52 protein-coding genes and 1 pseudogene (2 of these 53 running past the window's edge) are annotated in these 56304 nt (G+C 69.8%); 18 read left to right on the forward strand and 35 right to left on the reverse strand.

Annotated features, from left to right (window positions below; genetic code table 11):
- Nucleotides 1-2256, reverse strand: the 5' portion of a protein-coding gene (gene smc / locus CLV54_RS06460; protein WP_100344107.1) for a chromosome segregation protein SMC. Its footprint begins 1404 nt before the window's first position; the window shows 2256 of its 3660 coding nt (coding positions 1-2256); its start codon is at nt 2254-2256; its stop codon lies off the left edge, out of view.
- Between the two features lie 260 nt (nt 2257-2516).
- Here smc and CLV54_RS06465 point away from each other — a divergent pair, with 260 nt between their 5' ends.
- Together CLV54_RS06465 and CLV54_RS06470 are read left to right on the forward strand one after the other, a co-directional pair.
- Nucleotides 2517-2909 (forward strand): ArsR/SmtB family transcription factor, encoded by a 393-nt coding sequence (locus CLV54_RS06465; protein WP_100344108.1) that lies wholly within the window; start codon nt 2517-2519, stop codon nt 2907-2909.
- On the forward strand, nt 2906-4549 hold the full coding sequence (locus CLV54_RS06470; RefSeq protein ID WP_211294461.1) for a SulP family inorganic anion transporter: 1644 nt from the start codon (nt 2906-2908) through the stop codon (nt 4547-4549). The genes CLV54_RS06465 and CLV54_RS06470 overlap by 4 nt, the downstream gene beginning before the upstream one ends.
- Before the next feature lie 126 nt (nt 4550-4675).
- Here the strand turns inward: CLV54_RS06470 and CLV54_RS06475 are convergent, their stop codons facing one another.
- The 5 genes from CLV54_RS06475 to CLV54_RS06495 form a co-directional block, all read right to left on the reverse strand.
- A complete protein-coding gene (locus CLV54_RS06475) occupies nt 4676-4924 on the reverse strand; it encodes a hypothetical protein (protein ID WP_100344110.1) in 249 nt (82 codons plus the stop codon).
- A gap of 3 nt (nt 4925-4927) precedes the next feature.
- Nucleotides 4928-5845 (reverse strand): bifunctional DNA-formamidopyrimidine glycosylase/DNA-(apurinic or apyrimidinic site) lyase, encoded by a 918-nt coding sequence (gene mutM, locus CLV54_RS06480; protein ID WP_100344111.1) that lies wholly within the window; start codon nt 5843-5845, stop codon nt 4928-4930.
- A 19-nt stretch (nt 5846-5864) separates the two neighbouring features.
- Nucleotides 5865-6560: a ribonuclease III gene (gene rnc / locus CLV54_RS06485; RefSeq protein WP_100344112.1), complete on the reverse strand. Its 696-nt coding sequence runs from the start codon at nt 6558-6560 to the stop codon at nt 5865-5867.
- A gap of 68 nt (nt 6561-6628) precedes the next feature.
- On the reverse strand, nt 6629-6832 hold the full coding sequence (gene rpmF, locus CLV54_RS06490) for a 50S ribosomal protein L32 (protein WP_100344113.1): 204 nt from the start codon (nt 6830-6832) through the stop codon (nt 6629-6631).
- A 22-nt stretch (nt 6833-6854) separates the two neighbouring features.
- On the reverse strand, nt 6855-7349 hold the full coding sequence (locus CLV54_RS06495; RefSeq protein WP_100344411.1) for a YceD family protein: 495 nt from the start codon (nt 7347-7349) through the stop codon (nt 6855-6857).
- Between the two features lie 330 nt (nt 7350-7679).
- Between CLV54_RS06495 and CLV54_RS06500 the strand changes: the two genes are divergently transcribed.
- From CLV54_RS06500 to CLV54_RS06515, 3 genes are all read left to right on the forward strand, one after another.
- A complete protein-coding gene (locus CLV54_RS06500) occupies nt 7680-10130 on the forward strand; it encodes a metallopeptidase domain-containing protein (RefSeq protein WP_211294462.1) in 2451 nt (816 codons plus the stop codon).
- A 73-nt stretch (nt 10131-10203) separates the two neighbouring features.
- Nucleotides 10204-10635, forward strand: coding sequence for a hypothetical protein (locus CLV54_RS06510; protein ID WP_100344114.1), 432 nt, complete (start codon nt 10204-10206; stop codon nt 10633-10635).
- Entirely contained in the window at nt 10632-11180 is a 549-nt protein-coding gene (locus CLV54_RS06515; RefSeq protein ID WP_100344115.1) for a TlpA family protein disulfide reductase, read from the forward strand. Before CLV54_RS06510 ends, CLV54_RS06515 begins: the two co-directional genes overlap by 4 nt.
- A gap of 537 nt (nt 11181-11717) precedes the next feature.
- Here the strand turns inward: CLV54_RS06515 and CLV54_RS06520 are convergent.
- The 5 genes from CLV54_RS06520 to CLV54_RS06540 all read right to left on the reverse strand — a co-directional run bounded on the left by CLV54_RS06520 (nt 11718) and on the right by CLV54_RS06540 (nt 18013).
- On the reverse strand, nt 11718-12974 hold the full coding sequence (locus CLV54_RS06520) for a PucR family transcriptional regulator (protein WP_100344116.1): 1257 nt from the start codon (nt 12972-12974) through the stop codon (nt 11718-11720).
- 185 nt (nt 12975-13159) lie between these two features.
- Entirely contained in the window at nt 13160-14482 is a 1323-nt protein-coding gene (locus tag CLV54_RS06525; RefSeq protein WP_100344117.1) for an aspartate aminotransferase family protein, read from the reverse strand.
- 141 nt (nt 14483-14623) lie between these two features.
- The gene (locus tag CLV54_RS06530; protein ID WP_100344118.1) at nt 14624-15640 is read right to left on the reverse strand and encodes a TIGR03842 family LLM class F420-dependent oxidoreductase; all 1017 of its coding nucleotides are present in this window, start codon (nt 15638-15640) and stop codon (nt 14624-14626) included.
- Between the two features lie 53 nt (nt 15641-15693).
- Nucleotides 15694-17109 carry a dihydropyrimidinase gene (gene hydA, locus CLV54_RS06535; protein ID WP_100344119.1) on the reverse strand — a complete coding sequence of 472 codons (1416 nt, stop codon included), beginning with the start codon at nt 17107-17109 and terminating at the stop codon, nt 15694-15696.
- A 55-nt stretch (nt 17110-17164) separates the two neighbouring features.
- On the reverse strand, nt 17165-18013 hold the full coding sequence (locus CLV54_RS06540) for a nitrilase-related carbon-nitrogen hydrolase (RefSeq protein WP_100344120.1): 849 nt from the start codon (nt 18011-18013) through the stop codon (nt 17165-17167).
- Nucleotides 18014-18193: 180 nt separating this feature from the next.
- Here CLV54_RS06540 and CLV54_RS06545 point away from each other — a divergent pair, with 180 nt between their 5' ends.
- From CLV54_RS06545 to cofD, 5 genes are all read left to right on the forward strand, one after another.
- On the forward strand, nt 18194-19561 hold the full coding sequence (locus tag CLV54_RS06545; RefSeq protein WP_100344121.1) for an aminotransferase-like domain-containing protein: 1368 nt from the start codon (nt 18194-18196) through the stop codon (nt 19559-19561).
- A 175-nt stretch (nt 19562-19736) separates the two neighbouring features.
- Nucleotides 19737-20771, forward strand: coding sequence for a putative F420-0 ABC transporter substrate-binding protein (locus CLV54_RS06550; RefSeq protein WP_100344122.1), 1035 nt, complete (start codon nt 19737-19739; stop codon nt 20769-20771).
- A gap of 1 nt (nt 20772) precedes the next feature.
- Nucleotides 20773-21807 carry a putative F420-0 ABC transporter permease subunit gene (locus CLV54_RS06555; RefSeq protein WP_425430268.1) on the forward strand — a complete coding sequence of 345 codons (1035 nt, stop codon included), beginning with the start codon at nt 20773-20775 and terminating at the stop codon, nt 21805-21807.
- Nucleotides 21804-22589: an ABC transporter ATP-binding protein gene (locus CLV54_RS06560; RefSeq protein WP_245861438.1), complete on the forward strand. Its 786-nt coding sequence runs from the start codon at nt 21804-21806 to the stop codon at nt 22587-22589. Before CLV54_RS06555 ends, CLV54_RS06560 begins: the two co-directional genes overlap by 4 nt.
- Nucleotides 22590-22651: 62 nt before the next feature.
- Entirely contained in the window at nt 22652-23653 is a 1002-nt protein-coding gene (cofD, locus tag CLV54_RS06565) for a 2-phospho-L-lactate transferase (protein ID WP_100344124.1), read from the forward strand.
- An 11-nt stretch (nt 23654-23664) separates the two neighbouring features.
- On the opposite strand, the pseudogene cofC reads toward cofD, so the two are convergent.
- From cofC to CLV54_RS06605, 8 genes and pseudogenes are all read right to left on the reverse strand, one after another.
- Nucleotides 23665-24255 (reverse strand): annotated as a pseudogene (gene cofC / locus CLV54_RS17900) (2-phospho-L-lactate guanylyltransferase); the annotation flags it as partial.
- Nucleotides 24252-25088 (reverse strand): coenzyme F420-0:L-glutamate ligase, encoded by an 837-nt coding sequence (locus tag CLV54_RS06575; protein WP_100344126.1) that lies wholly within the window; start codon nt 25086-25088, stop codon nt 24252-24254. The pseudogene cofC and the gene CLV54_RS06575, both read right to left, overlap by 4 nt.
- A 103-nt stretch (nt 25089-25191) precedes the next feature.
- The gene (locus tag CLV54_RS06580) at nt 25192-26196 is read right to left on the reverse strand and encodes a TIGR03557 family F420-dependent LLM class oxidoreductase (RefSeq protein ID WP_100344127.1); all 1005 of its coding nucleotides are present in this window, start codon (nt 26194-26196) and stop codon (nt 25192-25194) included.
- 53 nt (nt 26197-26249) lie between these two features.
- Nucleotides 26250-28658 (reverse strand): transglutaminase TgpA family protein, encoded by a 2409-nt coding sequence (locus tag CLV54_RS06585; RefSeq protein ID WP_157802841.1) that lies wholly within the window; start codon nt 28656-28658, stop codon nt 26250-26252.
- A complete protein-coding gene (locus CLV54_RS06590) occupies nt 28645-29943 on the reverse strand; it encodes a DUF58 domain-containing protein (RefSeq protein WP_100344129.1) in 1299 nt (432 codons plus the stop codon). The genes CLV54_RS06585 and CLV54_RS06590 overlap by 14 nt, the downstream gene beginning before the upstream one ends.
- 12 nt (nt 29944-29955) lie before the next feature.
- A complete protein-coding gene (locus tag CLV54_RS06595; protein ID WP_245861509.1) occupies nt 29956-30885 on the reverse strand; it encodes an AAA family ATPase in 930 nt (309 codons plus the stop codon).
- A gap of 101 nt (nt 30886-30986) precedes the next feature.
- The gene (coaD, locus tag CLV54_RS06600) at nt 30987-31469 is read right to left on the reverse strand and encodes a pantetheine-phosphate adenylyltransferase (protein WP_100344131.1); all 483 of its coding nucleotides are present in this window, start codon (nt 31467-31469) and stop codon (nt 30987-30989) included.
- Nucleotides 31470-31547: 78 nt separating this feature from the next.
- Nucleotides 31548-33779 carry an ATP-dependent DNA helicase RecG gene (locus CLV54_RS06605; protein WP_100344132.1) on the reverse strand — a complete coding sequence of 744 codons (2232 nt, stop codon included), beginning with the start codon at nt 33777-33779 and terminating at the stop codon, nt 31548-31550.
- Nucleotides 33780-33850: 71 nt separating this feature from the next.
- Here CLV54_RS06605 and rsmD point away from each other — a divergent pair, with 71 nt between their 5' ends.
- A complete protein-coding gene (gene rsmD / locus CLV54_RS06610; protein WP_100344133.1) occupies nt 33851-34441 on the forward strand; it encodes a 16S rRNA (guanine(966)-N(2))-methyltransferase RsmD in 591 nt (196 codons plus the stop codon).
- Nucleotides 34442-34479: 38 nt separating this feature from the next.
- Here rsmD and CLV54_RS17435 read toward each other — a convergent pair whose 3' ends face one another.
- The 6 genes from CLV54_RS17435 to thiL all read right to left on the reverse strand — a co-directional run bounded on the left by CLV54_RS17435 (nt 34480) and on the right by thiL (nt 39683).
- A complete protein-coding gene (locus CLV54_RS17435) occupies nt 34480-35556 on the reverse strand; it encodes a hypothetical protein (protein WP_157802842.1) in 1077 nt (358 codons plus the stop codon).
- A gap of 8 nt (nt 35557-35564) precedes the next feature.
- On the reverse strand, nt 35565-36185 hold the full coding sequence (locus CLV54_RS06620) for an ATP-binding cassette domain-containing protein (protein WP_100344135.1): 621 nt from the start codon (nt 36183-36185) through the stop codon (nt 35565-35567).
- On the reverse strand, nt 36176-37237 hold the full coding sequence (locus CLV54_RS06625; protein WP_100344136.1) for a peptidoglycan-binding domain-containing protein: 1062 nt from the start codon (nt 37235-37237) through the stop codon (nt 36176-36178). Before CLV54_RS06625 ends, CLV54_RS06620 begins: the two co-directional genes overlap by 10 nt.
- Before the next feature lie 42 nt (nt 37238-37279).
- Nucleotides 37280-37891: a hypothetical protein gene (locus CLV54_RS06630; RefSeq protein ID WP_100344137.1), complete on the reverse strand. Its 612-nt coding sequence runs from the start codon at nt 37889-37891 to the stop codon at nt 37280-37282.
- A gap of 166 nt (nt 37892-38057) precedes the next feature.
- Nucleotides 38058-38387 carry a lactococcin 972 family bacteriocin gene (locus CLV54_RS18205; RefSeq protein WP_100344138.1) on the reverse strand — a complete coding sequence of 110 codons (330 nt, stop codon included), beginning with the start codon at nt 38385-38387 and terminating at the stop codon, nt 38058-38060.
- Nucleotides 38388-38687: 300 nt separating this feature from the next.
- On the reverse strand, nt 38688-39683 hold the full coding sequence (gene thiL / locus CLV54_RS06640; protein WP_100344139.1) for a thiamine-phosphate kinase: 996 nt from the start codon (nt 39681-39683) through the stop codon (nt 38688-38690).
- Nucleotides 39684-39706: 23 nt separating this feature from the next.
- Here thiL and CLV54_RS06645 point away from each other — a divergent pair, with 23 nt between their 5' ends.
- Nucleotides 39707-40294: a DUF3515 family protein gene (locus CLV54_RS06645; RefSeq protein ID WP_100344140.1), complete on the forward strand. Its 588-nt coding sequence runs from the start codon at nt 39707-39709 to the stop codon at nt 40292-40294.
- Between the two features lie 10 nt (nt 40295-40304).
- On the opposite strand, the gene CLV54_RS06650 is transcribed toward CLV54_RS06645, so the two are convergent.
- From CLV54_RS06650 to CLV54_RS06680, 7 genes are all read right to left on the reverse strand, one after another.
- Entirely contained in the window at nt 40305-41384 is a 1080-nt protein-coding gene (locus tag CLV54_RS06650; protein WP_100344141.1) for a D-alanine--D-alanine ligase family protein, read from the reverse strand.
- A complete protein-coding gene (locus CLV54_RS06655) occupies nt 41287-42414 on the reverse strand; it encodes an NAD(P)H-dependent glycerol-3-phosphate dehydrogenase (RefSeq protein WP_245861441.1) in 1128 nt (375 codons plus the stop codon). The genes CLV54_RS06650 and CLV54_RS06655 overlap by 98 nt, the downstream gene beginning before the upstream one ends.
- A complete protein-coding gene (locus CLV54_RS06660) occupies nt 42404-43147 on the reverse strand; it encodes a lysophospholipid acyltransferase family protein (protein ID WP_425430269.1) in 744 nt (247 codons plus the stop codon). Before CLV54_RS06660 ends, CLV54_RS06655 begins: the two co-directional genes overlap by 11 nt.
- Before the next feature lie 88 nt (nt 43148-43235).
- Entirely contained in the window at nt 43236-44603 is a 1368-nt protein-coding gene (murA, locus tag CLV54_RS06665; RefSeq protein WP_100344142.1) for a UDP-N-acetylglucosamine 1-carboxyvinyltransferase, read from the reverse strand.
- A complete protein-coding gene (gene leuD / locus CLV54_RS06670) occupies nt 44603-45199 on the reverse strand; it encodes a 3-isopropylmalate dehydratase small subunit (RefSeq protein ID WP_100344143.1) in 597 nt (198 codons plus the stop codon). Before leuD ends, murA begins: the two co-directional genes overlap by 1 nt.
- Entirely contained in the window at nt 45199-46680 is a 1482-nt protein-coding gene (gene leuC, locus CLV54_RS06675) for a 3-isopropylmalate dehydratase large subunit (RefSeq protein ID WP_100344144.1), read from the reverse strand. The genes leuD and leuC overlap by 1 nt, the downstream gene beginning before the upstream one ends.
- 156 nt (nt 46681-46836) lie before the next feature.
- Nucleotides 46837-47676 carry a PP2C family protein-serine/threonine phosphatase gene (locus CLV54_RS06680; protein WP_100344145.1) on the reverse strand — a complete coding sequence of 280 codons (840 nt, stop codon included), beginning with the start codon at nt 47674-47676 and terminating at the stop codon, nt 46837-46839.
- A 111-nt stretch (nt 47677-47787) separates the two neighbouring features.
- Between CLV54_RS06680 and CLV54_RS06685 the strand changes: the two genes are divergently transcribed.
- Nucleotides 47788-48456 carry a TIGR00645 family protein gene (locus CLV54_RS06685; RefSeq protein ID WP_245861444.1) on the forward strand — a complete coding sequence of 223 codons (669 nt, stop codon included), beginning with the start codon at nt 47788-47790 and terminating at the stop codon, nt 48454-48456.
- 49 nt (nt 48457-48505) lie between these two features.
- Here CLV54_RS06685 and CLV54_RS06690 read toward each other — a convergent pair whose 3' ends face one another.
- A complete protein-coding gene (locus tag CLV54_RS06690) occupies nt 48506-49795 on the reverse strand; it encodes an FAD-dependent oxidoreductase (RefSeq protein WP_100344147.1) in 1290 nt (429 codons plus the stop codon).
- 236 nt (nt 49796-50031) lie between these two features.
- On the opposite strand from CLV54_RS06690, the gene CLV54_RS06695 reads away from it, so the two are divergent.
- Genes CLV54_RS06695 through CLV54_RS06705 form a run of 3 tightly spaced genes read left to right on the forward strand, consistent with a single transcriptional unit; the run spans nt 50032 to nt 52468 of the window.
- Nucleotides 50032-50712: a hypothetical protein gene (locus CLV54_RS06695; RefSeq protein ID WP_100344148.1), complete on the forward strand. Its 681-nt coding sequence runs from the start codon at nt 50032-50034 to the stop codon at nt 50710-50712.
- Nucleotides 50713-50715: 3 nt separating this feature from the next.
- On the forward strand, nt 50716-51708 hold the full coding sequence (locus tag CLV54_RS06700; protein WP_100344149.1) for an aldo/keto reductase: 993 nt from the start codon (nt 50716-50718) through the stop codon (nt 51706-51708).
- 19 nt (nt 51709-51727) lie between these two features.
- A complete protein-coding gene (locus CLV54_RS06705; protein WP_100344150.1) occupies nt 51728-52468 on the forward strand; it encodes a formylglycine-generating enzyme family protein in 741 nt (246 codons plus the stop codon).
- Between the two features lie 18 nt (nt 52469-52486).
- Here CLV54_RS06705 and CLV54_RS06710 read toward each other — a convergent pair whose 3' ends face one another.
- Nucleotides 52487-53701 (reverse strand): low temperature requirement protein A, encoded by a 1215-nt coding sequence (locus CLV54_RS06710; protein ID WP_211294463.1) that lies wholly within the window; start codon nt 53699-53701, stop codon nt 52487-52489.
- A 74-nt stretch (nt 53702-53775) separates the two neighbouring features.
- Here CLV54_RS06710 and CLV54_RS17440 point away from each other — a divergent pair, with 74 nt between their 5' ends.
- Nucleotides 53776-53922 (forward strand): hypothetical protein, encoded by a 147-nt coding sequence (locus CLV54_RS17440; protein WP_157802845.1) that lies wholly within the window; start codon nt 53776-53778, stop codon nt 53920-53922.
- 13 nt (nt 53923-53935) lie between these two features.
- Here CLV54_RS17440 and CLV54_RS06715 read toward each other — a convergent pair whose 3' ends face one another.
- Nucleotides 53936-54661, reverse strand: a complete 726-nt coding sequence (locus CLV54_RS06715) for a hypothetical protein (RefSeq protein WP_100344152.1) — start codon at nt 54659-54661, stop codon at nt 53936-53938.
- 148 nt (nt 54662-54809) lie between these two features.
- Between CLV54_RS06715 and CLV54_RS06720 the strand changes: the two genes are divergently transcribed.
- Nucleotides 54810-56304, forward strand: partial view of a sensor histidine kinase gene (locus CLV54_RS06720; RefSeq protein WP_100344153.1) — the 5' portion only. The gene runs 365 nt beyond the window's last position; the window shows 1495 of its 1860 coding nt (coding positions 1-1495); the start codon lies at nt 54810-54812; its stop codon lies off the right edge, out of view.

Raw genomic sequence — 56304 nt, forward strand, 5'->3', positions numbered from 1 at the left:
CTTGGCCTTCTCGCTCGCGGAGAGCGCCTGGGCGACCGTCTCCTCGGAGGTCTGCAGCGCCTGCCCGAGCCGCTCGTGCTCCCCCGCGGAGGCCTCGACCTGCACCCGCGCGCGGTTGAGCTTCTCGGTGTGTGCGGCGAGGCGGGAGTCGAACTCGCGCAGGGCGCCGAGGGCGTTCGCGGACTGCTCCTTCGCCACCTGCAGCGCGCCCCGCTGCTCGGCGAGGGCGAACTTCGCACGCTCGATGAGCGAGGTCACCTCGGTGAGCCGCTCGGCGGCGGCGTCGCGCTCGGCGAGCAGCTCGAGCCTGCTGCGCTTGGCGCCGGAGCCGCCGCGCAGCACGAACTCGCTCAAGACGTCGCCGTCGCGGGTGATGATCGTGGCCTGCTCGTGGGCGGAGACGCTCGGCCAGGCCGCGCGGGCGGCGTCGAGGTCGTCGGCGACGACCGTGCGGGCGAGCAGGTTGTGGATGCCGTCGGGCGCGGTCACGACGCTCGTCGCGCTCGTGACCCCGGCGAGCCCCGCGGTGTCGATGGCTGTGGCGCGCCCCGAGTCGCTGTGCGCGATGACGATCTCGACCCGGCCGAGCTGGGCGTCGACGGCGTGACGCACGGCCTGCGCCGCGGCATCGAGGTCGTCGGCGAGCACGGCGTCTGCGAGGGTTCCGAGGGCCGCAGCGATCGCGACCTCGAAGCCGGGGGTCACCGTCACGTGCTCGGCGACGAGACCGCGGATCCCGGGGCGGGCGGCCGCGATGAGCTCGCTCGAGCCGTCGTTCTGGTCGAGGGCGCTCGTGAGGGCGCTCGTCTTCGCAGCGACCGCGTCGCGCTCGCGTTCGAGGGTGTGCAGGCGCTCGCGCAGGGTCTCGATCTCCGCCTCGGCCTCGAAGACGTCGGCCTGGGCGAGCTCGTAGGCCTCGTCGAGGTTCGTCTCCCCCGCGTCGGCGTCGACGGCCTCCGCCTCGAGCAGGGCGAACTGGGCCTGAGCGCTCTCCCGGCGGTCGCGGGCGGCGTCGAGGGCGTCCTGCTGCCTCAGCACCTCGCCGCGCACGGCGGCGAGCCGGCTCGCCGCGGCATCCGCCCGGCCGCGCAGTGCCGTGATCTCGAGGTCGTGACGCGAGACGAGCGCGCTCTGGGCGGCGATCTCCTCGTCGACGGCGTCGAGGCTCGTCCGTGCAGCGGCGGTCGCCTCCTGCGAGCTGCGCCAGGCGAGCTCGGCAGCCTGGACGGTCTGGCCGAGACGCTCGACCTCGGCGAGGGCGTCGTCGACGGACTGCCGGCTGATGCCCGGCGTCGTCTCGGTCGACTCCGATTCTGAGCCGAGCAGGGCGAGCCGCTGGTTCGCGAGGGTGAAGAGCCCGCGCAGGCGCTCCTGGATCGACTCGAGTCCGAAGCTCGTACGACGGGCGAGGTCGACGGCGTCGCCGACCTGCTCCTGCTCGAGGCGTTTGATGCGCAGCTGGTTCTGCTCGAGCTGCTCCTGGATGACGATGCGCTCGCTGTGGCGCTCGTGCTCGGTGCGGTTGTGGGCGTCGAGCGCACGACGCAGGCTCACGACCTCGTCGGCGAGCAGGCGGGCGCGGGCGTCGCGCACGACGGCGGCGATCGACTGGGCCTCGCGTGCGATCTCGGCCTGGTGCCCGAGCGGCTTGAGCTGGCGTCGGATCTCGCCGGCGAGGTCGTTGAGACGGGTGAGGTTGGCCTGCATGGCCTCGAGCTTGCGCACCGTCTTCTCTTTGCGGCGGCGGTGCTTGAGGATCCCGGCGGCCTCCTCGATGAAGCCGCGACGCTCCTCGGGGCTCGCGCGCAGCACGGCGTCGAGCTGCCCCTGCCCCACGATCACGTGCATCTCGCGGCCGAGTCCCGAGTCGCTCAGGAGCTCCTGCACATCGAGCAGCCGGCAGTTGGAGCCGTTGATCGCGTACTCGCTCGAGCCGTTGCGGAACAGCGTGCGGCTGATCGTCACCTCGGAGTAGTCGATGGGCAGCGCGCCATCCGTGTTGTCGATCGTGAGGGTGACCTCGGCGCGGCCGAGGGGGCCTCGTGTGGAGGTCCCCGCGAAGATGACGTCTTCCATCTTGCCGCCGCGCAGGGTCTTGGCGCCCTGCTCCCCCATCACCCAGGCGAGGGCGTCGACGACGTTGCTCTTTCCGGAGCCGTTCGGGCCGACGACGCAGGTCACACCCGGCTCGAAGGCGAACGTCGTCGCTTGCGCGAAGGATTTGAAGCCTTTGAGGGTGAGACTCTTCAGATACACGCTGTCGCCTCTCCTCTCGTGCGCCTCGTCGTATTCTCGTTCGAACGGTGTTCGCCAGCTCTGTTCCCCTGCGGGCTCTTGCCCGCCGGCACCCGTCTCGCCGGAGTGCTGCGGGCTCCAGCCTGCGTCTACGGTACCCGAACGTCCGCCCGGCACCTGCGTCAACGCTCGGGCACGACGTTTTCGGCCGGAAGGCAGCCGCGCGAAGGCAGCAACCGGATGCCTGATTTGATGACTCCATCAAATGCTAAAGTCATAATATGGATCGACTTCCGAGCTCCCACCGACCGCTCTACGAGGTGAAGGCCAACCTCTTCAAGGGCCTCGCCCATCCGCTGCGCATCCGGACGCTCGAGATCCTCTCGCAGAGCGGCAGCGAGGTGTCGGTCACCGAGCTGCTCGACGAGCTCGGGCTCGAGGCGTCCCACCTCTCGCAGCATCTCGCGGTGCTGCGCAAGCATCGCCTCGTGACCGCCGATCGCAGAGGCAGCCAGGTCTTCTACCGGCTCGCTTATCCCCAGGTCGCCGACCTTCTCACCGTCGCCCGGGCGCTCCTGCTCGAGATCCTGCGCGAATCGCAGGCCCAGCTCGCCTCGACGGACTCGCTTCCCGGGCTGGGGTCGTACCCGGCGGATGCCGCGACCGGCCGGTGAGCACGCACCGAGGCCTCACGGCGCTCCTGCCCTCCCGCGCCGACTACCGCGACCTCCGTCGCACCTGGCGCGGGGACCTCGTCGCCGGGCTGACCGTCGGCATCGTCGCGCTTCCCCTCGCTCTCGCCTTCGGTGTGAGCTCGGGCGCCGGGGCCGAGAGCGGTCTCGTCACGGCGATCGTCGCAGGCATCGTCGCCGCGATCTTCGGCGGCTCGAACGTGCAGGTCTCCGGGCCGACCGGCGCGATGGTCGTCGTCCTCGGCCCCATCGTCGCCTCCCACGGAGCCGGGGCCGTCGCCGTCGTGAGCCTGCTGGCGGGGGTGATCGTGCTCGCCGCCGGCGCAGCCCGGCTGGGGCGGGTGGTCGGCTACATCCCCTGGCCGGTCATCGAGGGCTTCACGCTCGGCATCGCGGTCATCATCTTCCTGCAGCAGGTGCCGGCCGCGCTCGGCGCGCACGCGGGCGACAGCTCGAACGCCGCCGTCGCGGCCGTCGAGTCGTTCTCGACCATCCGCTGGTCCGAGGCCGCCTGGACCCTCGGAATCGTCGTGGCCGTCGCGGCGATCATGGTCCTCGCGCCGCGCGTGCACAGGAAACTCCCCGGCTCGATCGTCGCCATCGCCGTCGTCACGGCGATCACGAGCCTCGGCGGCGTCCCCGTGCCCACGATCGGCGCACTGCCCGCCGCCCTTCCCGCGCCCGCCGTGCCCGGGCTCGACTGGGCGACCGTCGTCTCCCTCGCCGGCCCCGCCCTCACGGTGGCGGCGCTCGCCGCGATCGAGTCGCTGCTGTCGGCGCGAGTCGCGGCATCCATGGCCGACACGGGGCCCTACGACGCCGATCGCGAGCTCGTCGGCCAGGGCCTCGCCTCGATCGCCTCCGGCTTCTTCGGCGGGATGCCCGCAACGGGAGCCATCGCACGCACCGCCGTCAACGTGCGCTCCGGCGGCCGCACCAGGCTCGCGGCCGTTGTGCACGCGCTCGTGCTCCTCGCCGTGGTCTACCTCGCGACGGGCGTCGTCTCGCAGATCCCCCTCGCCGCCCTCGCCGGCGTGCTGATGGTCACGGCGACGCGGATGGTCGGAGTCGCGACGGTGCGCAGCGTGCTGGGCTCCACTCGGGCCGACGCGACCGTCTTCGTCGTCACGGCCGTCATCACCGTGTCGTTCGACCTCATCATCGCGGTCGCGATCGGCATCGTCGCGGCGGCGTTCTTCGCCCTGCGCTCGCTCTCGAAGACGAGCGGCATCCAGCGCGAGGAGCTCCCCGGCCCCTCCGCGCCCGGCGACCAGCACATCGCCCTCTTCCGCATCGACGGGGCCCTCTTCTTCGGCGCGGCCGAGAGACTCGTCGAGCGGGTCACGACGATCACCGACGTCGACGTCGTCATCATCAGGATGTCGCAGCTCGAGATGCTCGACGCGACGGGGGCGCGCGCGGTCGCCGAGCTCATCACCACCCTCGAGCGCCGCGGGATCACCGTGCTCGTCAAAGGGGTCCAGGCTCGTCACGAGGCCCTGGCCGCGAGCGTCGGGGTGATCGGCTCGCTCCGGCACAGCGCGCACCTCTACACCGAGCTCGACGCCGCTGTCGCCCACGCTCGCAGTCATGTCGCACGTGCCGGCCACAGCGCATCCTGAGGCCAGCTCGAGCCTCGGCGGGCGCGAGCAGCGCGGCAAGCCGGATGACCGGGCACGGGCCTGGGCGGCGTCGATGTGCGGGTCTGGCCGGATGCGCGACGGCGGCCGGATGTACGGATCGCCCGGTCAGGGGATCTCGTAGGTGCCCTCGAGCCGCGCACGTGCGATGACGAGCCCGGCCATGGCCCGGAGCGCGTCGGCGAGTGCGAACGCCTCCGGCAGCTCGACTCGCCGATCGAGGGCGAAGAGCGGGAAGACGGGGGAATGCGGGCCGTGCGAGCGCACGGGCACGGGCCCGGCCCAGCCGCGGCAGCCGAGCCCGCCCACGCCGTGTCCGAGCCTGCCGATCGGGCCGGGATGCGTGAGCGCCGGCACGGATCAGCGCCGGAGGGCCCGCAGGCGTTGGCACCTCGGGCAGAAGTGGCTCCCGCGGTTCATGAAGCTCTCGCGCACGACGGGGGTTCCGCAGCGCGGGCACGGCCTGCCCTGCTGGCCGTAGACGTTGAGGCTGTGCGCGAAGTAGCCCGAGGCGCCGTTGACGTTCACGTACTGCGCGTCGAAGCTCGTGCCGCCCTCGGCGAGGGCCTTGCCGAGCACTCTGCGCACCTCGGCGAGCAGCCGGCGCACCGTGACCGTGCTCAACGAGTCGGCGGGCTGCTCGTAGTGCAGGCGTGCTGCCCAGAGCGCCTCGTCGGCGTAGATGTTGCCGATCCCGCTCACGACCCCCTGGTCGAGCAGCACACGTTTGATGCCGCTGGCCTTGCGGGCGAGGATGTCGCGGAAGCCGTCATCCGAGAACGCGGGATCGATCGGGTCCCGGGCGATGTGGGCGACCTGACTCGGTATCAGGTCGTCCCAGTCGCCGGACGCCGCCCCCGAGTACCCTCCGGGCAGTCCGTCGGAGGTGGGGACGAGCGCGTCGACCGACATCGAGCCGAAGATGCGCTGGTCGACGAAATGCAGCCAGACCTCGCCGTACGAGGGCTGGTCGAGATGCATCCGGATGCGCAGGAGGCCGTCGCCCGTGTGGCCCGGGTCGCGCAGCAGCACCTGGCCGCTCATACCGAGGTGGGTCACGAGCGCGCGACCGCTCGAGAGGGGCATCCACAGGAACTTGCCGCGGCGTGCGGCGCCGAGGATCGTACGGCCCTCCAGCTGTTCGACGAAACCGCCGGCCGTATGGTCGTGGCGGCGCAGCGAACGCGTCTCGAAGACCTCGACGCCCGCGATCACGGCCCCCGTGACGGCCGGCTCGAGGCCGGCGCGCACGACCTCCACCTCGGGTAGTTCCGGCATCGTGTTCTTCGGGTGCCGCTCAGGAGCGGGTGAGCTCGGTCCAGGCGGTGAATGCTGCGGCCATCTCGGCCTGCTTCTTGCTGGTTCCCTCGCCGCGGGCCGTCACGAGGTCGCCGACCGCGACGATCGCGACGAAGCGCTTGTCGTGATCGGGGCCCTCTTCGAGGATCGTGTAGACGGGAGCGCCCGCGCCACGTGCGGCGGCGATCTCCTGGAGGCTCGTCTTCGAGTCCATCGCGGCGGCCCCGAAACGATCGGGGTCGTCGAGCAGAGGCTGGATGAGGCGCATCACGAGCTCGGTCGCGACCTCGCCCCCGGCGTCGAGATAGGTCGCGCCGATGATCGCCTCGACCGTGTCGGCGAGGATCGAGGCCTTGTCACGGCCGCCGGTGAGCATCTCGCCCCGGCCGAGCAGCAGGAACTCGCCCAGCCCGAAGCTGCGGGCCACCTCGGCGAGGGCGACACTGCTCACGAGACTGGCCCGACGCTTCGCGAGGTCTCCCTCGTCGAGCTCCGGGTAGCGGAGGTAGAGCATGACCGTGACGGCCTGCCCGAGAATCGAGTCGCCCAGGAACTCCAGGCGCTCGTTGTTCGGGATGCCGCCGTTCTCGTACGCGTAGGAACGGTGCGTGACGGCAAGCTGAAGCAGCCCCGGGTCCAACTGCACGTGCAGTCGCGACTGGAGCTCAGCGAACTCGGGCTCGCTCAGTGCCACGGTTCCCTCCCCCTTCCGGTGCCTTCAATGCAGCGCCATGAGGACGACGGAACCCGCTGTGGCGGGATTTAGACGTCGGCGACCTTGCGGCCCTTGTACTCGAGGAACAGCGCGGTTCCCGCGGAGTCCTCGACGACCTTGGCGCGGTGGGGAAGGCTGTAGGTGACCTTGCCGTTCTCGACGGTCTTGACGAGCGTGGGGGCCTCGGCCTTCCACTGCGCGCGACGTGCGCGGGTGCTCGCGCGTGACATCTTCCTCTTGGGAACAGCCATGACTTACTCTCTTCTCTCGTGCTTAGTCTCGTTCAGCGCCGGGCTGCTGGCCCGCACTGTCGTCATCGGAAGCTGTGAAACCGGCGAGCGCTGCCCAGCGAGGATCCGTGCTTTCGAACGAATCGGGGGCTGGCGCCTCGGCCAGGCGCTCGCCTGTCTCGGGGTCGAGACCGGGGCAATCGGGCTGGCAAACCGGCTGGAAGGGCAGTGACAGTACTACCGCATCCCTGATCAGAGGTTCAAGATCCACATGGTCATCGTGAACCTCATAGTCATAGGCTTCTTCAGAAGAATACGCGAAAAGCTCCTGGAATTCGACTTCGACAGGCAAGTCGATGTCTCGGAGGCATCGACCGCACACTCCGACGGCCGTCGTCTCGAGCGATGCGGAGACGAGAATGCCCTCGTGGATGGACTCCAGACGGAGCTCACCGTGGATGGATTCGCCGGTCTCGACGGCGACGAGGCCCTCCCCGAGTTTCTCGGGGTTCGCGATGTCGAAGTCGACCTCGCGCATCTGACCGGGCCTGTTGATCAGATCCCACACATGCACCGTGAACGGGGTGCTCCTGAAGCTGGCCACGATCAGCGATTCTACGCCAGCGCGGGGCGGCGCCGGTCGGCGTTCGCTCCCAGCGACCACGTGCCGCGGCATCCGCGACCTCTCCGACATATGTCCGTCGGGCTTCCGGCATTCGCCTCATGACGCGTCCATGACCCGTTCATAAACTGTTTTCCGGGTCAGCGTGCCCACCCCTGTGTTGCCGACGAAGCGTCATTGCGTCGTCATTCGCCCCCAAGAGGAGAGAAATTGTCGAAAAAACCCACGATGCGGAGGAATCGCCTGGTGCTCGGCACCGTCGGCATCCTCGTCGGTGTCGGAATACTCAGCGCCGGCAATGTCGCAGCCGCTGTCGCCGCCGATGCCGACACACCCTTCGAGGTCCCGGTCATCGACCAGCAGAACTGGAAGAACCAGTACGACATGACCTGGGACGACTGGAAGGACATCCCGGGCACGTCCTGGAACGACCCCGACGTCAAGCCCTCGGTCAAGGGGCTCAAGATCGCGCTCGTCGCGGTCGACTTCCCCGACCAGGACTTCGTCGTGACGAAGCCGAAGGGCAGCGACCTGTTCGGCAACCCCACGATCGACCCGATCCCGCGTGAAGACGTCCCGGAGTTCTACAAGAGCTTCTACATGACCCCGAACGAGCTCAACCACGGCCGCACCATCCACGAGTACTGGATGGAGCAGAGCCTGGGCGAGTACGGCGTCGACACGATGGACACCTTCGGTCCCTACGAGATGGACAGGAACCTCTTCGAGTACGGTCTCAACGAATGGGGCCAGACCTCGGTCTGCCCCGAGGGCTACACCTGCAACGGGCAGCTCGACCGCGACGTGCAGAACAAGTGGAACGCCGAGGAGGGCTGCACGAATCGCGACAAGTGCGGCTACGACGTCATCCTGCGCGTCTACGCAGGCTACGACGAGACGAGCATCTGGCAGGAGTTCGGCGAGATGATGTTCGAGCACAAGGAGGACATCCCCGAGGAGTGGGGCCCCCCGGCCTGGCTCGACCCGAACAACGAGATGGACAACTGGGCGCCCACCCGCTACGTCGAGTGGACCTCGTGGCAGGCCGCCGCTCAGCAGTGGGGCAACTCCTCGATCCGCCAGGCCGAGAGCTCCGGCACGATCACCCACGAGATGGGCCACTTCTTCTTCTCGATCGGCGACAACAACAACAACCCGTTCTCCGACAGAGCGAATCCGGCGACGCCGTTCCACAGAGTGGGAGCCGCGCCATGGGACATGATGGACCGCGGCTCGTTCAACGGTCCGGGCGGGCACCATATGCGGTACGTCGTGCCGGCCAACATGGGCGGCTGGAGTCCGGCCGGCCTCATGCTGCGCAACAAGCTCAAGATGAACATCGTCGACACCGACCAGGTCGACATCCTGAGCCGTGAGGGCCTCGCCGAGAGCGGGGTCGTCGTCGATACGGTGACGGCCCGCGAGGTCGACCCGGGCGAGAACGGCATCGCCGGCATCAAGATCACGCTCGACGGCGAAGGAACGCCCGACCGCACCCCGGCCTGCGACATCAACACCGACCCCCTGTGCTCGGGTCCCGGCTGGAACGACTACACCGTCGAGGTCGTCGACCGCATGGGCTTCGACTCCTTCACGCCCGACCACGGCGTGATCATCGCGAAGAACAAGTCGACGACGGAGTCCAACGGCTGCGGCTACAACTGCTTCGACTGGGTGATCGACGCCAACCCGCAGGACATCGGGATCGTCGACTACTACAAGCCCGACAGCAAGACGCCCGTCATGGCGACGATCGCCGACCACCGCCAGCTCAACGACGCCGCCTTCCACGCGGGCACCGAGTCGGGCTCGCAGTACGAGTGGGTCGACGAGGCCAACCGCCTGCACTTCTACGTGGTCGACACGCAGCGCGACGAGCAGGGTGTGCTCTCGTACACCCTCGCCGTGCGCTCGCTCGACGGCTCCGGCCCGCACACCCGCGGTGTCGCCCTCGAGGATGCCACCGAGCCCGAGCTCGTCGCACCGCGTCAGGCCGCGATGTGCACCTTCCCCCTCGAGAACACGGGAAGCGCCGCCGCGATCGACCCGGCCGTGCACACGACGGATGTCTCGGGCAAGGTCGACTCCGACGTCTTCCGTCTCTCGGCGGACGCCGTGGGACGCGGGTGGACGGCCGAGCTCGACAACGAGCTCGCCACGAGCAAGGACGGCGAGAGCATCTCGGTGCCCGTCTACGCGCTCCGCGAGGAGGAGAACGCCTCCGTGCAGGCCACCGTCGTGCTGACGGCGACCTCGGAGAGCGACCCCACGAAGAAGGCGACCGCCGAGTGCGTGGTCACGGGCGCGCTCCTCGACGGCCCGGCCGAGCCGACCGACACGCCCACCGAGACGCCGACCGACACCCCGACGGACGTTCCCACGGACGACCCGACCGACACCCCGACGGACACGCCCACGGACGAGCCGACCGACACGCCCACGGATGACCCGACCGGCGTTCCCACGGACGAGCCGACCGACACGCCCACCGACGAGCCGACCACGGCGCCGACCAGCACGCCCATCGGCAACGGGGGCGACGGCTCGAACGGCTCGACGAACGCCGGCGGCCTCGCCAGCACGGGTCCCGAGACGGGCTGGGCTCTGCTGCTGGGCGGCGGCTTCCTGCTCGCCGGCCTGCTGACCGTCGCCTCGGTCGCGCTCGCTCAGCTGCGCCGCAGGGTGCACAACCAGTAACAGCGGTCCCTCGCCGCGCGGGCGGGCTCACCTCGGTGGGCCCGCCCGCTTCCTGCTATGAAAGAGTGAGATCATGACGATCGCCCGGATGACGACCGCCGCGGCTCTCGGAGCGCTCGCGGTGCTCGGCGCCTCCTTCCTGACCGGCTGCACGACCTCGGCCGGCGCAGGCTCCACACAGATGCTGGTCGTCGTCGACGATCAGGTCATGCGCTCCGCGGGCTCGTCGTGCGGAGGCGGAGGGCCCTATCGCTGGGCGCACGCGGGCGTCGCCTACACGCTCCTCGGCGCCGACGAGCAGGTTCTCGCGAGCGGCGAGCTGCCCCAGGGCACCGCGACGAAGGTCGCCGACGTCGACTTCGGCGATCGTCAGGAGCCGACGCGCTGCGAGATGAGCCTCACCGTTCCCGACCCCGGCTCGTGGGACGGAGTCGTGCTCCAGATCGACGACCGCGACCCCCTGCCCGTCGACGACTCCGACACCCCGAAGGTGGTCATCTCATGAGACAAGCCCGGCTGCTGCTCCTCGGAGCAGCTCTCCTCGCGCTCACGGCCTGCTCCTCGCCCTCGCCGCAGACGCTGAGCGAGCTCCTGCCCGGTCCCGTGCCCTCCGGGGTGGAGTTCGCGGCGCCGCCCGCCGATGCCGCGGACGCCCCCGATCCCGAGCTCACCTTCCTCGACGGCGAGAAGGCCTCGCTCTCCGACTTCTGGTCCGAGCGCCCGGTCGTGCTCGTCTTCCTCGAGCCGTGGTGTCAGGAATGCGCCGACCAGCAGTCCGAGCTCAACACGGTCGTCTCCGAGTACGGCGACCGCGTGCTCTTCCTGGGCGTCGCGGGAGAGGGCAGCCGCGACGAGGTGCGCGACTACGTGGACGCCCACGACATCCGCTATCCCGTCGCGCTCGACGGGCGCGGTGTCGTCTGGCGCGCCTACGGCGTTCAGGAGGCGCCCCTCGTTGCCCTCATCTCGAAGGACGGCAAGCTGCTCCGAGGCTGGCCGGGCGGCGTCCCCGAGCTCGGAGCGCAGCTCGAGGATCTCGTCCTGCGCTGACCCGCCCCTCCCCTCCCTTCCTCCTCCTCCCTCCCCCTCCCCCTCCCTCCCGTCCCGTCCCCATCCCCATTTACGCCAAATGGACGTTCTCGGGGTCGGGTTCAGCCACTACGACGTAAGTCGACGTGCAATTCGGCGCAATTCGGCACGGCGCTCGTCGTGAGGACGAGAAGCGACGAAGGAACGTCGCGCTCGCACGCTTTCCCTGCATGCTGCTCGACACGCGTGTCGTGCGGCTGTCGTTCAACCCGTATCCGTTCGACCCGGCCCGACCGGTATCCGTGTCGACCTGTCTACGCGCTCGACGCGTATATCGTTCAACGCGCCTCGGATGCGATATTCACCGATTTACGCCAATACGCCGGTCGAGTTGCGCCTAAGAGCCCCCTTCGCGCCCGAGATTCGCCATTTGGCGCAAATCGGGAGGTTCGGGAACGGGACCAGGGGAAGGGGAAGGGGAATGGGAACAAGGAAGGAAGGAAGGAAGGAAGGAAGGAAGGAAGGAAGGAAGGAAGGAAGGAAGGAAGTGGGACGCGCTCAGGACACGTCTTCCTCGGCGATCCGCCCGAGCGAGGCGCGACGGCGCAGGTAGTGGCCACGCAGCATGGCGACCTTGAGCGAGAGATGCAGGTTCAGCCTCTCTCCGCCGTCTTTGAGATCCGTCGACGCGAGCTTCTCGATCCGGTGCAGACGGTAGTAGAGCGAGGTCCTGTGCAGGTGCAGCTTCGCAGCCGCGGTCTGCACGTTGCCCGCGACATCCAGGTAGGTCTCGAGCGTCTCGAGCAGGATTCCCGCCTCCGGATCGTCGAGGAGCGTGTAGAACCCGGGATGCAGGGGGAAGTCGGCCTCGGAGGCGACGGCGATGCGCGCCGCCAGCTCGTTCGCCCCGCTCACCGGCCAGTAGACCTGCGAGCCCTGCGCACCCTGGTGGGGGAAGCCGTCGGCCGCCCGCGCGGCGACGAGCGCCTCGCGGTAGGAGGCACGGGCGTCCGCGGGATCGAGGCGGATGCCGCCCACGCCCGTCACGAGGCGCGCGCCGCCCTCCTGGGTGTGCTTCGCCACGATCGTCTGCAGGGCGGTCACGGTCGCCCGGCACTCCGCCTCGTTGGCTGAGGAGACGAAGCACACGAGAGCGGAGTCGTGGACGGCGTGTACGAAGGACTGCCGCCGCGGCCCGAGCAGGAGCGCGTCGAAGGCCGAGGCCGCCGAGGCGGCGAAGGCGTCCTGCACGGCGTCGGACGAGTCGAGCGCGCGGAAGACCACGGCCGCGACCCCCCTGTCGGCGGAGAGGTAGCCGCCGTCGACGAGCTCGCGGGCGCTCTCCTGCGCCGTCTCGTCGTCGGTGAGCACGCTGCGCACGAGGTGGGAGGCTCGCGCCATCGAGTGCAGGCCGGAGGGGGCGATGCTCCGCCGCACGCCGTCGGCGATCTCGCTCAGCTGATGGCAGCACCAGTCGGCGTCGCCTGCGTCGATCACCGAGTCGGGGTCGACGAACCACACGTAGGCGATCGGCTCCCCGTCGTCGACGACGGGGACGCACAGGCGCGACTCGAGCTCGAGGTCGTCGTCTCCCGGCACGCGCACGGGGTGCCGGGCGTTGCGGATGAAGCGCATGAGGTAGCGCCTGACCTCGTCCGAGGCCTCACGGCGCAGGATCGAGCGTTCGCGCACCGGGTCGAGGGGCTCGGTGTGGGTGCTGAAGGCGAGCAGCCTCAGACCGCCGTCTTCGAGCACCGCAGGGCGCCCGATCCGCTCGGCAAGAAGATCGACGGTGCGCTGAAGCGTTGTCTCCATAGTGCCCCCATCCCCGAGATGCCCTCTGTGACATGTGAAATACCACTGAATTCTGTATAGCACGGATGTGCCCCGCCGTCCCGACGATGAGCGCCGCAGCAGGCAAAAGCTGCCGGAATTTACACGCCCGAAACCGTAGAGGACGATCCCCGCCCTCCCGTGACGGCGCGGGGAGAGGCGGCCGGCTAGAGGTCGAGCGCGGTGAGCGCCTCGTCGTAGATCGCGAGCGCCGTGCGCACCTCGTCGGGTGTGACGATGCACGGCGGCACGACGTGCACCCGGTTGTCGGCGGTGAACGGCAGCAGCCCGCGCTCGATCAGGGCGGTCTTGATCGCGCCGATGCCCGCGGCCGGCAGAGGCTCGCGGGTTGCGGCATCCGACACGAACTCGAGCGCCCAGAAGACGCCGACACCGCGCACCTCCCCGATCGACGGATGCCGCGACGCGAGCTCCTCGAGCCCCGGCCCCAGCACGCTCCGGCCGATCTCCGCGGCGTTCTCGACGATGCCCTCCTCGCTCATGGCGTCGAGGGCGGCGACGATCGAGCCCATCGCGAGCGGATGGCCCGAATAGGTGAGGCCGCCGGGGAAGACCCGCTCATCGAAGCTCGCGGCGATCTGCGGCGGGATGACGACTCCGCCCGCCGGCACGTAGCCCGAGTTGACGCCCTTCGCGAAGGTCACGAGGTCGGGGACGACCCCGAAGCCCTGGAAGGCGAACCATTCGCCCGTGCGGCCGAACCCGGCCATGACCTCGTCGAAGATCAGCACGATGCCGTGACGGGTGGCGAGCTCCCGCACGCCGTCGAGGTAGCCGGGCGGTGGCACGAGCACACCGGCCGTGCCGGGGATCGTCTCGATCAGGATGGCTGCGATCGACTGCGGCCCCTCGGCCTCGACGACCCGCGCGAGGTGGCGCAGGGCGCGCTCCGACTCCTGCTCGGGCGTCTGCGCCCAGAAGTCGCTGCGGTAGAGGTACGGGCCGAAGAAGTGCACGTGGGCTCGTGCGTACTCGTTGGGGATCCGCCGCCAGTCCCCCGTCGCGACCACGGCTGCGCCCGTGTTGCCGTGGTACGAGCGGTACATCGAGAGCACCTTGTCGTGGCCAGTGTGCAGCCGCGCCATCCTGATCGCGTTCTCGTTGGCGTCGGCGCCGCCGTTGGTGAAGAAGACCTTGCTGAAGGGCTCGCCCGCGCGGTCGAGGATCCGTTCGGCGGCCCGGCCGCGCGTGAGGTTCGCGTGCACGGGCGCGACCGTCGTGAGCAGCTCGGCCTGCCGGGTGATGCCCGCGACGACGGCGGGATGCTGGTGACCGATGTTGGTGTTCACGAGCTGGCTCGAGAAGTCGAGGTAGCGGTTGCCCGCGTGGTCCCACACGGTGCTGCCCGCGCCGCCCGCGATGACCATGGGATGCAGGGACGCCTGGGCCGACCAGGAGTGGAAGACGTGGGCGCGGTCGAGCTCGTAGGCCAGTGCGTCGAGGTCGTCGCCGGTGCTGTCGTCGGTCATGTGCGGTTCCTTCTCTCTGTACCTCTCCGTACTCAAAACGACGGAGATTTCGGCCAAATCGCCTCTTTTCGCCCCCAAACGTGCCGAAATGGCCGGAATCTCCGTCGTTTTGAGTGGGGAGTGGGAGTGGGGGGAAAAAAATCAGGTCTTCGCCACGATCGCGTCGCGGAGGGCGGGGATCACCGTCTCGCCGTAGACCCGCAGCGTCTCCTCCTTGTTGTCGTGCTGCAGGTAGCCGGCGAACTGGTCGACCCCGATCGCCCTGAGGGCCTCGAGCTTCTCGATGTGCTGCTCGGCCGTGCCGAGCACGCAGAAGCGGTCGACGATCTCGTCGGGCACGAAGGCCGTGTGGGTGTTGCCCGCACGGCCGTGCTCGTTGTAGTCGTAGCCCTCGCGCCCGCCGATGTAGTCGGTGAGGGCCTTCGGCACCTCGGAGCTCGCCCCGTACTTGCCCACGATGTCGGCCACGTGGTTGCCGACCATGCCGCCGAACCAGCGGCACTGCTCGCGCATGTGCTCCCAGTCGTCGCCGATGTACATGGGCGCGGCCACGCAGAAGCTGATCGACAGGGGGTCGCGGCCGGCGTTCGCCGCGGCATCCCGCACGTGCTGGATCATCCAGCTCGCGATGTCGAGGTCGGCCAGCTGCAGGATGAAGCCGTCGCCCACCTCCCCCGCGAGCTTCAGTGCGAGCGGGCCGTAGGCGGCCACCCACACCTCGAGCGAGCTGCCGACGCTCCACGGGAACCGCAGCTGAGCGCCGTTGTAGTCGACGGCGCGCGAGTTGGCGAGCTCGCGGATGACGTGGATCGACTCGCGCAGGGTCGCGAGCGTCGTCGGGGCGCCGTTGGTGACGCGCACGGCCGAGTCGCCGCGGCCGATGCCGCAGATCGTGCGGTTGCCGTACATCTCGTTGAGCGTCGCGAAGGTGGATGCCGTGACCGTCCAGTCGCGCGTCGCCGGGTTCGTCACCATGGGCCCGACCGTCACCCGCCGGGTCTCGGCGAGGATCTGGCTGTAGATGACATAGGGCTCCTGCCAGAGCAGGTGCGAGTCGAACGTCCAGACATGGCTGAAGCCGTGCTGTTCGGCGAGCTTCGCGAGCGCGACCGTTCTCGAGGCCGGCGGGTTGGTCTGCAGCACTGCTCCGAAGTCCACGTGGTGCTCCTTCGTCGTTCTTCAGCTCGGCGGATGGTCGGGTGTCGGATGACTCAGACGAGGTACTGGCTGAGCCCGCGCTTGACGAACCGGCCGTCGCCCGCCGTGCCCCGGTACTGCCCCTCGTCGATGATGACCTTGCCGCGCGAGAGCACCGTGTCGACGTGCCCGTCGATCTGGAAGCCCTCCCAGGCCGAGTAGTCCATGTTCATGTGGTGGGTGTCGACGCTGATGCTCGTGCGGCCCTGCGGGTCGTAGACGACGATGTCGCCGTCGGCGCCCGGTTGGATGACGCCCTTCTTGCCGTACATGCCGAACATCCGTGCCGGCGTGGTCGAGGTGACCTCGACCCAGCGGCTGAGGCTGATCCGGCCATCGACGACGCCCTGGTAGAGCAGGTCCATACGGTGCTCGACCGAGCCGATGCCGTTGGGGATCTTCGAGAAGTCGCCGATCCCCCTGTCTTTCTGCCCCTTCATGCAGAACGGGCAGTGGTCGGTCGAGACCATCTGCAGGTCGTTCGTGCGCAGGCTCTGCCACATGTGGTCCTGGTGGCCTTCGGCCCGTGACCGCAGCGGGGTCGAGCACACCCATTTCGCCCCCTCGAAGCCGGGCGCTCCGAGCTGCTCCTCGAGCGAGAGGTAGAGGTACTGCGGGCAGGTCTCGCCGAAGACGTTCTGGCCGTTGTCGCGAGCGGCGGCGATCTGCTCGACGGCCTGCTTCGCCGAGACGTGCACGACGTAGAGGGGCGCTCCGGTGAGGTTCGCGAGCATGATGGCGCGGTGGGTGGCCTCCTCCTCCGTCTGCCAGGGGCGGGTGATCCCGTGGTAGTACGGCGCCGTGTCGCCGGCCGCGATGGCCTGCTGCACGAGGAGGTCGATGACGCTGCCGTTCTCGGCGTGCATCATCACAATGCTGCCGTTGTCGGCGGCCTTCTGCATGGCCTTGACGATCTGGCCGTCGTCGGAGAGGAAGACGCCCTTGTAGGCCATAAAGAGCTTGAAGCTCGTGACCCCTTCTGCGACGAGCTCGTCCATGGCGACGAGGGAGGAGTCCTGCACGTCGGAGAGGATCTGGTGGAAGCCGTAGTCGATCGCGCAGTTGCCCGCGGCCTTCTCGTGCCAGAGCTGATACTGGTCGAGCACGTTCTCGCCCGCGTACTGCACGACGAAGTCGACGATGCTCGTCGTGCCACCCCAGGCCGCCGCCCGGGTTCCCGTCTCGAAGGTGTCGGAGGCGAAGGTGCCGCCGAACGGCATCTCCATGTGGGTGTGCGCGTCGATGCCGCCCGGGATGACGTACTTGCCGCTCGCGTCGATGACCCGGTCGACGTTGGCCGCCAGGTCGAAGCCGAGGAGCGTCGAGCCGGGGGCGAGCACCGCGGCGATGGTCTCGCCGTCGATGAGCACGTCGGCGGTCGCGGTCCCCGTCGCGTTGACGACGGTTCCACCGGTGATGAGGGTCTTCATTGCTGCCTCTTTCCTGTTCCGTTGCCTGAGCCTGCGGCTGCGCTCCGTCGACCTCTCAGGGGGCCACCGTCGCGGTGTAGGAGTCGGGCCGGCGGTCCCGGTAGAACTGCCAGGCGTTGCGCACCTCGCGCAGCACGTCGAGGTCGAGGTCGCGGACGACGAGCTCCTCCGTGTCGGTCGAGGCCACCGCCCCCACGTAGTTGCCGCGCGGGTCGACGAAGTAGGAGCTGCCGTAGAAGGTCACGGCCTCGTCGCCGAACTCGTCGCTCTCGGTGCCGATGCGGTTGTTCGCCCCGATGAAGTACTGGTTGGCGGCCGCGGCCGCGGGCTGCTCGAGCTCCCAGAGCCGGTTCGAGAGCCCCGGCTTGGTCGCGGAGGGGTTGAAGACGATCTGCGCTCCGTTCAGGCCCAGCTCGCGCCATCCTTCGGGGAAGTGGCGGTCGTAGCAGATGTAGACGCCGACCTTGCCGACCGCGGTGTCGAAGACCGGGTAGCCGAGGTTGCCGGGCCGGAAGTAGAACTTCTCCCAGAACTGCGGCAGGTTCGGGATGTGGTGCTTGCGGTACTTGCCGAGGTAGCTGCCGTCGGCGTCGAGAACCGCCGCCGTGTTGTAGAGCACCCCCGGCTGCTCCTCCTCGTACACGGGGAGCACGATGACCATGCTGTTCTCGGCGGCGAGCGCCTGGAAGCGCTCGACCGTCGGCCCGGGCACCGATTCGGCGTAGTCGTAGTACTTGGCGTCTTGCGTTATGCCGAAGTACGGGCCGTAGAAGAGCTCCTGGAAGCAGAGCACCTGCACGCCCTGGGCCGCGGCATCCCTGACGAAGCCCTCGTGTTTGACGATCATGGACTCCTTGTCACCCGTCCAGGTCGCCTGTGTGATCGCCGCTCGAACAATGGTCATGCCGTGAGCCTCCAAAGATCGTTCGGGGCCGGACTGTCGTCACCGCACCCGAGAGCCTGATCTGCAACGGGCCGCGCCGCCCGTTTTGTTATTATTCGATGTAAACATTTCTCTCTTGTTTCTCCGTGTGACGCACGCGTTTAATCATCATGTTGCCCCGACGCTGAGGAGGCAAGGGTTATGCACGGCTTCGCCGCGACGATCTCCGATCGTTCGCCGCAGGGAATCGCCGCCGTCATCGCCCGCGGGATCAGTTCGGGCGAGCTCGCGCCCGGCGATCGGCTGCCCACCGTGCGCGATCTGGCCGCGGGGCTCGGCGTCAGCCCGGCCACCGTGAGCCACGCCTGGCAGCTGCTCTCGGGGGCCGGCCTCATCGTCTCGCGCGGCCGCAGCGGCACCTTCGTGCGGCAGCGCTCGACGGCCTGGCTGCCGCCCCGGATGATCGGGCTCGCCGGGCATCTCGACGGCTCACGCGTCGACCTCTCGCGCGGCACCCCCGATCCGGAGCTGCTCCCGGCCCTCGCCCCGGCGCTCTCCCGCATCTCGCGGGGGGCGGAGACCGACAGCTACCAGGAGGCGCCCGTCATCCCCGAGCTCCGGGCCCTGCTCGCCGACAGCTGGCCCTACTCCGTCGACACCGTCACGATCGTCGACGGAGCGCTCGACGGCATCTCCCGCACGCTCGGCCAGCTCGTGCGCTACGGCGACCGGGTCGCTGTCGAGAACCCCGGCTTCCCGCCCTTCTTCGATCTGCTCGACGAGCTCGGCGCCGAGAAGCTCGCCGTCGACGTCGACGAGCACGGCATGACGCCCGAGTCGCTCTCGGCGGCCCTCGCGCAGGCGCCCGTCGCCGTCATCCTGCAGCCGCGGGCCCACAACCCGACCGGCGCCTCGATGACGCCCGGCCGCGCGGAGGAGCTCGCCCGGGTCGTGCGAACCTCGCGTCACGGACGCGAGGCGGTGATCGTCGAAGACGACCACTCCGGCGAGATCAGCATCGTTCCCGACGTGAGCCTCGGCCGCTGGCTGCCCGGCCAGACCGTGCACGTGCGCAGCTTCTCCAAATCGCACGGCCCCGATCTGCGCATCGCGGCCCTCGGCGGCCCCGCCGCGCTCGTCGACCGCATCGTCGCCCGCCGGATCCTCGGCCCCGGCTGGACCTCGCGCATCCTCCAGGAGGTGCTCCACGACCTCCTCACCGCGGGGCGCTCGATCGACGAGGTCGGCGAGGCCCGGCGCGTCTACTACGCGCGGCAGCGCTCCCTCGTGCTCGCCGCGGCCGCGCACGGCCTGACGATCGCCCCCGCCGACGGCATCAACGCCTGGGTGCGGGTCGACGACGAGCGCCGCACCCTCGTGCAGCTCGCGGCGGCCGGCATCCGGGTCGCCGCCGGCTCGCCGTTCCTCATGACCGAGAGCCCGCGCGCCCAGTACGTGCGCGTGACGGCGGGCATGATCCGCGAGGATGCCGCGACGATCGGCCACGCGCTCGCCTCCGCCGCCGCGCTCCCCCACCCCGTCGCAGCGGGCGGGCACGTCTCCCGCTGAGCCCTCCCGCCGCGGAGGCTGTAAGCTTGCAGACGACCACCGGTTGGATATTGCCGGTTGAGCTGAGCCTCGGACTTGGGCGGCGGGTCGCTGGATTCGCACCAGACGTCTACCTTCTGCACCGTCGTCCGTCTCCCGTCGAGCCCCGTGCTCCGGGACATCCCCGTGAGGTCACATGCCGTTCCACTCGAAGCCGTCCCCCTCCCTCCGAACGAAGCTCCTCGGGGCGATCGCCGCTGCGGCAGCCGTGCCCCTCCTGCTCGCCGGGTGCGCCTCGGGCTCCGCGGCATCCGTCTCGGGCGCGCCGTCGACCGACCCCACCGCGGTGTCGGCCGGCTACCCCGTCACGATCGACAACTGCGGCACCGAGCTCACCGTCGAGAAGGCGCCGCAGCGCATCGTCACGATCAAGTCGACGACGACCGAGCTGCTGCTCGCGCTCGGCCTCGGCGACAGGATCGTCGGATCGGCCTTCCTCGACAGCCCGTTCCCCGACGAGCTCGCCGACGCGGGCTCGACGATCGACGTCGTGAGCGACTTCCTGCCCAGCCAGGAGGCGGTGCTCCAGCTCGACCCCGACTTCGTCTTCGGCGGCTGGGAGTCCAACTTCACGGCCGACGGCGTCGGCGAGCGCGGCTCTCTCGCCTCCCGCGGCATCGGCAGCTACGTCGCGCCCTCCGCCTGCAAGGAGAGCGGCTACATGCCCGATCCGCTGACCTTCGACGACGTCTTCGACGAGATCGACGAGGCCGGCGCGGTGTTCGACGCGACCGACGCGGCGACGGCCCTCGTCGCCGAGCAGAAGACCGCGCTCGAGGCGATCGGCCCCCTCGACGCCGGCACGAGCGCGCTCTGGTACTCGAGCGGCGAGGACAGCCCCTACGTGGGCGCGGGCATCGGCGCGCCGCAGATGATCATGGACGCCGCGGGCCTCGACAACATCTTCGCCGACGTGCACGACACCTGGACGACGGTCGGCTGGGAGTCGGTCGTCGAAGCCGACCCCGACGTGATCGTTCTCGTCGACGCCTCCTGGAACACCGCGCAGAGCAAGATCGACATGCTCGAGTCGAACCCCGCCACCGCGGTGCTCGACGCCGTCAGGAACAAGCGCTACGTGACGGTGCCCTTCGCCGCGGGCGAGGCGGGCATCCGCAACGTCGACGCCGTCGAGGCGGTCGTCGACCAGGTCCGTGCGATGGAGGGCTGAGATCGCCGCACGGGCAGCCGGCCGCTCCCGCTACGCGGCCGTGCTGATCACGAGCGTCGTCGTGCTCGCGGCGGTCATGGTCGCCGCCATCGGCTTCGGCCAGGCGAGCGTGGGCGTGGGCGAGGTGCTGGCGAGCATCGGGAGCCATCTGGGCCTCGTGCCGGCGAGCTCCGTGCCGCCGCTCGCCGACTCGATCGTCTGGGAGCTGCGCCTGCCCCGCGTGCTCACGGCGGCGGCCGTCGGCGCGGGACTCGCTCTCAGCGGAGCCGTGATGCAGAGCATCACCCGCAACCCGCTCGCCGACCCCTACCTGCTCGGGCTCTCGTCGGGCGCCTCGCTCGGGGCCGTGGCCGTCATCATCCTCGGCCTCAGCTTCGCCCTGCCCGTCGCGGCCTTCGCAGGAGCCCTGCTCGCCCTCGTCACGACCCTCGTCATCGCCCGCACGGGCGGCTCGATCACCCCCACCCGCGCCGTGCTGGCCGGTCTCGCGATCGCGCAGCTGTGCGCCGCGCTCACCTCCTTCGTGATCTTCTGGTCGGCGAAGGGCGACTCCTACCGGGAGATCCTCAACTGGCTGCTCGGCTCCCTCGCCGGAAGCTCGTGGACGACCGTCGCGATCTCGGTCGTCGCCGCGGTCGTCGTGGGAGGGGCGCTCATCCTGCAGGCCACCCGCCTCGACGCCTTCGCGTTCGGCGACACCTCGGCGGCGGCGCTCGGCATCCGCGTGAACGCCACCCGGTGGTGGATGCTCGGAGCAGTCGCCCTGCTGACCGGCGCAATGGTCTCGGTGAGCGGCGCGATCGGCTTCGTCGGGCTCATCCTCCCGCACATGGTGCGCGGGCTCTCGGGGCCCCAGCACGGCAGGATGCTCCCCCTCGCCGCGATCGCCGGAGCCGCCTTCCTCGTCGTCGCCGACACCCTCGCCCGCACGGTCTTCGATCCGCGCGAGCTGCCGGTCGGCATCGTCACGGCGATCATCGGCGTTCCCGTCTTCATCGTGCTCATCCGCAGGCGGGGGGCGGCACTGTGGGCGTGACGATCGAGGATGTGAGCTACCGGATCGGCGAGCAGCGGATCCTGCGCGAGATCAGCGCGGCGATCCCCTCCGGCGCCCTCACGGGACTGCTCGGCCCCAACGGCGCCGGCAAGTCGACGCTCCTGCGGGTGGTCGCGGGCATCACGACGCCCGACAGCGGCCGGGTGCTCGTCGACCACGAGGAGATCCACGCCCTCGACCGTAAGAGCGCCGCGCAACGGGTGGCGCTGCTCGAGCAGAACACCTCGCCCACGACCGACCTGAGCGCGATCGACGTGGCGCTGCTCGGTCGCATCCCGCACCGCAGCGGCATCCTCGGCGACTTCCGGGGCGACGACGACCGCCGCATCGCCCTCGACGCGCTCGACGCCGTGGGCATGGCCGCCTTCGCCGACAGGCGCTGGCACACCCTGAGCGGAGGCCAGCAGCAGAGGGTGCAGATCGCCCGCGCGATCGCTCAGCAGCCCTCGGTGCTGCTGCTCGACGAGCCGACCAACCACCTCGACGTGAGCGCCCAGCTGTCCCTGCTCTCGCGTGTGCGCCGCCTCGGCATCACGACCTTCGCCGCGCTCCACGACCTGACCCTCGCGGGTGCGTACTGCGATCACCTCATCCTGCTCGACGGCGGCGAGCTCGTCGCCCAGGGAGCACCGCACACGGTTCTGCGCCCCGAGCTCATCTCGCGGGTCTACGGCGTCGACTCCGTGGTCGTGCCGCACCCGAAGACCGGGCACCCGGTCGTGCTCTTCTCACCCCTCTCCGACGACGACCCGCTGCGGTGACCGCACCGGAACCGGCGCCGCCGGGCTCGTCACGAACAGAACACCTCAGGAAGGACACCCAGATGCCCAGGATCACCGTGCTGGCCGGCGGAGTGGGCGGGGCGCGGTTCACCCGTGGCCTGCTCGCCGAACTCGAGCGGCGGCATCCCGACCCGGCGGAGCGCCCCGAGGTGACCGTCGTGGTCAACACGGGCGACGACATGTGGCTGAACGGACTGCGCGTCTGCCCCGACCTCGACACGGTCATGTACACACTCGGCGGCGGCATCGACGAAGGCCAGGGCTGGGGGCGGCCGGAGGAGAGCAAGCGCACCTCCGCCGAGATCGCCGCCTACGGCAGGGGCTGGCCGTGGTTCACCCTCGGCGACCTCGATCTCGCGACCCACATCGTGCGCAGCGAGCTGCTGCGCGGCGGCGCGACCTTGAGCGAGGCCACGGAGGTGCTCTGCCGGCGCTGGACGCCGGGGGCGTGCCTGCTGCCGATGAGCGATCAGCCGGTCGAGACGCACGTGCGTCTCGCGGCCGACGCCGACGAGCATCGGAGCGGTGATCTCGTGCACTTCGAGGAGTGGTGGGTGCGCTACCGCGCGTCCGTGCCGGCGAGCGGCTTCGAGCAGCTGGGCGTCGAGGGCGCGACGCCGGCGCCCGGGGTGCTCGAGGCGATCGCGCAGAGCGACGTCGTCATCCTGCCGCCCTCGAACCCGGTCGTCTCGGTCGGCACGATCCTCGGGGTGCCGGGCATCCGCGATGCCCTCGTGACCACCTCGGCCCGGGTGGTCGGGGTCTCGCCGATCATCGGCGGGGCGGCCGTGCGCGGCATGGCCGATCAGTGCCTGCGCACGATCGGCGTCGAGACCTCAGCCCTCGCGGTGGGCCTGCACTACGGCTCACGCGCGACGGGCGGTGTGCTCGACGCCTGGCTCGTCGACGAGACGGATGCCGCGGCGGTGCCCCCGCTCGAGGCAGCGGGTGTCTCCTCCTCCGCCGTGCCCCTCTGGATGCGCGACCCGGCATCGACCGCGGCCCTCGCGGGCGCGGCGCTCGACCACGCGGCGAGGGTGTAGCCGCCGACCCCGAGCGCGAGGGCCCGTTGCAGATCGGCGGCCGTGTCGACGTCGCGGCGCAGCCCCGAATCCTCGGGGACGTCGAGCGGACGGTGACCGCCGTCGCGGTGCCGCGCGAAGGAGCCCGCGCCGAAACGCGGCTCGAGCTCGGCGCCGGGCCGGGCGAGCAGCAGCGTCGTGCCGGTGCCCTCGGCGTCGGGGACGACCGACAGCGGGTACGCGGCGGCCTGGACGAGCGCCCGGTCGAACTCGGCGGTGGTGAGCCCGGGCAGGTCGCCGAGCAGCACGGCGACGCCCGCGTGCGGCTTCCGCTGCCGGGCGACGGCGACGCCCGTGCGCACGGCCCCGTTGAGGCCACCGCCCTCCTCCTCGAGGACGACGCGCACGCCGAGCGTGCGGAGGTCGTCGAGGGAGGCGTCCCGCGCGACCACGACGACGACCTCGTCGACGAGCGACGAGCCGAGCACGGCCGTCAGCGCGTCGAGTGCGAAGGCATGCGCGAGCTCGGGCCGGGCGGCGCCCACGTCGAGACGCGACTTCGAGGCGTCCGTGCCCTTGACCGGCACGACGACGACCCAGTGCGGACCGTGCTCGCCGCTCATACGCCGGGCGCCTCGTCCGATCCCGGATCGCCGCCCGCGACCCGCTCACGGAGCCCCGCCGCGTGGCCTTCCGCGTAGCCGGCGGCGTGCGCCTCGGCGCTGCCGAGACGGAACATGTCCTCATCGCTCGCGCGCACGAGGGATCGGGCGCCCGGCACCCGCACCTCCTCGGTCACGAAGCGGTCGAGGCCGCGCACGATCGCGAGGGGAAGGCCCGCGCTCTTGCCCTTGACGAGGTCGGCGAAGGCCGCGATCTCGTCGGCGACGGCCGAGACGGTCACGTCGAGACGCCGGCCCTGGCTGTCGGTGGTCCCGCGGAGGTCGTCGACGACGTGCATGCCGGCGGCCCCGATCGCCGCGTCGGTCTGGCCGGTTCGCCACGGGCGGCCGAGGGTGTCGGTCACGAGCACCCCGACACGCACGCCGAAGCGGTCGCGGAGCGCATCGCAGAGTCGTCGCGCCGAGGCATCCGGATCGACCGGCAGCAGCAGAACGGTTCCCTCCGGGGTGTTGCTCGCATCGACTCCCGCCGCCGCCGCCACGATGCCCAACCGGTTCTCGACGATGCGCGTCACGCCGCCCGGGTGACGGCGCGTCGCCACGACCCGCACGGTCTCGCTCGTGATGGCGTCCTCCCTGTCACTCGCGTTCACGAGCCGGCCCTCGGCCTTTGACACGATTTTGCTCGTGACGACGACGATGTCGCCGTCTGCGAGACCGCCGTCGAGGTCGATCGCCGCCGCGACGATCTCCGCCAGGTCGTCGCCCGTCTCGATCTCGGGGATGCCGCCCACGGCCCAGGCCTGGGCGACGGCTCGGGTGTCGCGGGTCATACGACCGGCCACCCGGTCATCCGAAACTGCATGATTCGATCCTGTCACGAATGCGCGGACCCGATGACGGCCCCGACGCCCGACGCCTCGACGCCTCAGCAGGTCAGCGCCTCAGCGCTGGGAGCACGTCCCGGCCGAAGACCTCGATCCACTCGCGCTGGTTGCGCCCCACGTTGTGCAGGTAGATGCGGTCGAAGCCCAGATCGGCGAACGACTGGATGTGCGCGCGGTGCACGTCGGGGTCGGAGGAGATGACCATCCGGCCCTCGAAGTCCTCCGCCCGCACGAGCTTGGCCATCTGCTCGAGCTCGAACGGCGAGCGGATGTCGCTCTTCGGAAACTTCATCCCGCCGTTGGGCCACTCGTGCAGGGCGTTCGCGATCGCCTCCTCGTCGGTCGGCGCCCAGCTCAGGTGCAGCTGCAAGGCCTTGGGCATGGCCGACGGATCCTTGCCCGCCTCGCGCGCGCCCTCCGCGAAACGCGAGAAGAGGCCGCCGATCTTCTCCAGCGGGGCGCCCACGGTGATGAGGCCGTCGGCGTGGCGGCCGGCACGTTTCGCCGTCACCGGCCCCGCAGTGGCGATGAGGATCTCGGGGGCGACCGCCGGCATCGTCCACAGGCGGGTCGACTCCAGCTTGAAGAACTGCCCGGAGTGCTTGACGTCGCGGCCCGCGAGAGAGGCGCTGAACAGCTTGGAGATGATCTCGACGGCCTCGAACATGCGGTTGATGCGCTCGGGGGCCTCCGGCCAGTACCCGCCCACGATGTGCTCGTTGAGGGCCTCCCCCGAGCCGAGGCCGAGCCAGTGCCGGCCCGGGTACATGGCGGCGAGAGTCGCGGAGGCCTGGGCGACCATCGCGGGATGCCAGCGGAAGGTCGGCGCCGTCACACCCGGCCCGAAGTCTCCCCGCGTGCGTTCGCCCACCGCGGTGAGCACGTTCCACACGAACGACGACTGCCCCTGGGCGGGAACCCACGGCTGGAAGTGATCCGCGGCCATGACCCCCGAGAAGCCGTGCTGCTCCGCGTACGCGGAGAGGGCGACGGCCTCGGAGGGATGGAACTGCTCGAGCATGGCGGCATAGCCGACCTGGAGTGGACTCGTCATATCCCGATCCTTCCACGGCCGGCGGGCGCCGTCGGCGTGTCTGCCGGCACCCGTCAGGGAGTCGTCGCCGGATCCCCCGGCCGGGCGGCGACCGAGGGCAGGAGCGAGCGCGGCACGAATCGCGCGAGCAGCCTCCGGCCCATCGGAACCGAGCGGTCGAGGTGGTCGAGCACCGTTCGCAGCTCCGTCTCGATGCGCTCGGCGTCTGTGCGCCCCGGCAGCGCCGCCGCCCCGAAGCGCTCGCGCTCGACCTCGGAGAGCACGTGCCAGAGCGCCGGGTTCACGGTCGGGTCGATCGTCGACAGCCTCGTCGCGAAGGCCCGGGGCGTCTCCCCCCGGTCGACCGGTATCCCGTGGTCGAGAGCGGTGTCGCCGATCTCGATCCAGGCGAGGGACGCACCGCCCGAACCCGCGCGGATGCGGGCGAACCGGCGACTGCGCCGCAACGACCGCACCACGGCGGGCGCCAGCAGCAGTGCGAGCACGCCGAGCCCGATCCCCGCCCAGCCGAAGGAGCGGCCGACCGCCGCGGTCTCCCCGCCCGCGCCGCCGTCCATGCCGCCGCCGGCGTCGGGGCGCTGGGGCGCGTTCGTCGAGGCGTCGCTCGGGCGCGGGGTCGAGGCATCCGTGGGCGTCGGCGTCGTGGAGGGCTGGGCCTCGGGCCTCGCGTAGCTCGGAACGAAGCCGCGACCCGGCGTCGGCTCGAAGGAGACCCAGCCGACGCCGTCGAAGTACAGCTCCGGCCAGGAGTGCAGGTCGTACGAGCTCACGGTGTACGTGGCGCGGTCGTCGTCCGTCGTGCCCGTTCGTGTGCCGGGCAGGTAGCCCAGCCCGATGCGCGCCGGGATGCCGAGACTGCGCGCCATGATCGTCATCGCCGAGGCGAAGTGCACGCAGTAGCCGGTCTTGCGCTCGAGGAAGGTCTGGATGACCCCGATGCCGTCGCCGTCGTAGCCCTCCTCGACGGGGGTCTCCGTCGAGTAGAAGAAGTCGCCGCCGCGGAAGTACTGCTGGAGGGCGAGCGCCTTGTCGTAGTTCGAGAAGGCCCCCGCCGTGGCCTCGGCCGCGGCATCCGTGATCGTCTGGGGCAGCTCGGGAAGCTCGAGATACCGCTCGATGTCGGCGGGCACGCTGTCGCCGGCCGCTGCGAGCTGCTCACGCGTCGGATCGACCACGAGGCTGTCGACCGTGTAGTTCTGGTAGCGCGTCGAGACGGTGGGGCTCGTCGCCGTGAGGCCCTGCGGCTCCCAGTACCAGCGACCGCTCAACCCGTTGACCGACACGGTGGGGTACGGCAGGGGCAGCCACGGGCTCTGCATGTTGCGGATGTCGACGTCGGTCGAGACCTCGCGGGTCGCCACATCGGCGCCGAGGCCGGGCGGGTCGCCGAACTCGTCGGGGGTGTTGTCCTCGTCGAGCTCGTGCTCGCTCGACGTCCACGTGGTGCCGCCGAACTCGTCGAGGGTGAGCAGCTTGAAGTAGAGGCGCTCGTCGGGCTCCGTCGTGTAGGCCATGGCCGTCACGGGTGCCGGGCGCCGCAGGTCTTGGCCGAGGTCGATGAGCGGCGACACGCCCTCGCTGAAGATGATCCCCGAACTGCCGGCCGCGGTGACGCCCCCCGCGGTGAAGCCGGGGGCCACGGCGGTGAAGGCGAGCGAGGCGAAGATCGCCACGCCCGCGATGCCCACCGACACGGCCGTCGAGCCGCCGCCGTCCGGCCGCGCACCCGGCAGGCCCGAGGCTCCGTGACGCACCGTCGCCCCGCCGGGCGCCCCCGCCGAGCCCGAGGTCGACGCCGCAGACGCCGCCTCGCGCCGACGGATCCTCCCGTCGACCCAGAGGATCGCCGCGTAGACCGCGGCCGTGAGCGCCAGGAGCACGAGCGAGGCGCCGCCGGGAACCAGGAGACCCGGGATGGTCACCACGATGAGCAAAGGGACACCCGCGAGAGCGGGCCAGCGCAGCTCGAAGACGACGATGTCGAGCACCACGGCGAGCGCTACCGCCCCGGCCGTGAGCACGAAGCTCAGCTCCGTCACCGCGTCGGCGGGCAGGGACTGGCTCTGGATCGACTGGATGCCGCCGTTCAGCAGATCGCCGAACCGTCCGAGGGTTCCCGGGGTCGGCACGAGACCGAGAAGAGCCGTGTCGGCAGCGAAGAAGAGGGTGAGGGTCACGATGCCGATGACGACCGTGAAGAGTGTCAGGAGTCCACGCGGAACACCCGCCCAGCGCAGTGCCGCCGTGCCGAAGAGCACGATCGCGGCGGCGATCGACATGGACCACCACCAGCCGAAACCGCTCAGCAGCGGGGCGAGGCTCGCGTCGGCGACCATGAGCGCGAGCAGCACGGTCGCACTCAGCGGCAGGTAGCCGGGGCGCCGGGCGCGGCGGCGGCTCCGCGTGGCCGCCACCGGGCGGCTCACCGGGCGCGACGAGGTCGGCGCGCTATCGACGGGCATCGACGCCACCTCCCACGGCCAGCTCCCACGCGGCCCGGATGTCGCGACCGCGCGACAGGCGCACGCACGTCCATCCGGCCTCGTCGAGCAGCTCGAGACCCTCGCGCCGGGCGGTGGGCAGCACGAACGCGACGGCCGGCTCGCACTGGGAGCGCAGGGCCGCGAGACGGCGGGCGACGGCCGGGTCGAGGTCGACGACGACCGCGAAGCCGGGCACCGACTGACCGAGCGGGCCGCCGATCGAGCCCATGCCGAAATCGGCCGCGTCGTCGTCTCCGGAGACCGGCGAGACCTCGGCGAGCTTCAGCACGAGAGCCTGCTCGCCGTCGCCCGACTCGAAACGCGAGGAGCGGGCGCCGTCGACGCGGCGCCCGCCGGTCTCGACGAGGTCGACGCGGAAGCCGTTGCGCAGCAGGTGCACTGCGATCGAGGCGGTGAGCTCGACGGCGAGCTCGAACGCGGAGTCACGGCTCGCGGCATCCTGACCGCCCGTGAGCCCGTCGAGCTCGTCGGCCGAGCGACGGGTGTCGAGGATGACCCGCGCCTCCGGCTTGCTGCGCTGCTCCTCCTGGCGCACCATGAGCTCTCCCCGCCGCGCCGTCGCTCGCCAGTGCACCCGGCGCAGGGGGTCGCCCGCCCGGTACTCGCGGGCGATGAGCTCATCGGCGTTCGGGTTGCTGTGCCGCAGCAGCTCGTGGAGGCTGCCGTCGCTGCTCGACGCGCCCAGGTTCCGCTCGGTGAGCGGGGTGATGCGCGGGGTCACGATGAGCCCGTGCCGCCGGCCCGCGAACCGGGCGGTCTGAGCGAGGCCGAAGGGGTCGCGCTGGGTGATGAGGAGCGGTCCGACCTCGTGGTTGCCGCGGCGCCCGGGAACCAGCGGATAGCGGATCGTCGCGGAGTCCCGCCCGACGGCGCCCTCCCGGTGCGCGTCGAGGGCGGGCAGCACCTCGTCGTCGGGCGTCAGGAGCCCGTCATCGGAGACGTCGCGCCAGGTCGAGACCGGGAGCGCCCGCCGGCCGAGGTTGCGCACCACGAGCCCCACCACGGTCTTCTCGCCGACGGGCACGCTGTGCGGGCTGAAGGTGCGGGAGACCTGCATCCTGAGCGGTCTCACCGCCATGACCAGGAAGGCTGCGGCGGGCAGGGCGACGAGCACCGAGCCCACGAAGAGCACGTCGCGGCGCTGGAGCACGAGGGCCACGGTGATCGCGATCGCGCCCACGACGAGCAGGCCCCAGCCCCTCAGGGTGAGGCGCGGCCACGATCGGGTTCGGCTGCGGGCCATGGTCGGCTCGGATCAGCCGGGCGCGCCCAGAGGAACCGGTGTGGAGGCGACGATCCTGTGCACGACCTCTTCGACGAGCAGCTCGCTGTCGTTGTGGTGCTGGCCGAGGGCGCGGCTCGTGGGCACGAGACGGTGCCCGAGCACGGGGATGGCGAGCAGGTCGATGTCGTCGGGCAGCACGAACTCGCGGCCGTCGAGCGCGGCGTGCGCCTTCGCCGCCCGCATGAGCTGAAGGGTGGCGCGAGGGCTCGCCCCCAGGCGCAGGTCGCGGTCGTCGCGCGTGGCGCGCACGAGGTCGACGGCGTACTGCTTGACGACGGGGGCCGCGTAGACGCCCCGCGCGGCGCGGATCATCTGGCGCAGCTCGGTGCCGTCGACGACCGGGTTCAGCAGCTCGAGCGGGCTCGTCGTGTCGCGCGTCGTGAGCATCTCCAGCTCGCTCGAGGCGTCGGGGTAGCCCATCGAGATGCGGGCCATAAAACGATCCCGCTGGGCCTCCGGCAGGGCGTAGGTGCCCTCCATCTCGATCGGGTTCTGCGTCGCGACGACCGTGAACGGCGTCTGCAGCGGGTAGGTGGAGCCGTCGACCGTGACCTGGCGCTCCTCCATGCACTCGAGTAGCGCCGACTGCGTCTTCGGGCTCGCGCGGTTGATCTCGTCGCCGATCACGATGTTCGCGAAGATCGCGCCGGGCTTGAACTCGAACCGCCGCTCCGCCTGGTTGTAGACCGAGACGCCCGTGACGTCGGAGGGCAGCAGGTCGGGGGTGAACTGGATGCGGCTCACTGTGCTGTCGACCGACTTCGCGAGGGCCTTCGCGAGCATCGTCTTGCCGACGCCCGGAACGTCCTCGATGAGCAGGTGTCCCTCGGCGAGCAGCACGGTGAGCGCTGTGCGCACGGCCTCGTGCTTGCCGTCGATGACCGACTCGATGTTGCGCATGACGAGGCGGGCCTGGCGGTTGACCTGCTCGATCGGCAGGGCCTGCACGTCGTCGTTCGGGGCGACGGAGGCGTCGGTGGGCACTCGGGTCGGGTAGCTGTTCATGATTCCTGCAGGAAATCGGCCACCACGGCGGGAACGTAGGGGCGCACATCGCCGCCGAGGTGGGCGACCTGGCGCACGAGGGAGCTGGAGACGTGCGCGTTGGCCGGATCGGGGAGGAGGAAGATCGTCTCCACACCGGCGAGGTTGCGGTTGACGATCGCCATGGGGGTCTCGTAGGCCACGTCGACCTGCGAGCGGATGCCCTTCACGAGAACGCTCGCGCCGACATCCGTGCAGTAGTCCACGAGAAGGCCGACGCTCCACGACGCGACCACGATGTTGCCGCCGAAGCCCGCCTGGGCGATCGACTGCTCGATGAGCGAGACCCGCTGGGCTATCGGGAGCAGCGCCGACTTGTCGGGGTTGTGCACGACGAGCACGTGGAGCTCGTCGAAGAGACCCGCGGCACGCTCGATGACGTCGAGATGCCCGAGAGTGACGGGGTCGAACGATCCAGGGACAACGGCGATCCTGTTCATAGGGTCTCCAGACTACCCGCCGAGGGTTATCAATTCGTTACCAAAATGTCTCACGCGCACGGGCTTGGCGCTCAACTATCAGGTTTTTGCCAGGAAATCGCGCTCGCTCTCGTCGAGGCGGCGAGCGAGCGCGTCGCGCAGCGCGGGAGCGTCGCCGAGCTCCGGATCGGCGCTCACCACGCGATCGGCCAGGGCACGGGCCTCGGTGATGAGCTCGCCGTCGTGGGCCACCCGCAGGAAGCGCAGGGAGGAGCGACCACCCGACTGGCGGCTGCCCAGCACGTCGCCCTCCTGCCGCAGCTCGAGGTCGATCTGGGCGAGGTCGAAGCCGTTGACGGTCGCGGCGACGGCGTCGACGCGCTGCCGGGCGAGAGAGCCGGCCTCCGCGCGGGTCACGAGCAGGCACAGGCCCGGAACCCCGCCACGGCCGACCCTGCCGCGAAGCTGGTGCAGCTGCGAGACGCCGAAGCGGTCGGCATCCATCACGACCATCGTCGAGGCGTTCGGAACGTCGACGCCCACCTCGATGACGGTCGTCGCGACGAGCACGTCGATCTCGCCCGCCGCGAAGGCGCGCATCGTCGCGTCTTTCTGCTCGCTCGTCATGCGGCCGTGCAGGGGCTCGATCGTCGCGGTCTGCAGCAGCGGGTGGGCTCGCAGCTCGGCGAGCACGGCGACGACGGATGCCGCGGCGACGGGCTTCGCGTCATCCCCCTCACCCGGCTCCTCCTCTCCGTCGAGCTCGGGCACCCCCGCGTCGATCGCCGGGCAGACGACGAAGGCCTGGCGGCCGAGGGCGAGCTCCTCGGCGGTGCGCTCCCAGACGCGGGTGCTCCAGCCCGGGTGGTCGACGAGCGGCACGACGAACGACTCGATGCCCTGGCGGCCGGCCGGAAGCTGCTCGATCGTGCTCACGTCGAGGTCGCCGAAGACCGTCATGGCGACCGTGCGCGGGATGGGGGTGGCCGTGAGCACGAGCACGTGCGGAGGAGTCGCCCCCTTCAACCGCAGGGCCTCCCGCTGGTCGACGCCGAAGCGGTGCTGCTCGTCGACGACGACGAGGCCGAGGTCGAAGAAGGTCACGGTCTCGCCGAGGAGGGCGTGGGTGCCGATGACGATGCGCGCCTGCCCCGAGACGGTGCGCAGGAGCGCCTTCTTGCGGTCGGCGGCGGGCAGCTGCCCCGTGAGGAGGGTGGGCATGAGTTCGGCCGACAGATCGGGGCCGAGGGCCGCCGCGATCGAGCGCAGGTGCTGGGCCGCGAGCACCTCGGTGGGCGCGAGCAGGGCCGACTGGCCGCCGGAGTCGGCCGTCGCGAGCATCGCGCGCAGGGCGACGAGGGTCTTGCCCGAGCCGACCTCGCCCTGAACCAGCCGGTTCATCGGCTCGCTCGCGGCGAGGTCGAGCGCGATCTCGGCGCCGACGCGCTTCTGGTCGTCGGTCAGCTCGAAGGGCAGGGCGGCGTCGAAGCGCTCGAGGTACCCGCCGGGCACGGGAACGCGAGGGGTGCCCGCCTGGGTGCGGGCCCGCGCCCGCTGCTGCAGGAGGGCGGCCTGCAGCAGGAAGGCCTCGTGGAACCTCAGGGTGTCGCGGGCGCTGCGCCACTCGCGGTCGTCGGAGGGCCTGTGCACCCACTCGAGGGCCGTGCCGTAGTCGAGCAGTCTCTTCTGCGCCCGGATGTCGCGGGGAATCGGATCGGGCACGATCTCGTCGAGCCCGCCCGCCTTCCCGGCCCCCGCCGCCACCGACTCCGCGGTGAGGCCGAGCCCGTCGAGCACGAGCTCCATGGCCTTCTGCAGCTGCCAGCTCGCGACCGTCGCGGTCGCCGGATAGATCGGGATGGGGGTCTCGGCCCAGCGCTTCGCGGCCTGCGGGTCGGTCGCGGCCCCGGCATCCGCCGCGTCGAAGAGCTCGTAGTCGGGGTGCGCGAGCTGAAGCGAGCCGCGGTAGTCGGAGACCTTGCCCGCGAAGATGCCCCGCACACCCGGCCGCAGGTCTTTGGCCCGCCAGGCCTGGTTGAAGAAGGTGAGGGTCAGCACGCCCTTGCCGTCGGAGATCCTGACCTCGAGGATCGAGCCGCGTTTCGCCCGCATGGGCCGTTCGCGCACCTCGAGCACCTCGGCGACGATCGTGACGTTCTCGTCGACCGGCAGCTGCGTGAGCGCGGTGAGCTCACCGCGCTTCGCGTACCGACGGGGGTAGTGGCTGAGCAGCTCGCCGACGGTCACGACGCCCAGGGCGCGTTCGAAGGCCGATGCCGTGCGGCCGCCGAGCACACCCTGCAGCTTCGTATCGAGCGGCGACCCAGGCATGCGTACGAGTCTACGGGCGGCCTCCGACCCCGGCGGCCTGCGCCTAATGTCATCCCTTAGGCTCGATGGCGATGACGAGGATCATTGCCGGGTTCGCCGGCTCCCTGACGCTCACCGTGCCGCGGGTCGGCACGCGACCCACGAGCGACCGCGTGCGCGAGGCCGTCTTCTCGGCGGTCGACGCCCGCGACGCCGTGCGCGGCGCCCATGTGCTCGACCTCTACGCCGGCTCGGGGGCGCTCGGGCTCGAGGCCGCGAGCCGCGGCGCCGCGACCGTGACACTCGTCGAGAAGAGCCGCGCGGCGGCCGAGGTGTGCCGCCGCAACACGGCGGCGATCCTCTCGGCGCGCCCCCCGGGCTCCGAGCTCGCCGTCGAGGTCACGAGCTCGCCCGTGCAAGCCTTCCTGGGCGCGAGCGGGGCCGAGTTCGACCTCGTGTTCATCGACCCGCCCTACGAGCTCGGCGAGGCGGAGCTGCTGCACAACCTCGAGGCGCTCGTGCCGCGGCTCGCGCCGCACGCGATCGTCGTCGTCGAGCGGAGCTCGCGCTCCCCCCGGCCCGGGCTGCCCGCGGGGCTCGAGCTCGACCGCCGCAAGGACTACGGCGAGACCACCCTGTGGTGGCTCGGCCCGATCGCCGGCTCCGGAGATGACGGTGTCTGAGCACCGAAGCTCGAGTATCGCCGTGAGTGTGGCGACCGCTATCGATCTTTGAAGTACCGGAAGAGGTGACGCTCGCGCGTCATCGCGAGCGCCAGTCCGGCACCTGTGAAACTTGCGGCGGCAGCCAGCACCGGAATACGGACACCGATGAGAAGCACACGCCCCCAATCCTCCGGCGCGCTGTCGACAGCGAGCGATGCCGAGACGGCGAACCCGACCACAACGACCGGCACAATCCAACTCGCTGCCTCCAGCGTGATCATGATGCACATGTCGATTCGGCCGACACCACTATGAAGGGCAGAAGCGAGTTCGATTCGCCGCAGTCGAACCGAGACATACCCCAGAGCCAAGCCTGCGAGAGCTCCAACCGGTGCCGCGAGGCGTGAGACTCTGTCGCTGAAGCGTTGGGCGCCGTCGAACGTGGTTCCGAGAGTCGGATTGAGTTGCCCGAGCAGCGGCTTGCCCTTCTCGCTCGCGTCGTTACTCGGAATCACCGCTGTCAGCAGCAGCGTGGCCGCATTCGACAGCTGTGGCCAACCATCGATCCAGCACTCGTCGAACGCTCTGTGATCTGTCGCCACCTCCAAGGCTGCGTACCCCAGGCCCTGTCTCCTCCCGTCCGCCGGGTAGGCGTAGATCCCCGCGATGGGCGCTGCTCCGGAGGTCGAGACAAGTGTCGAGCCAATACGCAGTCCCAGCGTCTTCGCAGCATCGACCTCAAGAAAAAGTCCTCCGCTTGGAACCTTTTTGTGAGTCAGGATCGCGGGAAAGCTCGGAGAGACTTCTCTCAACGGTAGGGGGTTGCCCGGCAGTGCGGCCACACGGAGTTGAGCGCCCGGGTCACGAATCGCTCCGGCAGAGCGAACACCAGCCGTGTGGTTGAAGCTCTCGCACACTGTTCCATCGATGCGCCCCTCCGCAACGATCGTCATGACCGACGCACCCGAACTCTGGAAGCGGTCTGCGCTCGCGACAATCTGTCGGACTGAGGTCACATCGGCAACGAGCAAGGCCAGTGCAATCAGTCCAAAAACACCGGCGAACAGCGCTGTCCGAGTGGTGCCTGAGAGGATGTTTCGACAAGTTTCACGGAGCAGAGAGGTCACCTTCATCCGGCCGCTCATCCGATCGCCACATCCGAACGGTAATCGTCGAGGGCGATCTCATCCGTGCACGCCGCACGGGTGCGAGCATCATGAGTGGCGACGACCACGATGACGTCAGCACTCGCCATCGCCGCGATGGCGGCATCGATCGTGCTCGCAGTTGCACGATCAAGCTGAGCGGTCGGCTCATCGACAAGAAGCACGTCTGGTTTCGCTGCCATCCCGCGCGCCAGCATAAGGCGCTGCGCCTCCCCGCCTGAAAGCTCACGGAATGCGCGAAACGCCACAGGTGAGAGCCCGAATCGTTCCAACAGTTCTGCGGCCTTGTCATCCGCCGCCTCGCGCGATAGCCCTTGGGCCAGAAACGGCAGCGCGACATGATCGGATGCGGTTCGACCAGGCACTCCGTGCGGATTCTGGAAGACCCAACCGACCCTCATGGTCTCGCTGCCGTGCACTGCTCCCTCCGCGGCGGCCGTCCAACCGGCAAGAATGCTGAGCAAGGTACTCTTCCCGGAACCCGACGGGCCTGTCAGCGCGTAGACATGCCCGGTTTCGAGACTGACGGAAAGTCCACGAAACAACCATGGCTGAGCGTCGAATCGATGCCCAACACCCGAGAGCACTACCGACACGCCGGTACTCCCGTGGGAACGACATCGACCCGCTTCGGAACATGACCTTCGAAGAGAACGAACGATTGCCCCAGTTGGGAGCCGACGATGCGTACGGGAACTCCGACTGCATCCCCGCGTACGCAGCCCTCGGACCCCTCCACACCGTAGATCGAGCTCGGCGGAAGCGCCGCCACTAAGACCGGTGTCTGCAAAACGAACGTGGCGGCGAGCTGGTTCGGTTCTTGCTCGGCGCCACCGTCTCCGTCGTCCCGGGCCGCTCCTGTGGTACCGCGCATGCCGGAGAGGAGATCGAGCGCACCCGGATCCGTCACTGTCCCATCGTCGTTCACACTCGTGACCTGGCCATCGACCTCCAGTACTCTCGCGCCTGACAGAAGGTCCGAGGGGAGATTCGTGATGCCCGCACTCGACACGATGCCCTGAACTGTGCCGAGTGCGTCACCGCTGCTCACAGAGGAGCCGAGCGATCCGATGCAGGTCGAGATGACGGTAGTCGTAGTTGGTGCCCACATGACCCTGGAGACAGGCAGTCCGGGTTCATCGAATGCCGCGTCGCCGATGGACGTGAACAACGCTTTCACAGCCGCGAGGGAGGCTGATCCGAAATCCCCATCTGCAGTGACGGCGTAACCGAGTCGTGCAAGTTCCGTCTGAAGCGCCTTGACATCATCGCCTTCGTCTCCGATCGAGAGGTCACGCCACAGCGGCATCGATGTCGCGAGCGTGAGAAGTGGTCGTCCGTCGACAGAGACGAACGATCCTCCGGATGCGATGCTCGCCCCAGGTCTGCAGCCGAACCGTGTGATCCTCCCCGTCAACGGAACAGAGAGGGAGATTCCCGGGTCGCGCACGAGCTCGACGTCGACGGTGCGCTCATCAACGAACTCCTGTTCAGTGACCTCGACGCTTTCCGCTGAGCGGCTGGGTTGTAGAGTGCCGGGCATGGTGGGAGCGACGGCGACGGCGACGATCGCCGCGCCACACGCCGCAACGGTGACCACGCCGATGACCGCGAGACCGATCGTGGCTAACGACCTGCGTTTACTCATTGCTCATTCCTCATCGCCGTGACGCGTCTCGCTTCGAGCAACTCAGTGAGTGCTGAGCAGTCCAAGCGGGTCGGCCTCACACGTCACAAGCGCGTCGGCTCCCTTCTTCACGTCTATGAAGGGGAACGCCTCGGTCGGTACGTCCTTCGCGTAGTCCTTAGCCGTGTAGCCGGCGTCCACGACCCCCGCCTGCACCAGACAGCTGGCCATGATGGTGGGCTCGTCGAGCCGTTCGGGGTTGCGCTGAAGCCATGAATACAAAGAGCCGATCAAGTCCTCTCCCGTCTCGGCCGAACACGAGTTCATCCGATCATGTGCCTGATCTGGAGTGACTGCACCCGGGGCAAAGGAGGTGTCGTAGGAGCCGTCGTCATTAAAACCTGCGAATGTGATTCCAGAGCCCGCAAGACAGGAGGTGAATTGCTCAGACATCTCCGAGAACTCTTGGTCGGTGATCGTGCCATCTCGGAGCACGTCGCGCACAAAATCCGATTTCGCTGCCTGGAAATTCGCTTGGAATTCGGCCGCCCACGGCCCTTCGAAGCCCGTGTCCGCGTCATCGTTCCCCGTTTGCGCGCACCCGCACAGGGCCACTGCGGCAAGCATCCCCGTCAGCGTGATCGCGACCTTTTGACTTCCCCGAAATACGTTCACCCATCCCCCTGAGTCAGATCTTCGTCTGTTTCGCGCAGCGAAACAAAGCCATGCCAAAGAATTCGCCGACAACATGATCGTGCTGAGGCCCCGCGGACAATTTCTCGCCGCGTACCAGGATCGGCCCGACGCGGCCCCAGCAGATCATTTCTCCCACTACGACCTGTTATTGCACGTCGTAGTAGGCGGTGTTGCCCCAGAGACCGGCGTTACGGTCAGCTTCCGCCCACGAACCTGATGTCTTCCAAGCAGTAGCAGTGCACCCCGATGTGGCACAAGCCGTCGCCTTGTGCGTGCGCGAGCCGTGGTAGTAGTGAGAATAAACTTCGTCGTGATCCCCGACAAAGTGAACTCCATAGTTCCACGTTCCGCCTTCGGGATACTCAGTGGTCGCGTTCGCCGCCGTGGCCCCCGCCAAGACGACCCCAACAACCACTCCCGCCGTTAGCACTGCATGGATTGTCTTTTTCACTAGCATGTTTCCCCTCAAATACATATCGCTATAAAATGGCTCTAACCATCAAAACACACGTGTACACATGTGTTTTTAGATTGTTTATTTCTGGACAACTAAAAGATAGCCCCAGTTATTAATGGACGACAAGCATTTTTTTCGATGGGACAGCGCGTATGAGATCCCTCCTCCGGCATGGATCCGGAGAGTTCACGCGAACGCCAGAAAGATCCGACAAGACGAACGCCTCGGATTTTTTGGTGCCTGGGTCCAGCGCTTCGCCTGTCGCGGTGGTTTTTCAGGCAAGCCGATGTTGAGTTTTTTTGTGGGCACAACACCCACCTACCCGGCGCCGCCGTTCCAGTCGGTGTAGGGGTCCCAGCCCCGCGGCTCGAAGGGCTCGCCGTCGACGGTGATCCCCGCGCCCGCCACGACCCGCCCGATGGGCCGGAACGCCGTCGGCAGAGGCGATTTCGCGGGGAAGGTCGCGAGCAGTGCGTGATCCTCGCCCCCGGTCAGCGCGGGCTCGATCCGGGGCCCGAGCGCGGCGCCGTCGAGGGCGATCGAGACGCCGCTCGCGCGAGCGATGCGGGCGGCGTCGAGGCTGAGGCCGTCGGAGACGTCGAGCATCGCGGTCGCGCCGCCGAGAGCCGCGTCCACGCCCGCCGGGATGGGCGGCACCGGGGCGAGCTGCGCGATGAGGAGCTCCGGATGACTCGCCCTCAACCCCGCGGCGAGATCGGCGTTCGGGATTCCCGAGCCGTCCACCGCCCGGGTGAAGAGCAGGCTCAGCCCCAGCGCCGCCGAGCCGAGCTCGCCGGCGACCGCCACGACGTCGCCGGGCCGCGCTCCCGAACGGGTCACCGGATCGCGGCCGCCCAGGTCGCCGAACGCCGTGACCGCGAAGGTGAGGGTCTCCGAGACCGAGAGGTCGCCGCCCACGACGCCGCAGCCGGGGGCGAGCGCCTCGCAGGCCTCGCGCAGTCCGTCGGCGACCTGCTCGAGGGCCTCGACCGTGGTCGTGAGGGGGGCGGCGATGGCCACCACGAGAGCGGTGGGCGTCGCGCCCATCGCCGCGACATCCGCGAGGTTCGTGGCGGCCGCCTTCCAGCCGAGCTCGTAGGGCGTCGACCAGGCGAGCCGGAAGTCCGGGCCGTGCACCATCATGTCGGTCGTCACGACATACCGGCCGTCGGGCGCGCGCAGCACGGCGGCGTCGTCGCCCGGTCCGAGGAGCTGCTCCCGGGAGGAGGGAAGCCGCGGGAAGATACGGGCGAGCACGCCGAGCTCACCGAGGGAGGCGAGCGTCTCATCCGGCGGACGGTCAGTCACAGTCATGCAAGAACGCTAGCCTGAATGGGATGAGTTCCCCGGCCCCCTCCCCCGTGTCAGCCCGCCGCCTCCGCCGCGCGCTCGTGTCGCTGCTCGCCGTCGCAGGCCTCGCCGGCGTCCTGACCGCCTGCGCGCCGACCGTCGCGCTCACCGCGGCGCCCGCGGCCAACGAGCCGGCCTGCGCCTCGGTGACGGTGGCGCTGCCGGAGACCGTCGCGGGCCAGCCCTCCCGTGAGACCAACGCCCAGGCGACGGGCGCCTGGGGCGACCCGGCGGCCGTGCTGCTGCACTGCGGCGTCGCGGTACCCGGCCCGACCACCACGGAGTGCCTGAGCGTCAACGGCGTCGACTGGCTCGCCGACGACACCGACGCCCCCAGCTACCGGTACACGACCTACGGCCGCGACCCGGCGGTCGAGGTCGTCGTCGACAGCACCGTCGTCTCGGGCACCACGGCCCTCATCGACCTGCAGAGCGCCGTGACCTCGATCCCTGCAGAGCGCGCCTGCGTGGGCGCGCAAGACGTCTACACGCCCACGGACGCCCCGGAGGACCCGAACGCGGCAGACGACGCCCCGCCGCCCGCCGACACCCCCGAGCCGACCCCGGCGCAGTAGCCCCCGCGGCTCAGAGCGCGAGACCGATGAGCTCGTCGATGAGCGCCGGGTAGCTGAGCCCCGAGGCGAGCCAGCACTTGGGGAACATCGAGATGGGCGTGAAGCCCGGCATCGTGTTGATCTCGTTGATGACCCAGCCGTCGGCGGTCAGGAAGAAGTCCACGCGGGCGAGCCCCGCCCCGTCGATCGCCTCGAAGGCGCGCAGCGCGAGCGCCTGCATCTCGGCGAGCTGAGCGGCATCGAGCGGCGCCGGGCAGACGAGCTCGATCCCGGGCCCGTCGAGGTATTTGCCGGCGAAGTCATAGAAGCCGTCGCCCTCGATCACGATCTCGCCGGCGACGGACACCCTCGGGGCCTCGCCGGGGCGGGCGCCGAGCACCGCGCACTCGAGCTCGCGGCCGACCATGCCGGCCTCGATGAGCACCTTGGAGTCCTCGGCCAGCGCCGTGGCCATGGCCGCGTCAAGCTCGTCGAGGCTCGAGACCTTGCTCACGCCCACGCTCGAGCCCGCGCGTGCGGGCTTCACGAAGAGGGGAAGGCCCAGCTGCGCGGCGGCCTCGCGCGCCGTCGCGGGGTCGCGTTGCCACGACAGCGCGCTCACGGTGTGCCAGGGCGCGACCGGCAGCCCCGCCTGCTGCAGAACGGTCTTCGTGAAGTGCTTGTCCATGCCGAGGGCCGAGGCGAGCACTCCGGCGCCGACGTAGGGAAGGCCTACGAGCTCGAGCAGCCCCTGGATCGTGCCGTCCTCGCCGAACGGTCCATGCAGAATCGGGAATACGACGTCGACGGGGCCGAGCGAACGGGTCGAACCGGCGCTCGCCACGGTCAGCTCGCGGGTCTGCGTGCTCTCGGGCCAGTGCACGCGGGTGCCGTTGTCGACGACTGCGGGCATGGCATCCGGGTTCAGGGCGAACTTCGCCGAGTCGTCCTCTTCGAGCACGAAGGCGCCGTCGCGGGTGATCCCGACCGGGATCACCTCGTAGCGCTCGCGGTCAATCGCCTGAAGGACCCCGCCGGCCGTGGCGCAACTGATCGAATGCTCGCTTGAGCGACCTCCGAAGAGCACCACCACTACCAGCTTGTCCGTCATCGATATTCCTCTCGCCCTGGGGCTCGTCCGAGTCTGTCGTCAGGTGGGGGGCAATGTCCCTGGGGTTGAGGGTACCGGCAAGAACCTGACTCACCTGCGCGACGATGGGCATGTCCACACCGCGGGCGCGGGCGAGCTCGAGCACGGGCGCGACCGATGCGAGCCCCTCGGCCGTCTGCTGCATCTTCGAGATCACGTCGCCGAAGCTGTAGCCCTGCCCGAGCAGGCGGCCCGCGGTGTTGTTGCGCGAGAGTGGCGACTGGCAGGTCGCGATGAGGTCGCCGAGGCCGGCCAGGCCCGAGAGGGTCTCGGGCTGCGCGCCGTGGGCGACCGCGAAGTCCGTCATCTCGACGAGCCCGCGCGTGATGATCGACGCCTTGGTGTTCTCGCCGTAGCCGACGCCGTCGACGATGCCGATCGCGACGGCGATGAGGTTCTTGAGCACCCCGCCGAACTCGGTGCCGATGACGTCGGTGTTCACGAAGGAGCGGAAGTAGCGGTTCGTCGCCGCGAGGGCGACGGCCTGCGCCGTCTCGAGGCTCACCGAGGAGACGACGGCGGCCGTCGGCTGCTCCTTGGCGATCTCGAGGGCCAGGTTGGGGCCGGACGCCACGGCGATGAGCTCCGGGGCGATCGGCAGCTCCTGGGCGAGAACCTCGCTCATCCGCAGGCCGGTGCCCTTCTCGACACCCTTCATGAGCGAGACGACGATGGCCCCCGGCCGTAGATGGGGCTCGATGGCGAGCAGGTTCTCGCGCAGCGACTGGCTCGGGATCGAGAGGTACACCTGCTCCGCGCCATCCATCACCTCGGCGAGGCTCGAGCTGGCGCGCAGGGTCTTGGGCAGGTTGATGCCCGGAAGGTAGTCGCTGTTGCGCTTGACCTCGGTGATCTCGCGGGCGAGCTCGGGGCGTCGCGCCCAGAGGGTCACCTCGGAGCCGCCGTCGGCGAGGATCTTGGCGAAGGTCGTTCCCCAGCTCCCGGCGCCGAGCACGGCGACGCGCCGGACTGGTTTCGCGTTACGGCTCAAAACGCCCCGTCTCCTCCTGATTGTGCGCCGACGGGTTCCATCGCTCAGCGGGGGCCTCCTCGCCGCGCAGGCCTTCGAGCAGCACCGTGATCGCGTCCATGACGACGGCAGTCGCGGCCGTGAGGGTCGCCGAGTCGAGCGGCTTGCCCTCGAACGCCGAGAGGTCGACGGGATCACCGATCGCGATGTCGATGGTCTTGCGGGGGAAGAGGCTGATCTTCTTCGAATAGCGGGCCATGACGTGCTGCGTGCCCCAATGGGCGGCGGGGATCACCGGAATGCCGCGCTCGAGAGCGACTCGCACGGCCCCCGTCTTGCCGCGCATGGGCCACAGCTCGGGATCGCGGGTGAGGGAGCCCTCGGGATAGACGATGACCATCCCGCCGCGCTCGACGAGCTGCTCGGCGACCTTGACCGGCTCGTTTCCGCGGGAGCTGCCGGCGCGTTCGACCGGGATCTGCCCGGACGCCCGCAGTGCGGCGCCGACGACGGGGATGCGGAAGAGGCTCGCCTTCGCCATGAACCTCGGGAGCCGCCCGAGCTTCCACACGGCCGCCCCCACGATCACGGGGTCGATCTCGCTGTAGTGGTTCGGCGCGAGCACGAACGCCCCCTGGGCGGGCAGCTTCCTGCCGTGGAAGCGGTACTTGACCCCGAGGTTCAGGATCGGCACGACGAGCGTCGCCAGAACCCAGAAGATCGAGGGTCGCGCCCGCTCGGAGCGGACCCTCACCGGTTTCGCAGGGCTCGCGGAGGACGCGTCGGGCGCGTCGGGCGCGGAGCTGTTGTCAGGCACAGAGCTGTTGTCGGGCACAGAGCTATTATGCTTCGAGAACGAAGTCGGCTCCCAGAAGCTCGAGCTTGGTGATGAAGTTCTCGTACCCGCGGCTGATGATGCCCACGTTGCTCACCCGCGAGGTCCCCTCGGCGGTGAGCGCGGCGATCAGGTGACTGAAGCCGCCGCGCAGGTCGGGCACCTCGATGTCGGCGCCGTGCAGCGGCGTCGGGCCCGTGATGACGGCGGCCTGCTCGAGGTTGCGGCGCGGCACGCGACGCGGGTAGCCCTGCAGCCCGTTGGGGTGCACGACGATGTTCGCGCCCATCGTGTTGAGCGCGTCGGTGAAGCCGAAGCGATTCTCGTAGACGGTCTCGTGCACGATCGACTCGCCCGTCGCCTGGGTGAGCGCGACGATGAGCGGCTGCTGCCAATCGGTCATGAAGCCGGGGTGCACGTCGGTCTCGACGACGACGGGCTGGAGCTCGCCGGCGCGGTAGAACCGGATGCCGTCCTCCTTGATGTCGAAGCCTCCACCCGCCTTGCGGAAGATGTTGAGGAAGGTCATCATGTCTTGCTGCTTCGCGCCGCCGACGAAGATGTCGCCATCGGTCGCGAGAGCCGCGGAGGCCCAGCTGGCGGCCTCGTTGCGGTCGAAGATGGCCTGGTGCTCGTAACCCTGCAGCCGGTCGACGCCCTCGATGAGGATGACGCGGTTGGGCTCGTAGGAGATGATCGCGCCCATCTTCTGCAGCACGGCGATGAGATCCATGATCTCGGGCTCGATCGCGGCGCCCTTGAGCTCGGTCACGCCGTCGGCCAGAACGGCCGTGAGCAGCACCTGCTCGGTCGCTCCCACGCTCGGGTAGGGCAGGTGAACCTGCGTGCCGTGCAGGCCGTTCGGGGCGGAGAGCTTGATGCCCTGCGGCAGCTTCTCGACGACGGCACCGAACTTGCGCAGGGCGTCGAGGTGGAAGTCGATCGGGCGGTCGCCGATGCGGCATCCACCCAGGTCGGGGATGAACGCGGCGCCCAGGCGGTGCAGGAGCGGCCCGCAGAAGAGGATCGGGATGCGCGAGGAGCCCGCGTGAGCGTCGATCTCCTCCATGTGCGCCGACTCGACGCCGCTCGGGTCGAGGCGCAGGGTGAACGGCTCGTCGCCGTCGGTCACCTTGACGCCGTGGATCTCCAGGAGCGAGCGCACGACGCGCACGTCGCTGATGTCGGGAACGTTGTGCAGAACGCTCGGGGTCTCGCCCAGAAGCGATGCGACCATCGCCTTCGTGACGAGGTTCTTCGCCCCGCGGATCTCCAACCGGCCTTCGAGCGGAGAGCCGCCGTTGATGACCAGGGTGTCGCCCGTCAAGCCCACGCGGGCTCCCGCCTCGATCGCGTCTTGGAGGAGTGTGTTCACTATTTCACCGGCAATGTCTTGGGCCGCCAGCTCTCGCGGCGGGTTTCGAATTCTGTGATCAGCGCCTCATTACGCAATGTCAGGCCTATGTCGTCCAGACCTTCGAGCAGACGCCACCTAGTGTAATCATCGATCTCGAAAGGAACTGTGAGGCCCGCCACGCTGACAGTACGAGCAACCAGATCGACGGTCGCCTCTATTCCCGGCTGCTCGTCCATGAGCGCCCAGATGCGCTCCACGTCGTCTTCGGAGACCTGCGCGGCGAGCAGGCCCTGCTTGCCCGAGTTGCCCCGGAAGATGTCGCCGAAGCGCGCGCTCACGACGACGGCGATGCCGAAGTCGCGCAGAGCCCAGACCGCGTGCTCACGGCTCGATCCGGTGCCGAAGTCGGGGCCTGCGACGAGGATCTTCGCGCCCTGATAGGCGTCCTGGTTGAGCACGAAGTCGGGGTCCTGCCGCCAGGCGTAGAACAGCGCGTCGTCGAAGCCCGTCTTCGTGACGCGCTTGAGGAACACCGCGGGGATGATCTGGTCGGTGTCGACGTTCGAGCGCTTGAGCGGGGCCGCGACCCCTGTGATGACGGAGACCTTGTCCATTACGCACTCACCTCGCGCTCGATCGGTTCGGATGCCGCGGAGCCTGCGCCCTCGGCGATGTCGCTCGGGCTCGACAGCGTGCCGCGGATCGCCGTGGCCGCCGCGACGAGCGGGGACACGAGGTGCGTGCGCCCGCCCTTGCCCTGCCTGCCCTCGAAGTTGCGATTGCTCGTCGAGGCGCAGCGCTCCCCCGGCGCGAGCTGGTCGGGGTTCATGCCGAGGCACATCGAGCAGCCGGCGAAACGCCACTCGGCACCGAACTCCTCGACGATCTTGTCGATGCCCTCGGCCTCGGCCTCGATGCGCACACGGGCCGAGCCCGGCACGACCATAACGCGAACGTGGTCGGCCTTCTTCTTGCCCTTGATGACGGAGGCGAAGGCGCGCAGGTCTTCGATGCGGCTGTTCGTGCACGAGCCCATGAACACGGCGTCCACCCGGATGTCCTTCATACGCGTGCCCGCTTCGAGCGCCATGTACTCGAGGGCCCGTTCGGCCGAGGAGCGCTCGTTGAGGTCGTCGATCGCGGCCGGGTCGGGCACGGAGTCGTTGAGCGAGACGCCCTGACCGGGATTGGTGCCCCAGGTGACGAAGGGCTCGAGGGTGTCGGCGTCGAGGACGACCTCGGCGTCGTACTCGGCGCCCTCGTCGGTCGCGAGCGTGTCCCAGTAGGCGACAGCCGCATCCCAGTCGGCGCCCTCCGGCGCGTGGGGGCGGCCCTTGAGGTAGTCGTAGGTCGTCTGGTCGGGCGCGACCATGCCTGCTCGCGCACCCGCCTCGATCGACATGTTGCAGATCGTCATGCGGCCCTCCATCGAGAGCGCGCGGATGGCGGAGCCGCGGTATTCGAGCACGTAGCCCTGCCCGCCGCCCGTGCCGATCTCGGCGATGACGGCGAGGATGATGTCTTTCGCCGTCACGCCCTCGCGCAGAGTGCCGTTCACGGTGATGGCCATGGTCTTGAAGGGCTTGAGCGGCAGGGTCTGCGTGGCCAGCACGTGCTCGACCTCGCTCGTGCCGATGCCGAAGGCCATCGCCCCGAATGCCCCGTGCGTCGAGGTGTGCGAGTCGCCGCAGACGACGGTGATGCCGGGCATCGTCAGGCCCAGCTGCGGGCCGACGACGTGCACGATGCCCTGCTCGATGTCGCCGAGCGAGTGCAGCCGTACGCCGAACTCCTCGGCGTTGTTGCGCAGGGTCTGGATCTGCGTGCGGCTCGTGAGATCGGCGATCGGCTTGTCGATCGCGAGGGTCGGCGTGTTGTGGTCTTCCGTCGCGATCGTCAGATCGGGCCGGCGCACGGGGCGGCCGGCCAGCCGCAGGCCGTCGAAGGCCTGGGGGCTCGTCACCTCGTGCACGAGGTGGAGGTCGATGTAGATGAGGTCGGGCGTGCCGTCTTCACCTTTGCTGACCAGATGGTCGTCCCAGACCTTCTGGGCCAGGGTGCGCGGTTCGACGCTCGACGACGATGCGTTGTTCATGCGGGTGCTTGCTCCTCGAGATAACAGGTGGTCAGCCAACGACAGACGCCGCGACGAGGGAGGCCTAGGGAATCAGGACTCGTCGCGGCAGTTAAGAAGGAGAAGCCGACCGGGTAGCACCTACCCAGGGTAGCACCGCTGTCGCGGGATCCCCCGTCACCGACGCGGCTGGGTGTCGTCGAGATCGGCGGCCCCCGCGGGCGACGCGGACGCCTCGGGCTCGTCGTCCTGCGGCATCCGCGCGTCGAGCACGACCGCCGTCACGTTGTCACGGCCGCCGTGGGCGACCGCCTGCTGCACGAGCCGCTCGGCGCTCGCGTCGACGGAGCCGTCGCCGTCCTGCGCCGTGTCGGCGAGCACCTGGGCGATCTCGAGATCGCTCAGCTCTTTCGTGAGGCCGTCCGAGCAGATCACGAAGACCTGCCGCCCGATCGCCGGCATCAGCCAGACGTCGGGCTCGACGAGGTCGTTCGCGCCGATCGCGCGGGTGATGACGTTGCGCTCGGGGTGGCGTTCGGCGTCTTCCGCGGTGATCATGCCCGCGTCGACCATCTCTTGCACGACCGAGTGGTCGACGGTGATCTGCCGCACCGCGCGGCCGTCCCAGGCGTAGACCCGCGAGTCGCCGATGTTGAAGACGAGCCAGTTGGCGCCGCCGTCGGCCGTGTGCACGAGGGCCACGCCGGTGAGCGTCGTTCCCGAGAGCCCGACCTCCGCGGCATCCTGCGCCGAGTCGTCGCGCACGGCGAGGTTGGCCGCGCGGATGGCGGAGAAGACCGCCTCGACGGTCGTGGGGCCCCCGCGCCCGATCGACTCCGTGAACACGCGGGCGACGGCCTGGCTCGCGCGGTCGCCGCGCGCATGACCGCCCATGCCGTCGGCGACGAGGAAGACGGGTGCCGCCGCGACGAAGCTGTCTTCGTTGACGCGGCGCACGGTGCCGATGTCGGTGGCCGCGCCGACGGCGAGGGAGACGACGCCGGTGGGCAGAGTCATCACACTGTGGTCCGTTGCCACCATGGGGTCTCCGCTCGCGATCGGCGTTCAAGACGAACGCATACAATCCTATAGAGAACGTGCCCCCGACGAGCTATGCCAGGAGCCTCCGTGACCCAGATCCAGCCCACACCGCCCGTGCGCCGCCCGCCCTCCGCCTGGGCCAACGGCATCGGCTACCTCATCTTCTTCAGCCGATGGCTGCAGGCGCCCCTCTATCTGGGCCTCATCGTGGCCCAGCTGATCTACGTGGTCGTCTTCATGGTCGAGCTCTGGCATCTCGCCGAGGAGGTGATGCGCGACATCACCCACATCAACGAGACCGCCATCATGCTCGCCGTGCTCGGCCTCATCGACGTCGTGATGATCGCCAACCTGCTCATCATGGTGATCATCGGCGGCTACGAGACCTTCGTCTCGCGCATCAAAATCGACGGGCACCCGGATCAGCCGGAGTGGCTCTCGCACGTCAACGCCAACGTGCTCAAGGTCAAGCTGGCCATGGCGATCATCGGCATCTCCTCGATCCACCTGCTCAAGACCTTCATCGAGATCGGCGACCTCAACTCGCCGCGCGCCGAGAACCTCACCGACCAGACCTACACGAGCGAGGGTGTGCTCTGGCAGGTCATCATCCACTGCGTGTTCATCCTGTCGGCCGTCGCGCTCGCCTTCATCGACCGGATGTCGTACCACCGGGTCGCGAAGCACGAGGTGCACGACGGCGTTCCCGTGGTGGTCCCCGAGCCCGATGTCCGGCAGGAGCCCGCGCCCCGCTGAACGGGAGCCGCACCCGCCGGCGGTCGCCCGGTCGTTCGCCCGGCGACGATCAGGATGCCGGCGGGGCGAGCACCTCCGCGGAGATGCTCTCGGGTCGCACACCCCTGCCGAGCAGCCGGGGCATGATCCTCCGCACGATCGGCAGGCCCAGGCGCAGCGCCGCTCGCTGCGCCCGTGTGGGCGGGTTCGAGAGGATCGCTCCCCCGCCCGGCCGGGCGATGACCTCGTGCAGCTTGAGCTGGATGGCCTGCATAACGCGCACCGGCGGCAGCCTGCGGCGCTGCACGGCCGCGAGGTCGGCATCGGTGAGCGCCGCTGCGCGCAGAGCGGGCACGACGCGATTGGCGGTGGCGACGGCATCCTGGATCGCGTAGTTCACGCCCACCCCGAACGCGGGCGACATCGCGTGGGCGGAGTCGCCGATGAACAGCAGGCCCGGCTCGTGCCAGGTCTCGAGGCGGCTCACCTGAACCGTGAGCAGCTTGACCTGATCCCAGCTCTCGATCGAGCCGACGACGGGGCGCAGGAACCGCGCGGTCGTCGCGAGCGTCTCGCGGAAGGCGTCGAGCCCCGCCGCCTGCAGCTCGCCGAACCCGCCTTTCGGGATGACCATCCCCGCCTGGTAGTAGTCGCGCCTGTCGATCGTGAGCACCATCGCGTTGGCGTCGAGGTACGCGATCGTCGGGGGCGGCGTCTTCTGCGGCCGCGGCAGGTCGAACCAGAGCACGTCGATGCCGATGCCGAAATCGGTGGGAACGTAGCCCGCCGCGTCGCGGATCGTCGAGGCCCGGCCGTCGGCGGCGACCGTGAGCGTCGCGTGCACGTCGATCTCGCCCTCCGGCCCCGCGGCCTGCACTCCGAGCACCCGGCCGCTCTCGCCGTCGCGCAGCAGGCCGCTCGCGGCGGTCGACATCAGCAGCCGGAACGTCGGGTGGGCGGTGGCCTTCCTGCTCAGGAAGTCGAGGAAGTCCCACTGCGGCATGAAGGTGAGGAAGTCGTCGGGAGGGGGCAGCCGGCGGAAGTCGACCGGGTGCACGCGGATGCCGCTGGCCACGAGGTCGAGGGAGGCGACCTCGTTGTGCGGCAGCTCGAGGAACTCCTCCCGGAGGCCGAGCTGACCGAGCAGGGCCAGCGTGGACGGGTGGATCGTGTCGCCGCGGAAGTCGCGCAGGAAGTCGGCGTGCTTCTCGAGCACGACGACCTCGATGCCCGCCCGTGCGAGCAGCGTGCCGAGCATGATCCCCGCCGGGCCTCCGCCGACGACGCACACCTCGGTGTCGATCCGGGTGCGCGTTCCCGGTTCTGTGCCGGGTTGGGTGCGGGGCTGTGATTCGCTCATCCCTCGTCCTCTCCTGCTCCAGCTTTTCGCACCCGTCGCCCCCTCACAAGACCCCTTCTCCCCACCCCGGCGATTCCGCGCCGCGGCGCTACGGCATCCACTATGGTGGGTGGACGTCACGCATGCGGGCCGTCCCCCGGGCCCGGAAATCGGCGATGGCGTCCACGACGAACAGGAACGACAGGCCCATGGTCGATTGTCTGGCAGCAACCGGTACCGACGACTTTCTCCCCTTTATGGTGATCGCCGCAGTGCTCCTGGCAGCGGGCATCATCGGCCTCGCGATCGCGAACAAGAAGGCGCGCTGGTCGGCCTTCGCCGTCGTGCCGCTCCTGCTCGGCCTCACGCTCGTCGGAACGGGCGCGCAGCCCGTGCAGGCGGCCGACCTCACGACCTGCTCGTCGTCGCCGTCTCCCGCCGCGTCACCGGTGACCACGACCACTCCGGCTCCGGCGGCCACTCCCACCCCGACGCCCACGCCCACCTGCGAGCCGAGCATCGTGTTCTCAGACGTGCCGGCCGACACCGACGGGTGGGGATCGAGCAGCGAGACCGATGCCTCCTGGAGCGTCGACGACTCCGCCACGGTCTCCGAGCTGCTCGCCGCGGCCCTCGACCCGCACCCGGCCGCGCAGGTCTCGGTCTCGATCCTGATCGCCCACGACGACGACTCCGAACCCGTCGGCGCCGTCGTGACCTTCTCCACGAGCGACTACACGATGGAGTTCTCCGCCGAAGACGAGGAAGGCAGGGTCGCCGTTCCCACGGATCTCGTCTTCGACACGGTCGATACCCGGTACCCCGACACCCGGTGGTTCCTCGACTCGATGCTGGTGGCCGTCCCCCTGTCGTACGACGACGGCTGCGACACCGCGATCGCGACGATCACGGTCGACGGATCCTTCCGGGCCAGCTGAGCCATGACCTCGAAACCCGATGAGCGGGATGCCTCCGCCCTCCTGACCACGCGCCCCTTCGGCTCGACGGGGCTCGCCGTGACCCCGCTGTGCCTGGGCACCTCGAGCTGGGGCCCGCTGCGCTCCGGTGAGACCCCGGAGGCACGCGACGAGCGGATCGGCGCCCTCGCCGACGCCTTCTTCGACGGCGATCTGCCCACCAACTACCTCGACACCTCCAACATGTACGGCGGCTCGGAGTCGGAGGCCCTCATCGGGGCTGCGATCGCGCGCCGCGGCGGCCTGCCCGAGGGCGTCGTGCTGCAGACGAAGCTCGACCGCGACATCGCGACGGGAGACTTCAGCGCCCAGCAGATGTGGCGCTCGCTCGAGCAGTCGCTCGAACGGCTCGGCCGCAGCAGCTTCGACGTGCTCTTCCTGCACGACCCCGAGGTCATCGGCTTCGAGACAGCCGCTGCACCCGGCGGCCCCATGGAGGCCCTGCTCGAGATGAAGGCACGCGGCCTCGCCCGCTTCGTGGGCATCTCGGGCGGTCCGGTCGACATGCTCAAGCGCTTCGTCGAGACCGACGCCTTCGACACCCTCATCACGCACAACCGCTACACGCTCGTCGACCGCTCGGCGAACGCGCTGCTCGACAGCGCCTCGCAGCGCGGCATGGGCATCGACAACGCCGCGCCCTACGGCGCCGGCGTGCTCACGGGAGACCCGCGCTTCGCCGGGCGCTACGGCTACGGGCCGGCCCGCCCCGAGGTGACCGCGGCGATCGAGGCGATGAGCGCGATCTGCGCGGAGGCCGGTGTGTCGCTCGGCGCTGCGGCCCTGCAGTTCAGCATGCGCGACCCGCGGATCCACAGCACGGTCGTGGGCGCGACATCCGCCGACCGCCTCGACGAGACCGTGGCCCACGCGACCGCGGTCATCCCCGACGATCTCTGGGCGGAGCTCGACCGCCACGTGCCCCACGCCCGCTTCGCCCTCGACGCCCCGCGCTGAGCCGCGCACCGGCTCGATCATGGACATCGAGATGGCGCGGATCGAGGCCGGCACCGTCGCCCTCCACGACGCGCGTCGCAAGCGGCGCTGGAGCGTCGAGCTCGAGCCGTTCGAGATGGGGGTCTTCGCCGTCACGCAGGAGCAGCTGGCCGAGCTCCTCGGCGAATCGGCAACGCACCCGCGGCGCCCGGCGACCGAGGTCAGCTGGCTGCGCGCCATACGCTTCTGCAACGCCGCCTCGGAGTGGGAGGGGCTCGACCCCGTCTACACCCTCGACGGCGAGGAGGTCACCTGGCATGTCGACGCCGACGGCTACCGGCTGCCCACGGAGGCCGAGTGGGAGCACGCCTGCCGCGCGGGGTCGACGGGCGCGCACTACGGCCCGCTCGCCGAGGTCGCCTGGACGAGCGCCGACGGCGTGACCGCGCCGCAGAACGTGGGCGGCAAGCTGCCGAACCTCAACGGCCTCTTCGACACGCTCGGCAACGTCTGGGAGTGGTGCTGGGATCTGCTCGACCCGGCGCGCTACGACGACTACCGCGTCTTCCGCGGCGGAGGCTTCGCCGACGAGTCGTGGAGCGTGCGGGCCTCGACACGTCGCGGCGGCGCCCCGCGCATGCACCACGACGACGTCGGCTTCCGTGTCGCCCGCGGCGGCTTCGAGACCCCGGATGCCGCGCAGGGCTGGTCGGCGCAGGCCGACCTCGAGCGCGCCGCCGTCGACGGGCCGCTGCCCTCGGGGTGGACGCCGAGGGCCTGAGCCCCACCCGCCGCGCGTTCAGGCCCGGGTCGAGGGCGCTGCCGCGTGACGGGTCTTCTCGATGATCGTGATCGTGACGACGAGGGCGGCCACGACGGCCATCCCGGCGACGGAGGTCGCGATGCCGAGCGGCTCGGCGGCGAGGGGAAGCAGCAGGGTCACGACGGCCGCGGCGAGGATGACCACGGGGCGGATCACGAGCTTCGTCACGATGGGCGCGTGCACCGCCCAGAGCAGCACGAGGAACACCCCGGCCGGGATGGCGACGGCGTACGCCACTCCCGTCGCCGACACCTCGATGTGATGGCCGCTCTGCTCGACCGCGACCTCGAGGCCCGCGCCGAGCGCCGCGAGCGCGGCGAAGATGCCGTAGTGCCCGTACCCCCAGAGGTACGAGAGGTTCGGCCGGGCCGCCAGGCCCTCGCCGCTCGGCTCGAGGAAGTACAGCCACCAGAACGCGAAGAGCAGCACGAGCGCGGCGATCGCGAGGACGACGAGCTCGCCGCTCACTCCCCCGCCGGCGAGGGCTCCCTCGAGCCCGGTGGACGCGGCGAGCACGCTCTCGCCGAGCAGGATGATCGTGAAGAGCCCGTAGCGCTCGGCGATGTGGTGGGGGTGCCACTGGGTGTGACCGGTGCGCTCCGCCCACAGCGGCACGGAGAGCTCCGCGACGGCGAGCACCAGGAACGTCGGCAGCTGCCATTCGCCCGTCAGGTTCCCGCTCTGCGCGAGACCCAGGCGCAGCAGCCAGCCCAGCTGCACGACGCCGATCCCGATCGCGTAGCGCCTCGCCGTGCGGCGGCTGCCCTCGTCTTCGAACGACGCGCGCAGCCACTGCGCGATGAGGCCGATCCTCATGATCAGGTAGCCGAGTGTGACCCCCGCGAAGTCGCCGTCGTTGAACGCGGCGGGCACTCCGGCCGCGAGCACGAGCACACCGCCCATCTGCAGCATCGTCATGAGACGGTAGGGCACGTCATCCGTGTCGAACGACGACGCGAACCAGGTGAAGTTCATCCAGGCCCACCAGATGGCGAAGAAGACCTCCAGGAACGGCACGAGCGCCTCACCGGCGTGACCGGAGGCGATCCCGTGCGCGAGCTGGGCGGTGATGCTCGCGATCGCGACGACGAAGGTCAGGTCGAAGAGCAGCTCCAGCGACGTCGACACGCGGTGCGGCTCGTCCGTGGGCCGTGCCGTCATCCGAACGCGGATGCCTCGGGGTGTGTTCATTCTGGGACCGTTTCCGTGAGGGCCGCTGATCGGCTCAGTCGCGTGTCTCGTTCCAGTGTCTCAGCTTGTCGGGGTTGAGCACGATCCAGAGGTCGGTGACGAGCCGTCTGCGCACCGCCGCTTACGATCCCGACGATCCCGGCGTCGCGGCGGAGCACGAGACCCGAGCGGCCGTTCACCTCCTGCTCGGTGATCGTGCACCGCCCGGCGACGGCATCTGACCGATGACTCCGACTATCCCCGTGCCCGCCACTGCGCCAGCGGCAGATTCAGCGCTCGTGAGGCGATCACCGAGAGGCCCGCGACCTCGAGGGCGCCACCGGCGACCTCGAACCATTCGCTGCCGACGACGAGCCCCACGATGTGGAAGACGAACCAGACGAGGATGGCGATGCCGGCGAACGTCGGCAGTCCCTTCGTGAGCAGGGCAGTGATGCCGAGGAGGATCGTGCCGAGCATGTTGCCGATCAGGAACAACACGTTCAGCGGGAGACGGAGTGCGTCACCGGTTGCCCAGGCGGCCAGCACGTCGTCGCCGGTCGCGCCGGCCTGCGCGAGGCCGACCGAGTAAAAGCTCGCAGCGTTGATGCCGAGGTAGCAGACATACCCGGCCGTCCACACGGTGACCGCGATGAGCGCGAGACGGGGCCGCGCTGGGCGGAGCACGCGGAGAGCTGCGACCGCCCCGGGGATGATGAGCAGCGAGCCGAGGATCGCGAACCAGTTGGCCGCAAGCCAGAGTCCCGTCTGCTGGCCGGCCAGGGCCAGCGTGCCCGCGCCGCCGTCGTCGGCGTAGGTCGAGCCGGCGGTGGCGATCGAGTAGAGGACGTTGCAGACCAGTTGCGCCGCGATCGACGCCGGCAGTGCGACAGAGGTGACCCATCGGCGGAAGCCGGCGGTAGGATCGGCGGCGCCGGGCAGTGGCTCGGTCGTCTGCGAGACGGGGCTGGTGACGGACATGGCTACGGTTCCTTCCGGTTCGCGGCACCGGGCGGCACCTGTATCGATGCTCGCCGCGGCCCCGTCCTCGGGCATCCGGGGTGGTGCGGAACGGGCTTCGGTGCTGGCACTGAGGCCCGTCGACGGCCGCGGCGAATAGAGTGAGCGCATGCGACGAGCGCTCGTGATCACGCTGCCGTGGCTGGTCCTCGCCATCGCAGGCGTGCTGTATCTGTTCGGATCCGCTCCGTCGCCGCTCGGTGTCGGCTCCGCGATCGTGCTCGGCGGCGTGCCACTCGTGCTCGGATTCCTCGTCGCATGGCGGGCTCCGGGCGTCCCGGCCGGCGCTCTGCTCGCCGCGGCCGGCGCGGGCGCCGTGCTCGGCTATGTTCCGAACTCGCCGGACGGCCCACTCGGTGGGCTGTGGATGATGCTCTACGCGCCGCTCGGTCTGCTGCTGCTCGGTGCCCCGGTCGGCCTGCCCCGGTCGCGTGCCGGGTGGGGATTCTGGTGGGCAGGGATCGGTGTCGCGGTCGCGTTCATCGGAGTCAACGTCGCGGAGTCGGCGTGGCCGGAGGCGTCTGGGATGCTGGATGTCCCCGGCTTCGCCCTGCTGCCGTGCTTCCTCGCCTTCCTTGTCGCGGCGGTGCTGACCCCGGTCCGGCGCTACCGGCATGCCGATGCGCGGGAGCGGCTGCAACTGCGGTGGATCTTCGTGGCCGCGGCCTCGCTCCCGCTCACGCTGCTGCTGTGCTGGGTGAGCTACCTGCTGCTCGGCACGGCCGACCTCGTCGTCGTCGGACTGTTCGTCACCCACCTGGCCATCCCGGCGGCGGTCGCGATCGCGGCGCTGCGCCCGGAGTGGTTCGACATCGACCGGGTCGCGCTCGCGACGGTGACGGTGGGCGTCATCGGCGTATTCGTGCTCGCGCTGCTCAGTGTCGCCGCGGTGCTCACCGGCCTCGCACTGCTGCCGTGGTCGCCGCCGGTCGCTCTGGTCGCCGCAGTCGTGCTCTCCCTGGCAGCCGCCCCGCTGTACCGACTCGTCCGGCGCTGGCTGGAGCAGCGCATCTATCCCGCCCGCGGGCGGGCGCGGGCAGCGCTCAGCGCGCTGGCCGTCCGAGTGAACCAGGGGGCGGCAGAGCCGGAGCAGATCGAGGCAGCCCTGCGCGAAGCGCTGCACGACGACCGGCTCACCGTCGCCGTGCGCCGGCTCTCCGATCACGCCCTCATCGGCGTCGACGGCATCCCGGTCGTGCTCCCCGGATCAGGGACGCCGGTGCGGATGCGCGGGGAGCAGATCGGCGTGATCGTCGCATCCGAAGGGTCCGGACGCCTCCCGGATGACGTGCGCAGCGCCGCCGCGCCGCTCATGGATGCGGTGCGGATGCGCGCGGAGCTCGCACACGCCGCCGCCGAACTCGCCGCTTCCCGGGAACGGATCGTCCGCGCCGGCGTCGAGGAGCGCCGCCGATTGGAGCGCGACATCCACGACGGCGCACAGCAGCGCCTCGTCGCCCTCGGCATGCAGCTCCGCGTGCTGCAGCGCACCGCCGGCGACCTGCCCACGGTCACCGCCTCGCTCGACACCGCGGTGGCCGAGCTCAGCATCGCGGTCGCCGAGCTGCGTCGGCTCGCCCACGGTATCCGACCCAGCACCCTGG

It is taken from the genome of Compostimonas suwonensis (genome assembly GCF_002797855.1).
GTDB lineage: Bacteria > Actinomycetota > Actinomycetes > Actinomycetales > Microbacteriaceae > Compostimonas > Compostimonas suwonensis.

What these genes read in the sequence shown, in the direction of transcription:
- CLV54_RS06465 (WP_100344108.1), top strand. Translation starts at nt 2,517, where the DNA reads ATGGATCGACTTCCGAGCTCCCACCGACCGCTCTACGAGGTGAAGGCC.
- mutM (WP_100344111.1), bottom strand. Translation starts at nt 5,845, where the DNA reads ATGCCGGAACTACCCGAGGTGGAGGTCGTGCGCGCCGGCCTCGAGCCG.
- rpmF (WP_100344113.1), bottom strand. Translation starts at nt 6,832, where the DNA reads ATGGCTGTTCCCAAGAGGAAGATGTCACGCGCGAGCACCCGCGCACGT.
- CLV54_RS06495 (WP_100344411.1), bottom strand. Translation starts at nt 7,349, where the DNA reads ATGCGCGAGGTCGACTTCGACATCGCGAACCCCGAGAAACTCGGGGAG.
- CLV54_RS06510 (WP_100344114.1), top strand. Translation starts at nt 10,204, where the DNA reads ATGACGATCGCCCGGATGACGACCGCCGCGGCTCTCGGAGCGCTCGCG.
- CLV54_RS06515 (WP_100344115.1), top strand. Translation starts at nt 10,632, where the DNA reads ATGAGACAAGCCCGGCTGCTGCTCCTCGGAGCAGCTCTCCTCGCGCTC.
- CLV54_RS06520 (WP_100344116.1), bottom strand. Translation starts at nt 12,974, where the DNA reads ATGGAGACAACGCTTCAGCGCACCGTCGATCTTCTTGCCGAGCGGATC.
- CLV54_RS06525 (WP_100344117.1), bottom strand. Translation starts at nt 14,482, where the DNA reads ATGACCGACGACAGCACCGGCGACGACCTCGACGCACTGGCCTACGAG.
- hydA (WP_100344119.1), bottom strand. Translation starts at nt 17,109, where the DNA reads ATGAAGACCCTCATCACCGGTGGAACCGTCGTCAACGCGACGGGGACC.
- CLV54_RS06540 (WP_100344120.1), bottom strand. Translation starts at nt 18,013, where the DNA reads ATGACCATTGTTCGAGCGGCGATCACACAGGCGACCTGGACGGGTGAC.
- CLV54_RS06545 (WP_100344121.1), top strand. Translation starts at nt 18,194, where the DNA reads ATGCACGGCTTCGCCGCGACGATCTCCGATCGTTCGCCGCAGGGAATC.
- CLV54_RS06550 (WP_100344122.1), top strand. Translation starts at nt 19,737, where the DNA reads ATGCCGTTCCACTCGAAGCCGTCCCCCTCCCTCCGAACGAAGCTCCTC.
- cofD (WP_100344124.1), top strand. Translation starts at nt 22,652, where the DNA reads ATGCCCAGGATCACCGTGCTGGCCGGCGGAGTGGGCGGGGCGCGGTTC.
- CLV54_RS06575 (WP_100344126.1), bottom strand. Translation starts at nt 25,088, where the DNA reads ATGACCCGCGACACCCGAGCCGTCGCCCAGGCCTGGGCCGTGGGCGGC.
- CLV54_RS06580 (WP_100344127.1), bottom strand. Translation starts at nt 26,196, where the DNA reads ATGACGAGTCCACTCCAGGTCGGCTATGCCGCCATGCTCGAGCAGTTC.
- CLV54_RS06585 (WP_157802841.1), bottom strand. Translation starts at nt 28,658, where the DNA reads ATGCCCGTCGATAGCGCGCCGACCTCGTCGCGCCCGGTGAGCCGCCCG.
- CLV54_RS06590 (WP_100344129.1), bottom strand. Translation starts at nt 29,943, where the DNA reads ATGGCCCGCAGCCGAACCCGATCGTGGCCGCGCCTCACCCTGAGGGGC.
- CLV54_RS06595 (WP_245861509.1), bottom strand. Translation starts at nt 30,885, where the DNA reads ATGCGCAACATCGAGTCGGTCATCGACGGCAAGCACGAGGCCGTGCGC.
- coaD (WP_100344131.1), bottom strand. Translation starts at nt 31,469, where the DNA reads ATGAACAGGATCGCCGTTGTCCCTGGATCGTTCGACCCCGTCACTCTC.
- CLV54_RS06605 (WP_100344132.1), bottom strand. Translation starts at nt 33,779, where the DNA reads ATGCCTGGGTCGCCGCTCGATACGAAGCTGCAGGGTGTGCTCGGCGGC.
- rsmD (WP_100344133.1), top strand. Translation starts at nt 33,851, where the DNA reads ATGACGAGGATCATTGCCGGGTTCGCCGGCTCCCTGACGCTCACCGTG.
- CLV54_RS17435 (WP_157802842.1), bottom strand. Translation starts at nt 35,556, where the DNA reads ATGAAGGTGACCTCTCTGCTCCGTGAAACTTGTCGAAACATCCTCTCA.
- CLV54_RS06625 (WP_100344136.1), bottom strand. Translation starts at nt 37,237, where the DNA reads ATGAGTAAACGCAGGTCGTTAGCCACGATCGGTCTCGCGGTCATCGGC.
- CLV54_RS18205 (WP_100344138.1), bottom strand. Translation starts at nt 38,387, where the DNA reads ATGTATTTGAGGGGAAACATGCTAGTGAAAAAGACAATCCATGCAGTG.
- thiL (WP_100344139.1), bottom strand. Translation starts at nt 39,683, where the DNA reads ATGACTGTGACTGACCGTCCGCCGGATGAGACGCTCGCCTCCCTCGGT.
- CLV54_RS06645 (WP_100344140.1), top strand. Translation starts at nt 39,707, where the DNA reads ATGAGTTCCCCGGCCCCCTCCCCCGTGTCAGCCCGCCGCCTCCGCCGC.
- CLV54_RS06650 (WP_100344141.1), bottom strand. Translation starts at nt 41,384, where the DNA reads ATGACGGACAAGCTGGTAGTGGTGGTGCTCTTCGGAGGTCGCTCAAGC.
- leuD (WP_100344143.1), bottom strand. Translation starts at nt 45,199, where the DNA reads ATGGACAAGGTCTCCGTCATCACAGGGGTCGCGGCCCCGCTCAAGCGC.
- leuC (WP_100344144.1), bottom strand. Translation starts at nt 46,680, where the DNA reads ATGAACAACGCATCGTCGTCGAGCGTCGAACCGCGCACCCTGGCCCAG.
- CLV54_RS06680 (WP_100344145.1), bottom strand. Translation starts at nt 47,676, where the DNA reads ATGACTCTGCCCACCGGCGTCGTCTCCCTCGCCGTCGGCGCGGCCACC.
- CLV54_RS06690 (WP_100344147.1), bottom strand. Translation starts at nt 49,795, where the DNA reads ATGAGCGAATCACAGCCCCGCACCCAACCCGGCACAGAACCGGGAACG.
- CLV54_RS06695 (WP_100344148.1), top strand. Translation starts at nt 50,032, where the DNA reads ATGGTGATCGCCGCAGTGCTCCTGGCAGCGGGCATCATCGGCCTCGCG.
- CLV54_RS06700 (WP_100344149.1), top strand. Translation starts at nt 50,716, where the DNA reads ATGACCTCGAAACCCGATGAGCGGGATGCCTCCGCCCTCCTGACCACG.
- CLV54_RS06705 (WP_100344150.1), top strand. Translation starts at nt 51,728, where the DNA reads ATGGACATCGAGATGGCGCGGATCGAGGCCGGCACCGTCGCCCTCCAC.
- CLV54_RS06710 (WP_211294463.1), bottom strand. Translation starts at nt 53,701, where the DNA reads ATGAACACACCCCGAGGCATCCGCGTTCGGATGACGGCACGGCCCACG.
- CLV54_RS06715 (WP_100344152.1), bottom strand. Translation starts at nt 54,661, where the DNA reads ATGTCCGTCACCAGCCCCGTCTCGCAGACGACCGAGCCACTGCCCGGC.